Here is a 57671-nt window from a genome sequence, read left to right on the forward strand (position 1 = left end):
GGGAGAGTAGGCCGCCGCCAGTTTTTATTTTATTTTTAAAAATCCTTTATCTTATTGATAAAGGATTTTTTTTTGCTTTATACCCAAGCAGGGAATACCTAAACTCATACATAATGAGCAATGAGTAATAATTGATAAACAATACATCGATTATTCATGAACCATCAATCATCAACGATCACTTATCACTTATCACTTATCCATTATCAACTATCATTAATCACTCATCCTTATGATGGACAGTATACACTCCAGTTGTCACTCCACAGAAGTCTCAACATAGTATTATCAAATAACTCAGTATTACTTTTGTTTTTTTAACCTTTGATCTCTTAAGACTCTAATAAAGTTGGCTGGATTCCTGCGGAATGAAACAGTAGAAAGAAACGGCGCAAGTGAAAAAGAAAGACGCCATTGGAAAAGAAATAATTGGAAAAGAATGTTTATCTATTGGGAGAATAATATTCTTTCCTTTTTTAAATCTCATAAATCGATTATCACAAATAAGAAGTACAATTTCCTGATAAATATGTCCGCGTAGCTCAAATCTACTTTATTTTAAGCCAAAAGAAATAAAAAACCACCTCTGTAAAGAAGTGGTTCCATTTATGGCATTTTGATTTTGAATTTACAAAAGACACTTAGTTTGCTGCGATTGTAAAAACTATTTGTGCGCTATATGTTGCCGCAGGAATTGTTACAGATACACCACCTATTTGTAATTGTACATTTATAGCTGAGTAGTCTACACTGTTGTTAACGCCTAATACTCCACCAAATGTAATTGTAGAAAGTGTTACTGCACTGGACTGAGGTATTTCTATATAATTCGCCGTTCCTCCAGAAAATGTAACGGAACAAAGCAAACAAAGCCCGTTGATAGTTGCTGATCCACCACTTCTTTTTGCATAAAGTTTCAGAGAGCTGTTCCAGTTGGTAGGAAGATATTGCATACTGATTTTGGCACCAGAGCTACCAAGAAGATTCAGGAAAGATCCTGGTAAATGACCCGACAATGTGAGTAAGCCAGGATTATCGTAAGTTCCGGTATAGTTGGTTCCCGCTTCAGTGATGGTAGGTGCACTTGCATTCCAGTTAGATCCTGTAATATTTATGGTTTGCCCCTCAAGGTAACTTCCCATTATTAAAGCAATAATGTATAGATATCTTTTTAAGAACTGTTCTTTGAGAAAAGGACTTTTAATTTTCATTTTTTAATTTTATTCTGTAATGGTGTAGGTGATGACAATAGCTGTATTGGTCTGTGCCTGTAAATTGCCATAAGTACTAGTGGCAAGTGAAATGGTGAGGGCATGGCCGTTATTCGCTCCATTTCCTGTATATGCTCCTCCAATACCACTAATAATCGTAGTTGGAGTGGTTGTAAGGATAACCTGCCCTGCAGATGTTCCCAATGTTCCACCTCCGGCTCCGGAAGCTGCAGCTGCCTGAATTCTTATATTAACACCTGGAATAACTGTATTTACTGATGCTGTAATTCTTCTGGTAAGTCCTCCGGAAGCGATAGCAGATGTATAGTTGATCCACTTTGACGTATTGGGTGCTGGAGCTACCAGAGCATTTCCGGCCTCGGTAGGGCGTGTAAAATTTAAAGTTATGCTTCCTGTAGGTTCAATATCCATTAAAGTTACTTTGGGTAAAGTCAAAGTAACGGTAGTACTTGCAGTCTGGGAATAGGTTGAACTGTATACAGTACAAAATACAATTAATAATATGGAACGGATCAGAATCATTTCTTCTTTTTTATTTCATTATATCCTACTTTCAAGGATTCCTTTTGATATTTGATCTCTATCTGTTGTTTAACAATATTGATGCTTAATTTTTTTGTTTCTGATGGTTGTAAAGTAAACAGAAATTGGTCTGTTGAGATTTTATAGCGTTTATCCAACCCATTACGATAAACTTTTACAATCCAGTCTCCCGGACGTAGATAAGTGAAATCAAAATCTTCTCCGATGTAGCATACCTTACGAAAAGTCTGATCATGGCTGCTAGCTTCTACAATGATACTTTCCCTTTTCTTCTTTCCTTTTAAAGATAATTGTTGCCCGGAATCTGGCTGGTCTTTTTCTCCGGTTTCCAGGAAATTAACCTGGCCCTGAACATTTGCTGCGGTTGTTAATCCGAAATTAAAAGTATGCTCTTTATTCATCAATGAAAGGGAGGCTGGAAAAGTTTGGGTTGGAATATCATTGATTTCTGTGGTGGAACGGTCTATTTCAAGAAAATAATTACCCGGGATAACATTTTTAAACATATAATTTCCATCCTTATCGGTAACGGATAGGTAACTTCCAAGTATTAATCTTATTCCCTCAGTTTTTTTTATACCTAAGTTGCTTACATTTCCAGAGAGTGAAATATAATCGGCAATTTTCTGTACAGGTATGTTAGGCCGCCATGTATAGTGCATAGAGAATATGAAATCTTTATCTCCAATTTCTCCTCTTTGCAATGAATATCTTCCGGAAAGGTCAAGTTCGTTTCCAGGAAATAATTGCTGATGAAAAAGAAGTTCAAACAGATTTCTGTCTTTGAAATATTCCTCAGGCATATAATTGTTCTGATAAAAAATGCTTAAGCTGGTTTTATCGGAAAGCTGACTATAAATTCTTGCTCCGTAGTAAAGGCTTTTCTGATTCTGAAGCTGATATCTTGAGCTTATAGCATAACTTCCGAAGATGTTAAAAGATGTTTTGAATTTTTGAAATGAAAGGTTGGCAGAATAGAAACTCGAATTTCCACTAAATCCAGTCAGATAATTATCTGTTTTCCCGAATTGTCCATCTACATTTATCTGAAATACTCCTATCTGTTGATTAATACTCACTTTGAAATAACGTTCATAATAATCAAACTGTTTAGGTTCTAAACGATCTTTATAGGTTTGATACCCGTTATTAAGAATAATGAAGCCACTAGGCAGGTATTTGTACTGTACTCCATATTGAAAATACTTTCTGTAGGGGGCTGCCAGTAACAGGGTATCTCTTTGGAAGTTTTTGGCATCCTGCATGTAATTGGCAAATATGCTGATCTTTTTGGTGATATTGTAATAAATATTACCGTTAAAGGTATTTGTATTGGTAAAATATCCTGCAAAATCAGGACTGGCTCTCATGTACATCAGACTTCCGTTCAATTTTTTTAAAATGGCTTCTGCCTGTAATAAATAAGCTGTTCCATTTGTTTTTTGTGTTGTACTGTATGCCAGTTCCCCGGAAAGATTAATATTTTTTGAAACTTTAAATTTCCCTTTAGCATAAGGCAGATGAGCATCTGAGTCAAGTTTTACATCTCCAGATCGGATTTCTTCTTTCCTCGGAGTTTTGTAAAGATATCCTACAGATACTTCAGATTCTTTTCGGATTTTAAACGCTGAAAAAATATTAAATTCATCTTTAATATCTCGGAAGAATCTGGGATGATTATAGAAGCCGCCGAAGCTTACTTTATTAAAATCATATCGGATTTCTGCCCCGCGGCCGTATCTTGCAAATTCTGTAAGATAAGAAGAAGAGTAGGTTTTATCGCCAAGATGAAGAAAAAACTTATCCCGTTTATAATTCACAAAATATTCCTCATATTGGGTGAATGTATTAAGCTCTACCGGATTGTGAGTGACAGCCCTAAATTCAATCTGATTCTTATTGTCTTTATCAAGTGTTCCTTTTCCGTAAATTTCACCTTGAAAACCATCATTATAAACGCCCATATTCTGCATTCCAATGAAAGATAAAGAGAAAGCAACAGGCAGTCTGTGATAAATATCGTTTTCAGAGGGTTTTACTGATATCACCTGAGTGGTTGCATAGACATCCTGAGTTTCTTTGGGATTATTCCTCGGATGTACCGAAAGATTTAGGTTCTGAAATTCATTCTGAGCAAGTTCAGAACTTGTTACTTTGTGAATCGTAATGATTTTGGATTCATTGGGTGCAAGAACAAGAGATGATTCATTGTCAATAACAGCATTTTTACTTTCAATAACGATACTTTCCGTTATATTACCATTGTTTTTTAAAAGAAAAGCTGCACGGACCGTTTCTCCAGCTCTTACAAATTCAGGTATATTTAAAACCGTAACCATAAGCTTTCTGCTTCCGGAAACTACAATTTTTGAACTTTGTGTAAAAGCTGTTCCATTATTACGGTCTGTAATGTTCAGGGTGACAGAATAAATACCCTGTCCTGTTTCAGTACCGATCCGTAAAGGAACTAAATATACCGATGTTTCATAAGGCGGAATCTGAAATTCTCCCTTTGCTAAAATAGGATTTATTGAAGAACTTGAAGTGACAACTGAAATATCATATATTTTGGTTTCCGTCGAATTATTTTCTAAGGTGAAGGGAATAGAAGTAGACATTCCCGGCATTAAACTATCTTTTTTACTGACCAATCTGTCGGATTGCTCTTGGGAAAAAATAAATACCGGGAATATTGATATGATAATAAATAAAGTCCAAGTTTTAATCATTTTTTACTTCTAATTCCACATTGAGTGCAAAAGCATTCTCTTCTTCATCCGTTGCTATGATAGTTGCTTTGTATTTGTCAGGGGGTAATCTACTGATATCAATGTAAAATGTCTTGGAGGTATCTGGCAAAAGTCCCATCGTTAAACTTGAATAAGTTCCCATCTTTTCACCCGTTTTCCGGTTATAGATTTCAATAGAAGCTGTCGGTTTACAGTAAAGATTACCATGATTGGCTATTGCTATCTTTGCTGTCTGCTTTCCCTCCTGTTTTTCCACTTTTACATTTTCAAACTTAAGGTCCGGTTGGCCCTTTTCTGCTTCAACATCTGTAATGACCTGAATGGCATATCGTATAACAGAAGTGATGCTCACTCCCGGTTTATTGTCGCTGGGTTTTATCTCTTCTACCGGTTCTACAATGATCACACTCCAATAGCTTCCCGGATCAATTGCCTTATTGGGAACTGTTATTTCATAAAATATCTCAGTCTTTTCCTTACCTTTAAGAGTAACAAGATTGGTATTGAGCTTTAGCCATTCTCCATTACTGCGTTTATTGGTACGTAATGCTGTATAATTGATGGTTCCGTCTGCATGGTAGGTATAATCCTGTAAAAATATTTTTACACTTTGAGGGATGCTGCCTGTGTTTTCAATAGCAACTTTTCCTTTATACACCTTTCCGTTTTCTATTTTGTAAGAATGCGTAAGCCCGTTGAGAATCACAATACCGGCATGTAAAAGGCTGAACTGCAAAATCAGGGTGATCAAAATAAGGATACGCTTTATCATGATGTAAAGTTTGAAGTTAAATCATTAATAATACAAAGCCAGGAAGAAACTGAATAACAGCTTCTTCTTGTTTTTGAAAGGCAAAATTGAATTTTAGTTAAATTCTAATTGTCTGATATCGTATAGGTAACGGTGGCAGCAACCGTAGCTGTAGCTTGTAAATCGGCATAAGCTGCTACTCCTCCAGGACCACTTCCTGCAGCAAGAGCGTAGGTAAGATTGTGTCCGTTATTGGCTCCGTTACCGGTATAAGCACTTCCGATTCCGGAAATAATAGTCTGGTCGGCTGCACTTAATGTCAGAAGGCCTGCAGATGTTCCCAGTGTTCCTGCTCCGGATCCGGTAGCAGCAGCAGCAGTTACGTTAAGATCTACTCCAGGAATAATGGCATTCATTTTTACACTTACATTACGTGTAGGGTCTGCAACAGATTTAATAGAAGAATAGTTAAGCCATAAAGTAGTGTTGGCTGCATCCGGAATAATAGGACTTCCTGCTTCAGTAGGAGCTGTAAATCCAAGGGTAATGTTTTTTGTTGCTGCCGGTTCAATATCTACCAATGCAACTTCGGGAATAGAAATGGTAACCGTATGGTTGTCTGTATTGATGTCCTGTGCGCTCAGATTCCCGGATAGAGCAAACGCAAATAAAGACGCTGCAATAGTCAAATTTAATTTTTTCATGATGGTGATAATTAGTAGAGTGAATATAACGAAATTCGGAATACATTGAATAAAATATATAATAATTTTTATATTAATAAGTATTTACATTGCGTAATGTGTTTTAGTTGAAATATTCTTTAACAGAATAAGTCAAAAAAAAACCTATACAAATTTGTACAAGTTTTTATCAATATTAAAAGAATTTTTTACGCCCAATGTGGATCAGAAACAGAAGCTTTTCCGGTCTCAATACGTCCGGCAAAGTGCCACAGATGCTCGTTTGACGAGATTTTCAAATCATACCACCCTTTAAATTTATCAAGATCGATAATTATTTTTTCTTCTGATTTTTCTACAGGAATTGTTTTTTTATTTTTTGTGTACAAATCTTCCAGGCTGATGGAGAAATTTTTCTTTTTGTTACTTCTTACAGTCAGCTCAACCTGGTTTTTTGCTGTTATATTTTCTAAAATTATCTCTATTTCCGGAGAAATACTTCCCTGAAATTTCCTGAAAAAGCCATTGGGACCGAAAATTTCATAGTCATAGGCTCCGGAATGCACAGCATGGGATAAATTTTGTCTGGAATATAAGGCATATGAAAAATGATAATTATTACTGTTAAACTGAGTCCTGTCATAAACAAGCAAAGGGACTCCATTTTCTTTCAGATTAGTCATTTTTATATGATCACCTTCCAAATTGACATGGAAATGATAAGGCAGCGGGTTGGATGGCTTCAGTCCTCTTTCCTGAATGTCAAGCAAACTATCATTAAGTTGATCTTCAGAATACCATTTCAGATCAGGAACTGGTTTATTTTTAGCTGCATTGATGGTTTTAGCGTAATCCTTCTGATCCAGATAATCCATCTGCGGAACTTTTATACTGGAAGAGTTGAAAGCAGAGGTAAGATCACCGCATACAGCTCTTCTCCAGTCACTGATATTATCAACATGTACATTCTTTTTGAATTTCTTCATAATGAATTTCTCCAAAAACTGCAGGACAGAAGTATGATCCGATACTTCGGAATTGACAAAGCCTCCTTTGGTCCATGGCGAAGCGATGATCATAGGAACTCTATAGCCTAATCCTACAGTACCTTCAATTTTTTCATAATTTTTTAAAGAAGGATTACTCATGTATTCCTGAGATTGATCTACATATTCCACTCCTTCTTTTCCATTCATGTCAACAGGCTGGCTTGGATTCACCGGTGGTGCGAAAGGCAGCACATGATCAAAATATCCATCGTTTTCATCGTAATTGATGATGAATATGGTTTTTTTCCATATTTCAGGATCTTTGGTAAGAATATTTAAAACCTCAGAAATATACCAGGCTCCGTACCAAGGCGATCCTGGATGATCTGAGAAATGTTCAGGAGCCACAAGCCAGGAAACCAATGGAAGCTTTTTCTCTTCCACATCTTTTCGGAACTGAAAAAGTACATCTCCTTCAGGAACAACCAGTCTTTCACCGTTTTCATCCTTTCCGATTTCCAGTTTCCAGTAATCCGGATCGTTGGAATTGGTTGTAAATGCTTTTTCGTGAAGGTTTTTTTCTTCCTTTGAAAGCCTGGAATAATTATCAGGATGGTATTTCACCTGATCTTCCTGTACTTCCGCCAGCATAGCCTCCAGCCTTTGTTTCTGACCAGGATTTTTTTCAATTTCCCCTTTCAGATAGGTGATGATATTAGGAATATTCTGATGGTATCCTTTTGAAAACTTAACGTTGAATTTTGAAAACCACTCAATCGGGTTATCTGTAAAATTACTCAGCCAGGCTTCCTGCTCTCCGGACATTCCCTTTGGAAGACTGATTTCATTCTGATAAATTCTCCACGAAACATTTTGCTGCTCTAATATTTCCGGGAAACTTTTCCATTTTGCCTGCCTCGCTTTATCATAATCAATATTTTCATTGATAACATTGGCTTTTACCTTTCCATTCTGCTGTTCTCTCAATGTTCCGGACCAAAGAAACAGCCTGTTGGGAGTAGTTCCGGTAAGTGAAGAGCAGAAATACTGATCGAATATGGTAAATGCATCTGCCAGCTGATAATAAAACGGAAGGTCTTCACGGTTGTAATATCCTAAGGTAAGCGGAATATTCTTGTAATCTTTATTTCCTGAGGCTTTCGCCTGAAGCCATTGGTCAAATTTTCCTTTGTTCAATGCTTTTTGCTGATCAGCCCATGAATGTGGAAGTGAGCTCATCCAGGTAGATTTTGTATTTCTTAAATCCAGTCGGGCAGGAGAAGCATATTTTCCTTCGTCATTTTTTTGAAAGAAAACAGAATGTCCATCCTGTTTTACAAAAGCTCTTTTATCCAAAAAGCCTCTTACTCCTTTAAGGGCCCCGAAAGCGTGATCAAATGAACGGTTCTCCTGCATCAGGATGACAACATGTTCTGCATCATAAAACGTAGACTGCGCAGCAGGATCAATGGCTAAAGCTTTTAAAATAGAAGGATGCAGAACATTTGAAGTTCCTAATCCAGCTAATAAAAGACTTGATTTCTCTAAAAATTCTCTTCTGTTCATGTTCAATCGTAATAAGAAAGAAACCGCAAATTAATAGGATTTTCCTGCGATTTCTTTGTTTTATATAAAAATAATCATGTTTTTATTGCAGCCACCAGGGTTTGGAATTGATATTATCATTTCCTCCATACTGAGCGGCTAATGCGGCCTTTAAATTGTTGCTGTTGTAATTATACTCAGACTGCGGATATCTGAATCTGAAAGGTGCTGCAACACCTGCTTTTAAAGGATAGTTAGGATAACCTGTTCTTAAATAGTCATAATATGAAGTCCACTGTGCCTGATGGAACATGGTCATGTATTTTTGGGTCATGATCTTCTCCAGCTGTGTTTGTAGTGGATCAGCATTATTATAAACCACTAAAGGAGTTGCCAGATATTGATTCACATCAAAGCCTGAGAAATACTGTCCCGGATTTTTTACATAGGTCTGATAAAAACTGAAACTCGCTTTGATTGCGTTGTCATAATGTGTTTTTGCAGATCCGGAAATCCAGCCTCTTGCCGCAGCTTCGGCCAGAATAAACTCAAGTTCTGAATAACTCAATACAGAAGCAGGCTCATTGGTAGGATCTTTATAAAAACGGTCGTTTACTTTAGAGATATTTTTTGCTGTGATCAAAGCAGCATTATCAGAATAAGGTGACGTAGGATTTCCTCCGTTATAAGCTGTATAATCTGTGATCGCTTTTCCGGCTTCTTTTGCTCCGGTAGTTTGTGCCGCAAATGTAAACAAACGCGGATCATGTCTGTCTTTAAACATATTAATGAAATAATCTGCCATGTACAAACCCGAACCATATCCGCTATTATTAAACATGGTGTATCTGCTGTCAGCAGCATCAGCAAACTTAAGTTCACCATTATCTGCAATGGAGGTCATTATAGACTGGCTTCCTGCAATTGAAGCAAATTCTGCAGCAATATTATAACTTCCTACTGTAGTTTTCTTAGATAAAGTGATCAGTATTTTCAGGCGGAATGAATTGATCAGTTTTTTCCACTTTAAAGCATCTCCTTTGTAGACAATATCTCCTTCAATTTTATCGCTGGTATTAATAAGATCATTGGCTTCTTTGAGTTCTGATAAAATCCCGGCCATGATCGCTTCCTGAGTATCATATTTCGGTTGTGTAATCCCGGATTCACCCTTTGCCGCTTCAGAATACGGAGCGCTTCCAACTTTCAAACTGATGTTGAAGAAATGATAGGCTCTCAGAAATTTTCCGATAGCCAGATAATTTTTGTTTCCTCTTTTCTCTGCTTCCTGCATCATTTTCCCTGTATTCAGAAGTCCTTTTGTGTAAACTTCAAAGGATAAATCATTCCATTTCATATACTGATAAGAATTTTCGCCATCAGTACCAATCATCATTCTTGAAGCGTACATATTATCTCCATCCACTTTGAAGGTGTATTGTGAAACATAGGTCAGAAGATTTTTGGGATCAATACTGGCCTGGTCATTCGGGTTTTCATTAATTGTATCAAGGTTGGATTCACATGATGCTAACGTCAGAAGCCCGGCTGCAAATATAGATTTCATCATCCATAATGCTGTTTTACCTTTTTGCCTTTTCACTTTGTTTATAGTATTTTTCATTGTCTAGACGTACTTTTTAGTTAAAACTTAAGATTAAAACCTATTCCAAACCATCTGCTGGAAGGATCCTGAATATCATTGCTTACATCACCTTCTCTTCCTGTCTTGATCTGGAAATCAGGATCGGAGTAAAGATTCTTTGATTTTTTCCACAGGGCTAAATTATAGGCAGAAATATTGGCAGTAAAGCCTTTTACCATTCCTTTCGGATTCAGTAATGACGAGAAATCATATTCCAGAACAACAGATCTCAACTTAACGAAGGTTCTGTCGAAAACGTTGGCAAATTCTTCACTCTCATCCTGCGTTACTCTTGCACGGTAGGGATAATTTTGTGCCCAGTCCTGATAGCTGATTGCTTTTGTGTGTGGTGTATAAAGCCCGGTTGCGGGATTGTAGTTAACTCCATCCGGTACAAAATAATAGGTTCCCGGATTAGCATACTCAAGATCCCTGTACGCTACAGAATTAGGATGTTTTCCTCCCCACCACATTTTTTCCACTACCTGAGACCTCATCACCCCACCGATGCTTCCGTCAATTCCGATGTTTAAAGTAAACTTTTTATATTTAAAGGTGTTGTTGAAACCGAAAGTCCAGTCAGGGTTGAAGTGTCCCAGGTTACTTGGGGTATTAGCTCTTGTCGGCATTCCTGTATTAGCATCAAGAATAACTTTTCCATCCGGAGACTTTTGCCATGTATAGTCATAATAGCTGTCCATTCTTTCTCCCAACTTAATGTTGTTGTAGTTCGGCATATTATCATAAATGGAAGTCAGCTTTTGCTCATAAGTACTCCAGTTGATCAATGTTTTCCAACTGAAATCAGCAGTTTTTACCGGAACTAAACCAAGGGAAACTTCAAATCCTTTCGTAGTATATTCATTTCCGTTTACATATTGTGAGGTGAAACCTGATGATTCAGCAGCCGGGAACTGAAGGATATTATTATAATCTAATGTTCTGAAATACGTGGCATCGAAAGTAATTCTGTTATTAAGGAAACCGGCACTTAATCCTAATTCATAAGATTTTGTCTGCTCAGGTTTCAGCATATTTTCAACATTCAGCGTTGTTGGAAAATAATAAGTAGGATTTCCATTGAATGTGATTCCCCCATTGTTCAGGTAATAATTTCTGATGGAATAGGGCTGGAAGTCATACGCTACTTTGGCCCATGATGCGGAAAGTTTCAGCATATTGACAGACTCCGGTAATTTTACCAGGTTTGAAATAACGGCACTGATGGAAGCAGAAGGGTAGAAGTAAGATCTGTTGGCCTTAGGCAGTGTAGAAGACCAGTCGTTACGTCCGGAAATATTGATGAAGAAAGCATTGTATAATCCGATATCAATGGTTGAATAAGCACTGTAAATTAACTTTTCCTTCAAATACATATAATTTTTAAGCGCTCCGATAGAGTTTTCAAAAGTGTACACTTCAGGAATTTTCAATCCGTCCGTAGATCTTTCATTTTTGTTGTTTTTATAGTAAAAAGCTGAACCTCCGGCGTTGATGGTGAAATCAAAGTTTTCAGATATTTTTTTCTTGTAAGTCGCCAGGACATCGTAGTTAAGGTTCCATGTTTTATTATCTTTCAAAATATAACCTCCGCTTCTCGGTGCACTATAATTGAAGTAAGAATAAGGACTCAATATTTCTGTTTTGCTGTGGTTTTCCACTAAAGATATTTTCCCTTTTACCGATAGATCCTGTGTTGCTTTATACTCTAAGCCTGTCTGTGCATTGATAATATCGGTCCGGTTCTGATTCTTGTAATACTCAGCTCCGAACCATGGGTTGTTGTACCATGCATAGTTCCAGTTGGCCTGTGCTCTTCCTTCCTTTCCGGGAATCCACATATGATTTTTCAATGCTTTTCCGTCTACATCTCCTCCCATCCAGATCAGAATAGTGTACATGTGTCCGCTTGGATTATAATCGTAGTTCGGGATATTAGGAGTAAAGGCCTGGTTGAAGTTGAATTTTGTGTCAAAGATTAATTTCTCACCAAGATGATTTTCAGAAGAAAAGTTGATTCCGTATTTCTGAAGATAAGAGTTCGGAACTCTGTCATCATAATTCATGAAATTTCCGGAGAATCTGTATACGTCTTTGTTATTTCTATAGCTGATCGCAAAATTATTATTGTTGATGACAGCGGGCTTTAAGAATGTATTTAAGTTATCATGGTATTTCCAGTCGATCGGAACTCTTTCATACCTTGATTTGTCATCATACTGAGTTCCTGTCACAGCTCCATACCACGGAACAACCTGTCCTGTTACTTTATCTCTAATTGGACTGTTCCATTGGGCAATCTGTAAGCCGGGAACGAATTTTGGTCCCCAGATCATATCTCCGTCATTCACCCCGCCATCAGCTCCGTCCCAGAATTCATATTTTCCGTGTGATCCGTTACCGTATTCAGTCTGGGTTTTCGGAAGATTGGTAAAACCACCAGTGATCATGGTATTCTGAGAAAATTCTACAGAAAAACCTTTCTTCTTAGCATTTTTTGTTGTGATTAAAACAGCTCCGTAACGACCTCTTGAACCATAGAGAGCAGAAGCGGTAGCTCCTTTCAGCACGTTGATGTTTTCAATATTGTTAGGGTCCAAATTCTGGAAAACCTCTTTTTCAACAATCACACCGTCAATCACAAAAACGAGATTGGAATTTCCTCTCAAAGTAAACTGCGGAGCCTGCTGCATTCCTGTAGGATTGGAAACATTCAGACCAGCAACCTGTCCTGAGAATAAATTCCCGATACTTGGCGTAGTAATGGTTTCAAACTGTTTCGTTCCCACTTCCTGAGTGGCATAACCAATCTTTTCTTTCTTCTTGGCAATACCTAATGCGGTAATAACAACGCCTTCAATCTGCTTTTCGTTTTGCTTTTTTAAGACAACAGAATACTGTTTTTTGGAAGAAACCTCAACGGTATAAACAGAAAAATCAGGAGCAAAAAATTCAAGAATATCTTTTGGGTTTGCAGAAATGGTGAAATTACCATTTTCATCTGTAGTAGCAGTCTTTCCTGTGTTTTTGTCGGTGATGTTCACACCGGAAACACTAGAACCGTTTTCAGATTTTACATTTCCGGAGATAGTAATTTCCTGAGCGGAAAAATAAAGGGGAAGTAAAAAAACGGCAAAAGTGGCTAGAGTTTTCTTCATTTTTTTGAAGGCAAATTTAGCAGAGTACTGTTACCTGTTCTTTAATGATGTATTAAAATAAGAATACGATTTAATATTTTTTAACATTAAAAATTAATAAATAAGTAAAATGGGAAATATTCTTTGTATAGAGACTTTTGCTTTATTTTATAGATATTAATATAAGGAGGGATGCTGGGAGAGGGAAGATGGAAGTTATTTTGGTGTTGCCAACTTCTTGAAGCCCTCAGTAATAGATTTTTGAAGAGAAACTTTTCTATAAAAACAACAGGATAGTAAAACTGTGACTTCGATAACTTCCAGCCTTCAGCTTCCCTCTTCCTTTCTATTTTTAAAACCTACTCAGAATTCCCCAGTGGATTTTAATATCATTAAACTTAAAAGGATTTCCAAACTCATTTCCGTTAGACAGCTGAAAGCTCATCAATCCGATAGGAATGAAGAAATTAAAACCAAGCCCCACACTATAGAGTTTGGGTTTTACATTCAAAGATTTATTATTGAGCTGGCCATATTGTCCAAAGACGTCAAAGAAGGCCTGATTCCCGATAAGGTATCGGTATTCCAGACTTCCATAATAGAAGAAATCGGCAGCAAGAGAGTTTTCATTAAATCCCCGCATGGAATTCCAGCCTCCGAAACGGTATAATTCATTGGCCGAGAATGCTATTTTAGAATCCATCATGGCACCTTCCGCTTTGATGTTCAGAAAGTGGTTTCCCGAAATATGATAATTGTGTTCTCCGAAAAAATAGAACTGATTTTGGTTGGCTTTGATATTATCTTTTGAGTAAGTGGTTGTCAAAAAGTCATATCCGGCATTGATCCTTGTTTTATAAAGGAAAAGGTCAATGTCAGTAGGTTCTACCATTTCAAACCATACCCCTATTCCTTTTTTGTTATAGTCTTTTCCCTGGGTGTAGAGTTCATCTATAATTGTTGAAGTTTCCAAAGTTCCTCTAAGACCTATTTTATTTCGGTTATTGATATGGTAATAAAAAGCAGGCAGGAATTTTACGTTGGCAAACGTTGAGTCCTGTCTGTAGATATTTACTTTTGTATCCATTCCGACGTTTGATTTGAACAGGTAAGGAATATCTACCCGAAGATCAAAAGTCTGCCCTTTATCCGGGTTTCTCTGCCAGTATAAATTGACGGTTTCAAAACCATTGAACATATTCCTGAAATTGACATTCATCGTTCCGTTTAAGGTAAACTTGGAGGTTTTATCATTTCCAAAACCAATCACCCCATCAAATGTATTGGTCTTTTTCTTTTCCAGAAAGAGGTAAATACTGGTGGAGTCTTTTGTGAATAAAGTTTGTGGCTGCCGTTCGAGGATCAGAAAAGGATGGCTCTGAAAGGTTTTGTTGATGGCTAAAAGGTTTTTGTCATCATAGTTTTTACCTTTGAACTCCTTTTCCATATTTTTGATGAACCTTTTGGGAACTTTTTCGTATCCCTTTACTACAAACCCGTTGATTGTTCTTTTATCATTTTTGTTGATGTCGAGTTCTACAATGGGATAGCCGTTTTTCTGCCCTTTGTATTTAGATTTGATTCTGCTGAAAGAATAGCCTTCATCAATATAAGTTTTGTTGATACTCTTCTTGGTGGAGTCTAGATTTTTAGTGAAAAAATCCTTCTGGATCTTTAATTTCTGAACAAGAGAATCCGTAAGGTTGACATATGTTTCATTGAAATTCCTGCCTTTATCGTAGAAAATTTCAGTGCTGTCGCCTTTTACTTTAACATCTTTCAGTTGGGTGAAGAAATAATTATTTTGGGCTAATGAATCCAGAAACTTTACTGCGGAAGTGGAATCTTTTACCTTTTTTCTGACTTTGGTTTCCGTATCAATCAGCCAATACTGCTTCTTCTGCGCTTGTGTAAAAACGCAGAACAGTACAAAAAATATTTTTAAAAGTAATTTCAATTTATTCTTCTGAATATGAAGGGGAATCTCTATAAAAATACAAAAGATTCTTCACTGCATTTCTGAACTACGTTCGTAGACTTTCCGTCAGTGTTCAGAATGACAATGCGCCTTATCAATCAACTAATTTTTATCCAGTTTATTATACTTCTTCATCAAATTTTCATAAGTTCCCTGTGGAAGAATCCATTTCAAAGGAACTCCGATTTTCTGCCCGAATTTACCAAAATAATAATGCGCTTTCCATTTATTTTTTGCTAAAAGTTTTTCAATGTATTCTGCGACTTCCAAAGGCTCTGTTCCGTCATTTACGTGAGAATTCATCAGCGCATATACTTTGTCAAAAACATTTTTGTAGGGCTGGGAAACCTGTGCAATCACTCTGTTGTCTGCAATATTGGTTTTAATATCTCCCAGGTGTAGAGAACATACATCAATATTCCATGGGTATACTTCATATCTCATTGCCTCTGTTACTTTATCCAGAGCAGATTTTGAAGCCGAATAAAATCCGCGGAAAGGCAAACCCATTTCACTTCCGATACTGGAAATATTAATGATTTTTCCGAATTGATGTTCGCGCATGTTCGGAAGAACGGCACTCATCATCTGTACAGGCCCGGCAAGATTCAGGCTGAAAAGCTTCAGAATATCTTCTTTCGTAGAATCTTCCACTGCACCTACCATTCCCATTCCGGCATTGTTGATCAGAACATCAATTTTGGGTTCTGTTTTTAAAACCTCAGCTACAGCATTTTGAACTGCAGTATTGTCTGTCACATCAGTTGGGATAGATTTGAAATACTGACTTTCCGTATGCTTTCGGCTTAGTCCATATACTTTATGTCCTTTTTTACCAAAATATTCGGCCAATGCAAACCCGATTCCTGATGAGGTTCCTGTTATAATGATGGTCATTGAATTTGTATGATTTTTAATGTTTTAATTTCTCTTCTGATACCAATGAGACATTTTTAAAGGTCTGTGTTCAAAAGTAAAATCTATTTTCAGCAAATGTAAAAAAAAGAAAAATGAACTCAGTTATTTATTATTCCTGAAATAATTTTAATGATTTCTTGATCTATTGTCCCGATTTGATAATAAAATTAAGACAAACTTAATCTCAATCCTGCATGTAATATTTGAGGAATGATTACTTTTAATTACATATGTTTCTGAAAAACAGGCGTTTAATTTTATTTTGTGGTAGATGGTACCTGAAAAAATATAAAATTTCTTAATAAAAACATAAGAAAACCTTAATGAGGCATGGAAGCAGACTGATCTAATTTTGCACCTAATCAAAAAGGAGATCATGAATGTATTTAAAATCCCTTTATCCGTAACGTATTTAACGGGAAGGGTATTACTTATTGGTGCAATATCGGCTTCACCGGTGTTCCTCGCTCAGAAAAAAGACAGCTTAAAAGAAAAATCCATCGACGAGATTGTTGTTATCGGCTATGGAACACAGAAAAAAAGTAAAGTTTCCGGAGCCGTTTCGGAGGCTTCGCTGGATAAGCTAACCTCCAGATCTTTATCCGGAGTAGGAGAAGTTCTTCAGGGGAAAGCTCCCGGAGTAACTGTAGTGAACGAAGGTGGAGATCCCAACGGAGCACCTAAGGTCAATATTCGTGGTCTGGGAGGAATCAATGGAGAAACACCTTTGTATGTGGTGGATGGAGTGGTTTTCAACGGAACACCATCTATCAATCCAAATGATATTCAGGATATTTCTGTACTGAAAGATGCTTCTGCAGCCATTTATGGAGCAAGATCTTCCGGTGGGGTTATTCTTATTACCACTAAGAAAGGCAAAAAAGGAAACCTTACCGTAGATTTTGATGTTAAATATGGAGTAAACCAGGCTTGGAGATTGAAAGAATCCCTGAATGCGGCAGAATTTCAGGACGTGATGTACAAAGCCTACGAAAATGCAGGGAAATTGGGAAGCTTACCGATGGCTTTTAATCCTAATCAATATCCGGACGGAAGAATTACCAGAACAGACTGGATGAAAGAAATTTTCAGAACGGGAACCATTCAGGAATACAATGTAAATCTGAGCGGAGGAAGTGAAAAATCCAGATATTTTGTGGGTATGAACCACAGAAGTCTTGAGGGGATCTTACTCAATACTCAGGCAAAACGATACAATTTCAGAGTCAATTCTGAACATAAAGTAAAAGACTGGCTGACGATCGGAGAAAATATGTATTATAATTACTCAGACGGCAATACAGCTGATACCAAAAGTGGATATACAGGTGCTTTGGTGGCGGCTATGTACTATCCGCCCAATGTTCCGGTATATACACCCAGCGGTGCTTTTTCAGGACTGCCAATTGATGTGGCAGGTGGATATGGAGATATGATTAACCCGGTAGCTTATCTTAAAAGGATCAGCATCAGAAATCCTACCCACGAGATTTTAATTAATCCTTATGCTGAAATTACAGTGGCAAAAAATTTAAAATTCCGTTCCAATTTTTCACAGACTTTTAAATTGGGTACTGTAAAAAACTTTACCTACAGAGTTTTGGAAGTAGGGAAAATTTTTGATACCAATAATTTAGAATACCAGTCCAATAATTCATCTACAGCACTTGCAGAGCAGTTGTTGACTTATAAAATTTCAGCGGGACAGCATAATTTTGATTTCCTTGGAGGTTTTACATTCCAGAAAACAATTGATGATGGGTTTGTGGCAAAATCGTATGACTTCAGAAGTGAAGCTGAGGTTTTCCAACACCTTCAGAATGCTGCAGATACCAATAAAGATGTTTCCAGTTACAGATTCAAACAGTCTTTGGTTTCTTATCTGGCGAGAGTAAACTACGATTATGCGGGGAAGTATATTGTAAGTTTATTGGGAAGACGTGATGGTTCTTCACTCGTAGCAAAACAAAACAGATTTGCGAATTACTATGCGGTTTCCGGTGCATGGGTAGTTTCGAAAGAAAATTTCATGCAGGATATTTCTTGGCTTTCCAGTCTGAAATTAAGAGGAAGTTATGGTATTTTGGGTAACCTTGGAGGGATTTCACCACAGGCTGTAAATCCTTTGATGACCAGAGACAATAATATTATTTTCGGTCAGGATCCTTCTCAGAATATTGCGTATTATGCTACCACACGTCCGAACCCGGATCTGAAATGGGGAAAATCTGAGCAGACCAACTTTGGAGTGGATGCTTCATTCCTTCACAACAGTCTTTCTTTACAGTTCGATTATTTTGTGAAGAATTCTAAAGATCAGATCTTCAATGTAAGCTTACCCAGTACGGCAACGTATAATAATCAGTATGTGAATGCAGGATTATTTCAGGATAAGGGATACGAATTAGGGATCAATTACAACAAAATAGTTTCCGATGACTTTACTTTCTCAGTGGGAGCTACGATGAGTCAACTTAAAAATACGGTGAAGCAGCTTGCCAATGTAGATGAGATCTTTATCAATGACAATGGAGTAAGAGGCGTATTGAAACCAACCCGCGTAAAAGTAGGTGATCCTCTGTATTCTTTCTATGGTTATAAGACAGGAGGAATTTTCCAGAGTCAGGAAGAAATCAACAATTATAAAGATGCCAACGGAAATCTTATCCAGCCCAATGCCAAGCCGGGAGATATTAAATTCCTCAAAAAAGAAGGAAATACCGGAGTGCTTAATAATAATGACTTTGTCAATCTTGGAAGTCCATACCCTAAATTCTCCTATGGCTTTTCATACAACATGACCTGGAAAAACTTTGATCTGAATCTATTCTTCCAGGGTGTTTACGGAAATAAAATATTCAACGGGATGAAATTTATTTCTTTGAATCCGGGCGGAACGGGACAAAACTATAATATGGACAGAGATATCCTGAATGCATGGACACCTCAGAATACCAATACTGATATTCCAAGACTGGTACACGGCGACCCAAGCGGAAACTATTCCAAAGTATCAGATTTCTATGTGGAAGACGGATCTTATTTAAGACTGAAGAACCTTACCATCGGGTATTCATTACCAAAAGAATTGTACAGAAAGCTGGATGTAAACAAAGTGAGAATTTATATGACCTCCAACAACCTGTTTACCATAACGAAATATACAGGATTCGATCCTGAAGTAGGAATGAACTCTTACGGAGTTGATACCGGAAGATATCCTCAGGCACGCTCATTCATCTTTGGAATAGAGGTCGGATTATAATTTTTAACCAACAAAAAGTAAAAGAAATGAAATTTTTCAATAAAATATTGTTAGTATCAGGAATATCAGTAATGCTTCTTTCATGTACAGGAGAACTTGATGTTCAGCCGGAAGGAACCCCTACAGAAGCCAGTTTCTGGAAAACAGAAAATGATCTTATTACCGGAGCAAATGCCATGTACAAGCCTTTATTCGATGGTGAATTTTATGGAAGAGGCCTTTTCTGGTTTATCAATGCCAGTGATGATATGGTAACCGGAAGAGCAAAAAGTGAGGCGGATAACGCCAAAAACTTCAGCAGCAATTACATCGCAGCAGGTGATCTTGAAACCCAGTGGAACAAAAGATACAACGTGATCGGAGTGGCCAACCGTGTGATCCGTAACGTTGATAATATTCAGACTTCGCAGGCTATTAAGAATAAATATCTTGGAGAAGCCCTTTTCATGAGCAGCAGAATGTATTTTGAGCTTGCTTATTCTTACGGAAACGAAAAAGCAGGAATCCCTATTATTGACCGCTCAAAAGATCCGGATCCCAACCCGATTCCAAGAGCTGCCAACGTAATGGAAAACTACACTTACATTGTGAATGACCTTAAAAGAGCAGCAGAATTATTACCTACTCAGGCAGAACTTCCTGCAAAAGACTATGGAAGACCTCATAAGGCCGCAGCATGGGCATTGTTGGCCAAAGTATATTTGTTTATGAAAGACTGGAAGAATGCAGAATTCTGGGCCAACGAAGTAATGACTAAAGGAAACAGAGCTTTGTTGAGTAATTTTTCAGATGTTTTCAAGGCTGAAAATAACTACAGCTCAGAATATATCTGGTCAATCCCCGGAACTCCGAAGTTTACAGCGTGGGGAAGTATTCTTCCGGGGGTAATGCTTGAAAACAAAGGATGGGGAGAATATAATGGATGGGGATATTTCCAGCCAACGAAAGAGTTATTTGATGAATATGAAGCAGGAGACCTTAGAAGAAGTACTACCATTCTTAAAATAGGAGACAAATTTACCTTTAACGGAAAAGAAAGAACATACGCTTCTTCCAATTCCCTTACCGGATACCAGTTTAATAAATATATGGATGCCTTCAAATATCAGCTGAACAGCGGTCATGTAAGTTCCAACGGAGATTATCCGTGTACAGATCTTGCTGTTCCCATTATGCGTTACGCTGAGGTGATCCTGATCAAAGCAGAAGCTTTATTGATGCAGGGAAAATCTGCAGATCAGGAAATCAATATGATCAGAATGCGTGCAGGTTTATCAGCTAAAAACGGATGTACATTGGCAGATCTGAAACATGAAAGACGTTGCGAACTGGCAGGTGAATGGGCAGACAGACACAGAGACCTTGTACGTTGGGGAGATGCACAGGCAGCTTATGCGAAGCCTCTTCACGGTATCAATGGACAGGTAGTCTGGGCAGCAAGAAACTTTAATCCGGCTGTGCATAATGTTTGGGCAGTTCCACAGGTTGAAATTGTAAACAGTCACGGAATCATTAAACAAAATGAAGGCTGGTAAAATTTAATCTTTATCTACAAGTCGCTATATCATTGCAGAACATTCTGTGATGATATAGTTTTTTCAAAGGAGTAGGGATAGACCGTTTTATGCCACCTATAAAATAATAACGATAAACAAATGAAACTATCAAAAATATTAGCTGTACTGGCACTGGCTGTTTTTTCAGAAAACCAGGCGCAGAATTATTTAAAATATAATGTTGGGAATGCCCATTCGCATAATGATTATATGCAGGAGATTCCCTTTTGGCAGGCTTATTATGCTAACTTCGGTTCCATCGAGGCAGATGTTTTTCTGGTAAAAGGCCAGCTTTGGGTTGCACATACCGAAAAAGAACTTTCGGCAGACAGAACACTGGAAAATCTTTATCTCGATAATATTTCAAAACAGATTAAACTTAACAAAGGAAATATTTATCCTGATACTGGTAAAAAGCTTCAGCTGCTGATTGATATTAAGCAGGATTATAAAACATCATTGGCTGTTTTGGTCAGTACATTAAAGAAATATCCGGAGATCACGGGAAATCCCGGAATTAAAATTGTCATTACTGGCGGAAAGCCTCAACCGTCAGAGTTTAATAATTATCCGAACTATCTTTATTTTGATGGAGATCTTGACAAAAACTATTCTGCAGATCAGTTGAAAAGAATAGGAATGTTCAGTGCAGACCTTCCGGGGTTGGTAAAATGGAATGGAAAAGGAATTCCAAGGGATGAAGAAACGCAAAAAATCAAAACTGCAGTAGACAAAGCTCATGTTCAGCAGAAGCCGGTTCGTTTTTATGGAGCGCCGGATTTTCCTAATGCATGGGTAAATCTGATGGATTTAGGGGTGGATTATATCAATACCGATCATATTCCGGATCTTAAAAAATTCATGAATAGTATTCCGAAAAACTTTTATAAGAATACAAAAGAATACGCCACTTATACGCCAACTTATCAATCAGATGGTGTGGAGAAAAAAGTAAAGAATGTGATTCTTCTTATTCCGGACGGAACTTCTTTACCACAATATTATGCTGCTTTCACAGCCAATAAAGGAAAGCTGAATGTTTTCAACATGAAATCCACCGGACTTTCCAAAACCAATTCATCCAATGCTTATATTACGGATTCGGCACCGGGTTCTACAGCATTTGCAACCGGTGTGAAAACCAAAAATACGTTTGTAGGCGTTGACAATATGGGAAAAGCACTCGCACAAATTCCTGATATCATCGCTGAAAAAGGAATGGTTTCCGGATTGATTTCCACAGGAGATGTTACAGATGCTACGCCTGCAGATTTCTATGCCCATTCGGACAACAGAAACAGTTCAGAACCTATTCTGAAAGATTTCGTTGCTTCAAAAACTAAAATACTGATCGGCGGTCCTACAAGCGGATTGTCTCAGGAAAATCTACAGAAATTCAAAGAAGCAAAAATAGATTTGTATCAGGATTTGAAATCAGTAAAGGAAATTAATAACCGTACCCTGGTTATTGATCCTCTGGCTTCACAAAGAGTAATCAGTGGAAGAGGAAACTGGCTGGCTGATGCTTTTGATCTTACCTTAAATGATTTAAAGAATAATAAAAAGGGATTCTTTATGATGATTGAAGCTTCCCAGACGGATGGCGGAGGCCACAGCAATAATATTGAACAGCTTATTACAGAATTACTGGACTTCGATCATGTTGTAGGGAAGGCGATGAAATTTGCTGATGAGAATAAAGAAACTTTAGTAATTGTGGTGGGAGATCATGAAACAGGAGGATTAACACTTTTGGACGGAAGTCTCAAAGAGGGTTGGATATTCGGGAACTTCAGTACGAATGATCACACCTCTATTCCGTCAAGTGTATTTGCGTACGGACCGAATTCAAAAGAGTTCACAGGACTGTTCGAAAATACTGAGATCTTTAGCAAAATACTGGGAGCTTACGGAATCCAGAAATAGCTTTTAATTTATAGTTTTACTTTTACAAAGAGAGGCTGCTTCATTTTTGGAGCGGCCTTTTTTTTTCAAAAAAGGCCGCCTCTCTTTCTAAGGCGGCCTTTGAATAAATCTAACAAATAACAATTTAGAAATTGGTGTTAACGATCAATTGGGAAAGTTCAGCATTCACAAAATCAATCGGCATTATTCCGAAAGATCCGTGAGTATTGGATTGGAAGAATGTTTTAAGCCTTGGATTGATATTGTTGGATACGGTAGGAATACTTGGGATTCCAAAAATTCCAGGTTTATAACCGCTCGTGAAATTTACAAAAAGTTTACCATTCGTATCATTTTTTGCTTCATTAAGCAGGCTTGAAATTCCGTTCCACTTATCATCATTATTGGTCACCTTGTAGTAATCCTGAACCTTCAGCTGTACGCCCGAATTGTTGATGTCAAAAGTGGTATTATCCGCCCATGGTGAAGCGTTGATTCCCTTAGTTGTTCCCGAAGAGAATCTTCTTAGTAATTTGATCTTTCCTCTTACAGCGCCCAGCGTAGGAATGTTTGCTCCAAGATCCCATTTAGAAGGATTTTTCTGTACATAAGAATCAAAAGTCTGTTCAAAACTTCTGGTGGTATTGGAAGCATCATATTCTTCTTTTACAGACATGATGATTGTTTCTGATGGATGGCTGTTAAGGAACGCATAGCACGCATTAAGCACATCATCAAAATTCAGATTTTGGTAAATCGCTCCGTGATGAATGGTGAAAGCATTGTCAATATGTCTGCAGCGTATATCCAGAAAACGGACTCCGGCATTCAGTTGTTCAGCAATGCTGAGGTCTTGAGTTTTAGCCGTACCTGATATAACAGGAGCATCTACACGTGCTCCTGAATCATGAGTTCCGGGAATTGAGATTTTTGAAATAGAAATATTATCCTGAAGACCAGACATCCAGTTGTTCATGGAAACAGGCAATAATGAAGCTTTACCCATTGTTTTTGCTAAAGAAGTTAAACTGTTTTCATTAGAGTCTCTTTCCATAAGACTGTCATTGGAACAGGAAAAAAAGATAGATGCAGTAACCACCCCAAGTGTGATAGCTGTCATACGTTTCATGCTTTGTTTGAACATAGTTTTTTTATTTTTTAAGGTAGCTTAAAAATAAGAATATATCAAAGCATAAGGAGTTAATTTAACTTTAAGAGATAATTAAGTTGGTATAAAGTCCGGGAGCTTGAAGCTGGAAGAAGTAAATTTGAAAACTGATTTTTCTTAACTCAAAGTTTATTTTTAGTTTCGGAAATATCGAGTAAGCAAAGATGAAATCAATGAATTTGATTTTTTCTAAGCTGATGTATAAAAGAAAGCTTCATAACCGACATATGTCGGCCTCTTTGCCCACTTTACTATAACATTAGAATTAATTTTACTTTGCATTAAAGAAATGTAGCTATAAAAAATCATAATAAATGAGTGTTGAAGCTCACTGTCAAACAGTAACATCCAGTATCCAGCTTCAATCTTCCATCCTAAAAAACAAAATCCTCTTTCAGTCCGGGAATTTTGAAGTTGTGATCTCCGATAAAGAAATCATTCATTTTAATAAGAGCCGGGAATTTATAAGTAAACTCTTTGTGTAAGTTTTCGGGTACTTTAGTTTCAGCATCACAGGAAGAATATTCTCTGTCAATAATCACCTTGCCTGTAGAAAAATTGATTTCGTTTGTAAAGCTGAAATCACAGGTATCTTCAAAATGATCGTGTAAACCTATCAGATAAAAATCTCCGTTCTGAAATCTGAAGGTATGTTTATATTGCTGGGTATGCCTTGAGTTGGTAAAAAATAGCTGTTCAATAATAAGACCGTTATTTTTTATATTGATTGTAAGAGTATTATCTGAAGGATAAAACCCGAATCCGCTTGAAAAAATAATGGCAGAATTTTCTTTCCATACTTTTAGACCGCTGTTTTCCTTTTTCAGAATATAAAAAATCCTTTTATAGTCACTTGTACCTTCCGGGTTTTGTGTGTCTGATGCTTTTATATTGGTGTCAAAAACCAATACTACTTCATCTTTTCCATCTTTGTCAAGATCCCCTTTGGTTTCTGCTATTTGGATGTATCCTTTCGGAACCGAAAAGGCTTTCAGATTCTGGGCAGATAAGCCTGAAACAGATAAAACAAACAAAAAGGAAAAGAAATGTTTCATGGTTATGATATAAAATTAAAATGTGGTCATCCGAAAACAGCAATTATTTTCAAATGACCACATTTTATAATATTAATTAATGAGCCAATATGCTTTCAAGATCTTTCCAGAACATTGGATAAGACTTTTCTACTACATCTTCATCTTCAATATTGAGTTCTTTAATAAGGCAGAACGGAGCAAAACTCATCGCCATTCTATGATCCTGATACGTTTTGATTGAAATATCATCTTGTGGCTCTCCGAAACGGATGGACTGAATGGTTAAATCTGTAATTTCTGTTTCAGTACCCAGCTTTTTAAGCTCATTATATAAAGCCAGAAGCCTGTCGGTTTCCTTTACTCTTAAGGTCCCCAGTCCGGAAATCTCAAAAGGAATTTCTAAAGTGGCTGCTGTTACACAAAGGGTTTGTGCGATATCCGGGCAGTTGTTCATATCCAGAATAATTTTATCCGGGAAAGAAAAATCAGGCAGAGGTTCAAGTGTTAGTTGATGCTCATCTTCAGAAAATGTTGTTTTAATCCCGAAAAACTTTTCATAGATATCAGCAATGGCGGAATCTCCCTGCGTAGACTCTTTATAAAAACTCTTCAGGTGAATCGTCTTTCTTCCTAACGCACAGATGGAGTAGAAGTAAGAAGCCGAACTCCAGTCGCTTTCCACTTCATAATGTACCACCTCAGAATTGTCAGGATTAAAAGGTTTTACTTTGATGGTATTTCCTTCAAAACTGCTTTGAATGCCAAATCTGGTCAGAATATCAAGGGTCATTTCAATATATGATCTTGAAGTAACATCGCCCACAAGATTAATGACCAAACCATTTTCTAGCTTTCCTGCAATAAGAAGGAGTGATGTGATAAACTGGCTTGATATATTCGCCGGAACATTCACAGAAGTCTCAGTAATCTTTCTTCCTGTAATTTTTAAAGGGGGAAAACCTTCATTTTCCATATATTCAATTTCCACTCCAAGATCCCTTAAAGCACTTACCAGATTTTTGATAGGTCTTTCCTTCATTCTTCCCGAACCTGTAAGAATAGTTGTTTTTCCTTCCTGAATAGAATAATAAGAAGTAAGAAAACGCATTGCTGTTCCTGCATGATGGATGTCTACCACATCAGTATTTTCAGATAAAGCTTTTTTCAGCAACTGAGTATCCTGGGAATTGGATAGATTCCCGATTTTTATATTGCTAAACAGACTTTCCAGAATCAATAAACGATTCGAAATACTTTTCGAACCGCTGATCTGTACTGTTGTATCACCTAATAATTTTGATTTTTCTAGCTTCATTATGATCTACATTATCTTTAAAATGATGAGTTATAAATGCATGTATTATTTATAACTCATCATTTATCATTATTTCAATTTTTCGTTGTTCTGATGCCGGTCTTTATCACGGTCAGTTTTAATTTTCATTTTTTTGTCGAAAGCGTCCTGTAGGTTGACTCCGGTTTGATTGGCTAAACATAATGTTACGAAAAGCACATCTGCCAGTTCTTCACCAAGATCTTTAGTCTTGTCACTTTCCTTTTCGCTTTGTTCACCATATCTTCGGGCAATGATTCTTGCTACTTCGCCTACTTCCTCTGTCAGCATCGCCATATTGGTAAGTTCATTAAAGTACCTTACCCCAATGGTCTTGATCCATTCATCCACCTGCTGTTGTAACTGCGTAATTTCCATTATTGATAAGCTCCTAAAGTTGGGTTGGTAGTTCTGGAAACATTCACAATATCAAAAGGTACCGTTGCTGCAACAGCCGCATTTCCTTTTCCAAGGGCTGGAGAACCTGGTTTTACCCTTAAATTCATTTTAGCCATAAAATAATTGACAAACTGAGGCTCTGCATTTTTTACCGTTTGTATCACATTCGGATTGTTCTCAAAAGTGAAACCTGCTCCGGTGGCACTGGTATATTTGATTAATGAGTTTTGAAGTAAAAATTCAAACTGCTGTCCCGGAGTTTGTTCAAAATGAACAGCATCATCCCTGTCAGAATATATAATACTATTTTTGATGTCAAGCTGCTGCAAAGCACCTTGTTGCGTCTGCCCGGCATCATTTTTCCATTCATTGGCGGCAAAAATTCCTGCTCTGTCGAAAGAACTCATGGTCTTGGAGTAATTCGCAATCGTAGCATGAGTATAGCTATGTTTTCCACCCAGGAAAATCCCTACACAGGATAAACCGCAGTTGTTCATTACAAGATTGTTGGCATTTACTGTAGAACCTACAGCATAAATTCCATATTCAAAGAAAGTATGGATGAAGGAATTGGTGATGGTAGCATTGGTCTGCTTCATATCCAGTCCTCTTGTGCCTCCGAAAAGTCTTGCATGGTTCATCTTAAGGGTGGAATTGGCTTCCATTTTAATAGAATTCCAGTTTTTAGGAATCGTATCATAATAAGGGTCATTTCTGTCACCACGAAGAATAACCTGATCTGCCTGAGTACCGTTGATATTTAAAAACGCTCCCGAAGAAACTTTCATTCCACTGTTTTTATGGAAGTACACTTTAGTTCCGGCATTGATATCAAGAGTTACATTGGGATTGATAGTCAGATTTCCATAGATGATCTTCGCTTTATTGTTATTCCATGTGGTGGAATTGGTAATCACATTCGGATTGCCTGGTGTCTGGATGAAAAATTCAGCATCCTGAACCACAGAAAATAAAGTCACATGCTGTTGTCCGCCAGGGCTGGTGAAAAGAACTTTGTCTTCTGCAATCGCTTCCGGTCCTGTAGCTTCCGGAGCAATTTCAACAAAAATATAAAGGCTGTCTTTCTTTCTTAAAGGAACATTTTTAAAATCATATCCCGGTTTTCCATCTACATTGATTCTATATAATGAAGCAGCTCCTTTTTCAAGGTTCACTCTTGGGATCATAATGTCCTTATCTTCATTGTTATATACTTTCACAACATAAGTTTCTGAACGTACCTGATGATATACCGTATCACAGAATACTGTATCTCTTGAGAAACGAAGTTCCTGTGTAGGACTGTCAAACGTTATGTCATCTTTATTACATGATACTGCTACAAGTAACATCCAGAAGGAAAAAGCCAGTAATAATTTGAATTTCATTGAAATTAAAGTTTAAGTAAGTTCCAAATTTAACGAAAATACTTTGAATTTCTTATCAATAAAAAAATATTGAATTCAGTATTTGGAAATTTAAAAAAATGTTGTATTTTTGCAACCTAAAATTTAGCAGAGAAATATCCATTACTATTTCGAAAGCAAACTTAATTTTTTTAAAAATAGTATTATGAAAAACGGAATCCACCCAGAAAATTATAGACTTGTTGTTTTCAAAGATATGAGTAACGACGAGGTGTTTCTTTGCAAGTCTACTGCAGAAACAAAAGACACTATCGAGTACGAAGGACAAGAGTATCCTCTAATCAAAATGGAAATCTCTTCAACTTCTCACCCTTTCTACACTGGTAAAGTAAAACTAGTTGACACTGCAGGTAGAGTTGATAAGTTCATGAACAAATACAAAAAATTCGCTAAATAATTTTTTGTACTTAAAAATATTAAAGTCTTCCAATTTTTGGGAGACTTTTTTTATTGTAAATTTGTTAACCTTGAATTTTAAACCTTAAACTTTAAAACTGAATGATGCAGTTAGTATTTTCAGACGCACAATATTGGGAAGATTTTCTTCCACTTACTTTTACACGTCCGGTCGCGGCTATGCGATGTGGAATTCTTACATTTTCTGAAAGATGGCAGAAAATCCTAGAAAACACAGAAGTAACTTACTTCACAGAAATGTATCTTCAGGATAAATTTAAGAGTCCGGAAGAGGAAGAAAGCCTTTTTCTGGTTCCGAATTTCCTGCCGACAGAAACCGTAATTCAACAGATTAAAGACCTTAAGCAAGGAGAAGCACTGGTGTATGAAGACGAATTGATTGCTGCAAAAATCAATATGAAAGGTTTTTCCCTGAATCAGATTGAAAAAATGACAGATATTAAGGAGGAACTTATTTTCTTCAAAAGACCGAAAGATCTGTTTACCTATAATCATCACGCAATTGATTTTGACTTTGATCTGCTTACCAAAGGAAGAACTTCACAGGAATTATCTTCAACAAATGGATTCTTAGGAGATAAAAAAGATCTGTTTATTGAAGAAGGCGCTTATGTTGAATTCTCTACTATCAATACAAAAACGGGTAAGATTTATATCGGTAAAAATACTGAGGTTATGGAAGGTTGCCATCTTCGCGGGCCAATTGCGCTTTGTGATGATTCTAAATTTAATCTTGGTGCTAAAATTTATGGAGCTACCACAATCGGTCCTCACTGTAAAGTAGGTGGAGAAGTGAATAATATCATTATCTTCGGATATTCCAGTAAAGGGCACGAAGGTTTTGTAGGAAACTCTGTGATTGGGGAGTGGTGTAATTTTGGAGCAGATACCAATTCTTCAAACATGAAAAATAATTATGGAAACGTTAAATTCTGGAATTACAGAACCAAAACTTTTGAAGATACAGGATTACAGTTTGCGGGATTGATTGTTGGTGATCATTCCAAAACGGCTATCAATACCCAATTGAATACAGGAACGGTAATTGGTGTTGCTTCCAATATCTTCAAACCAGGTTTTCCACCTAACCTTGTGGAAAACTTTTCATGGGGTGGACTGAAAGATGATGAAAGATTCAAACTTGATAAAGTATACGAAGTAGCAGAAAGAGCCATGGCGAGAAGAAAAGTAGCGTTAACAGAAGAAGATAAAGCGATTCTGAAACATATTTTTGATACGTATTAATTCGATTATAATAAAAACTTCAAATTTTTTTGAAGTTTTTTTATTTTTGATGTAATAGATAAGTAATGGCAATTGTCTTACCTATAAGAAACAAAACTCATGACCCAAGAAACTTTCAAGAATACGGTGTTTATTCTCAAAGACGAGATGTATCGTTTTGCGAAGCGGTTTGTCATGAGCAGTGATGAAGCGGAAGATGTAGTACAGGATCTCATGATGAAGTTTTGGCAGAAGAGGGATGAGCTTGAGCAATTCGGGAATTTTAAATCCTATGCGCTGAAGTCGGTCCGGAACGAATGCCTGAACCGTCTGAAGCATCACGATGTAAAAATCGGCTTTGCGGATATGCAGCTTCATCGCTCGGAGCTTTACAGTATGGAAGTTGATAACCTTAAGGAACATATTGTAGGATTTATCAATCAGCTCCCTGAAAAACAGAAGATGGTCATCCACTTGAAAGATGTAGAAGAATATGATGTTTCCGAAATTTCTGAAATGCTGGAAATGGAGGAAAATGCAGTAAGGGTAAACCTGATGCGTGCGAGACAAAAAGTAAAAGAACAAATCTCACAACTGATGAGCTATGAAAAAAGATCAATTACAAGATAAATACAACGAAGTCTTCCGGGAAATTAAGGAAGAAAAAATGGACTGGAGTTTTGAAGACTTTCTTCAGACTGCAGAAGGTGCGGAGCCTGAACAGAATACAGCACCTGTTATTCCATTGGAAGAACAGAAAAAGCCCTCCTTTCCCAAATGGTTCTGGATGGCCGCCGGTGTAATATTGATTTTCGGGATCGGTTTATTTCTCAACTCTAATAATTCCGGTACAGCAGATGTACAGGACAGGGAAAAACTGGTAAAAGACGAGATCTTAAAACAGAAGTCCGGGTTCATTGAAGAAAACAGCGATCATCAGGAACAGGTTGCCGTGAATCACACAGACTCTATTTCCGGAGTGAAAAAAGATTCTGTTTTTCAGGATAACCAGGTGGCAGAAAAAGATGTTATGGACGAAATTCTACCCAAAAGAGGAAGACTTAAAAAGGAAAGAAAACCCAGATATGTAGATAATTCTTCCTTCCCGAATAAAAATACAAATGATTCTGCTTCTGCATACAATGACTCATATGTCATTGTAAACGGTAAGAGAATCAGCAGTGAAAAAGAAGCCCTGGATGTTACCAGATATTCCTTTATGAAATTAGGAAACGAGTTTAAAAAAACAGTAGCATCTTCCCAAAAAAATGAAAATCTTGACAGCGAATACTAAAAATCAGAACAATCCCATGAAAAAAATATTTTTTATAATAGCCATAATGCTAAGCAGCTTTGCAACTTATTCTGCACAGACTGAGAAATTGGACAAGCTTTTTCAGGATTTTGAAAAAAATGGAAGAGTAACCTCTATCAATATCAAAAAACCGATGTTCAAGCTATTGAATACCATTGATGTTGATGATGCCTATATCGGAAAGATAAAACCTATACTGAACGATGTAGAGGGACTTAAAATTCTGATTATTCCTAAAATTACTTTCCCGGATCGTTTAAAAGATGAAAATCTTGCCAATATAAAAATGAATGAAGATAAGACAGAAAGAGTGAACAAAGCTTTAAAGTCTCTTAACTTCAATGAACTGATGTCCATGAGCAGTGACGGTACTTCCATGAAATTTCTGGCTGAAGAAGAAAAAGATAACTATCTGGAGAATCTGGTGTTCAATGTAGATTCCAAAGAAGAAAATATCATTTTTATTCTCAATGGAAAAATGAAACTGTCGGATGTTAATAAAATCATTAATTCAGCTGAAACAACCACTTCTTCAGTGACAAGTTCGGTAAGAAATGACCTTACCTCAGGGAATACATCTTCTTATTTGAATGGTGATAACAGAAATGTAGGTGAATTCTCAAAAATAGATGCCAGCGTTGGGGTAAATGTTACCTTCAAACAGGAAAATACAAGAAGTGTAAAAGTAATCGCTGATGCGGATAAGCTTCAATACGTTATCACTAAAGTAGAAAACGGAGTGTTGAGAATATATGTAGACAATAAAGGCGTTCGAAATCTGAGATTTAAAAACCTGAACGTTAACGTTTCTGCTCCTAGAATTGACGCTATAAAAACATCATCAGGCAGTGTATTTACAGCAGTAAATCCAGTTACAGAAAAAAATATGGCAATTGAAGCAGAATCTGGTTCTGTTATTAAAGGAACTTTCAATGTGGATCAGACAGCTGCAGTGGCCGTGAGTTCAGGTTCTGTACTGGATGTGGATATTAAAACACCCAACCTGGCATTGGATATTTCCAGTGGTGCAAGCATTAGCTTATCAGGAGAAGCTGCTTCTGCGGTGATTGATATAAGCAGTGGAGCATCCTGTAAAGCGGATGATCTTAAGATCGGTACAGCAGTAGTAGAATCTACTTCAGGAGCAAGTCTTTCCTTACTTGTTACAGACAAGTTGAAAGTAAGTGTTTCTTCAGGAGCTGATGTAAAACTGAGAGGAAACCCTGAGTTGGATGCCAAAGTGGACAAAATTTCGGGAGGCAGCTTAAGACAAATCAAATAAAAAACTAACCTATGAAGACTCTTAAACACATTTTTCTCACTATTCTGGCAATAGGATTGTTTCAGTCATGTATTGTTTCAGAAAAACCGAATATAGATTTTTTCCAGAATTCAAAATATGATTTCAAGGGAGCGCAGTTTGCAAGTATTAATGTACCCATGGTTTTGGCTAAATCTTATATTAAGAAAGCTCTGAGAGAAGAAGGGGAAAGCGATGAGACCATAGAACTGGTTAAAAAAGCTTCTAAAATAAAGGTTCTTACTGTAACCAATGGGAATGAGAAAATGCTAAATGATTACGCTCAGTTTTTGAATCATAATCATTATGAAGAGTGGGCCAGCATAAAACATGATGGAGATGATATCAACATTAAGGTAAAACAGGATGGAGAGATTATAAAAAATATGCTGATCACCGTAGGTTCTAAGAAAAATGAAATAGTATTCTTAGATGTGAAAGGAAACTTTACCGCCAATGATATCTCAAAAATGATTAATTCTTTTTCCGGTAAATAATCATACCCCCTCAAATATTCGCAGCATGGAAAAATTAATAAGAGAAGTCCGAATCCTTAAAATCTATGCAGTTGTACTTACCGTACTATGTGCCATGTTTTTCTTTCTCGCCTTTAAAAATCAGTCTTCCAACGAACGTTTTAAAGAAATAGATGTGGAACGTATCAATATTGTTGAAAAAGACGGAACGTTAAAGATGGTCATCAGCAATAAAGAACGTCAGCACCCCGGTTTGGTGAACCATAAAGAGATGAATCCACGGGAGAGAGAAGCGGGACTTATTTTTTTCAACTCCATGGGAGACGAATGCGGAGGTCTTGTGTATGATGGCAATGAAAAGGAATCCGGGATGGCATATTCCGTGGATCAGAGAAATACAGATCAGATTATGCAGCTGCAATATTCTGAATCAGCGGGTAAGGATAAAAAGAGAGTATATGGATTGAAACTTTGGGACCGGCCTGATGATTTTCCTATGGAGTATCTTATTAAAGCAGCTGATTCCATCAAGAAACTGAACAATCCGGAAACCTCCAGAAAAGCATTTGTACAATTGAAGGAGAAAGGTAGGTTAGGAAGTGAGCGTTTCTTCGCAGGCAAGACAGCCAATGGTGATGTAGGAATCTTTATCCGTGATACCAATGGGAAAGTAAGATTAAAATTATACATTGATAAAAATAATCAGACCCACATTGAAAATATCGATGAAAATGGAAACCTGGTGAAATAGACCTTTGATTTTCCTATTTAACATATAATAAAGTAGTTTCATACTCATTCAATTATTTTGTACCGTAACCGTTCCGACAAAAGAACGGTTTTTTGATTTAAGTTATTGATTATTAATTTTTATTTAAACTATTAAAAAGGATTTTCATATCTCACTAAAATAACCTAATTTTGCAAAGAAAGTAAAGATGTCTATTCATAACAAAATTGTAGAGACAGCCATCACTTTCGATGACGTTCTTCTAGTCCCTTCTTATTCAGAAGTTTTACCTAACCAGGTTTCATTAAAATCAAGACTTACCGACAAAATCACGCTGAATGTTCCGATAGTTTCCGCTGCGATGGACACTGTTACTGAAGCTGATCTGGCCATTGCTTTAGCAAGAGTTGGAGGTTTAGGATTTATCCATAAAAACATGACAATCGCTGAGCAGGCAGCTCAGGTAAACCGTGTAAAACGTTCCGAAAACGGAATGATCTCTGATCCGGTAACTCTATCTAAAGATCATACCTTAGGTGAAGCTAGAGATCTTATGTCAAGATATAAGATTTCAGGTCTTCCTGTGGTAGATCCTGATAATATCCTTATTGGAATTATTACCAACAGAGATGTAAAATATCAGGAAAATCTTGATATGAAAGTGGAAGAGATCATGACCAAAGAAAATCTGATCACTTCAGACAAAGATACCAATCTTGAAAAAGCAAAAGAAATCCTTCTTAAGAACAGAGTTGAAAAACTTCCTATCGTAGATAAAGACAATAAACTTGTAGGTTTAATTACCATCAAGGATATCGATAATCAGTTGGAGTATCCTAATGCTAATAAAGATGAAAATGGCCGTCTTATCGTAGGAGCAGGAGTAGGCGTAGGAGAAGATACGTTAACGAGAATTGAGGCTTTAGTACAGGCAGGAGTTGATATCGTAGCGATTGATTCTGCACATGGTCATTCTAAAGGAGTTTTAGATAAAATTTCAGAGATCAGAAAAGCATATCCTAACCTTGATATTGTAGGAGGAAACATTGTAACCGCAGATGCCGCAAAAGATCTTATTGCAGCAGGAGCAAATGTATTGAAAGTAGGAGTGGGGCCAGGATCTATCTGTACCACCAGAGTAGTGGCCGGAGTAGGAGTTCCTCAGCTATCTGCCATCTATAATGTTTACGAATATGCTAAGTCTAAAAATGTAGCAGTAATTGGCGACGGTGGTATCAAGCTTTCCGGAGATATTGTAAAAGCTATCGCTAGCGGTGCAGGTGCTGTAATGTTAGGTTCACTTTTAGCAGGTACAGATGAGGCTCCGGGAGAAGAAATTATCTTCCAGGGAAGAAAATTCAAATCTTATCAGGGAATGGGAAGTCTTTCAGCAATGAAGAGAGGTGGTAAAGAAAGATATTTCCAAAGTGAAGCTAAAAAATTCGTTCCGGAAGGAATTGAAGGAAGAGTTCCGCATAAAGGAAAGCTGGAGGATGTTATTTTCCAGCTGACAGGAGGTTTAAGAGCCGGAATGGGATATTGTGGTGCAAAAGATATTGAAACCCTTCAAAGAGACTCAAAATTAGTTATGATTACCGGAAGCGGATTGAAAGAATCTCACCCGCATGACGTAATTATTACACAGGAAGCCCCGAATTATTCTTTATAAAATTATAATTGAATTTAAATATAAAAAACTGCACAATTTGTGCGGTTTTTTTATTTTATGATTTTATTTTAATAATTTGGTTGACACAGTGTTAATTTAAAATAAATGATTTTTTAAATTATTTATTTGTTTGTGTTTTTATTTATTTTTTGGTTATAATGTAAATAAAATTAAGTCTATTAGGTTTGGTGTTAATTTTATTTTTTAATTTAAATGTAACAATAGTTGAGTTTTTTCTACTAACTGTAATAAAATTTTAAGTTTATTGCTTGTTTTTAGTTGTGAATATCACGAGTAAGTATATAAATGCGGTAAATTTACAAATTGTTTAATTTTTTAAATTATTAAAATGAAGAGAACTATCCTTTGTGGGGCTTTGTTGCTATCCCTTTCATTATCTGCACAGCAAAAAAAAGAGTGGTGTGACTTTGATAATGAACAGAGAGTACACCAAAAACAGAATGCGGAAATTGATGAAATGATTCGTAATATCCGTAACAAAATTATTAGCGGTAATCAAAATACGACTGCTAAAAATGGAAGTGCATACAAAATTGTAAATGGAGTTTACGAAATTCCTGTGGTAGTACACGTAATAACACCTACAGGTGCTGCTATTGGTACCGCTTATAATAAGAGTGATGCACAAATTCAGGCTTGGCTGGATCATTGTAATCAAATGTATGCAGGGACTTATCAGTGGGCTCAGGGAGTTCCGGCAGATTTTGGTAATGCTGCTACAATGCCGATTAAATTGGTATTGGCTAAAAGAGATCCTAACTGTAATGCTACTACCGGGATTATTCGATATAACGGAGGAGCTCTTACCGGATACGATACTTATGGAGTAAAGCGTAACGGAGCTAATGGAGTTACAACAGCACAGGTAAAAACTATTGCTCCTCACTGGCCGGAAGCATCATACTTCAATATTTATATTATGAATAAAGTAGATGGTGGTGGTACTTATGGTATCATGGGATGGGCAGGATTACCTCAAAATGCCGATGCTAACTACGAATCCTTTATGAAGTCTTTTGTAGTTACACTACAGGATGATATTACTCTGGCGCACGAATTTGGGCATAGTATGGGATTACTTCATACTTTTGGAAGTGCTAATCCTGACGCGCCACAAGGTGATTCTACTACAAATTTTTGTCCTGCAACAACCAATAACTGTGCTACAGACGATGATCAGGTATGTGATACAGAAAGATCAAGAAGCTTGCTGAACGATCCGGCACCTACTAATAATGATATGAATTATTGTTCAGGGGTGAACTATCAGGGAGTGCAGTACAATATGATGAACTATACGAATCCGATAGCATTTAAATTTACCAATGGACAACATGATAGAGCAGCTCTTTACTTCTTTTTAATGAGAGGATCATTGAGTACTTCATTAGGAGGAACTGCCCCTTCTTCTACTACTGCGATTGGAACACCTATTGCTGCAACATGTAATCCCGCAGGTATCTCAACACCAGATAATTATTTTGTAGGACCAACTCTTGTAAAATTGGGAAGTATTAATAATGCAACTACAGGATATTGGCAGAATAATGCCAGTTTTTATGAAGATTATACAGGAGCAGGCTGCCTGAAAGCTACCTCTACAGAACTTTCAGCAACGGGTACTCACAATCTTCAGGTGAATGTATCAGGTTCGAATAATGATGTGAGAGTGTGGATTGATTATAATAATAATGGAACGTTTGAGACATCTGAACTTGTAGGTTCTGTTGATAATATTGCTGCAGATCCGGTTACAGAAATTGGAACTTACAGTACTACCATTACAGCTCCAGCTTCAGTAGTATTGAATACTCCACTAAGAATGAGAGTACTTGTAGATGATGAGAATTCTAACATGACTCCTTGTGGGCAATTAAAGTACGGGCAGGTTGAAGATTATACTGTAAAATTTGTTACCAACCTGGGAACAAGTGAAGTGAAAGCCGATAATGGTGATTTAACAGTTTATCCTAATCCTGTAGCAACCGGAGATAAAATCTTCATTAAAGCTAAAAATGGTAAAAATCTGAAAGTTTCTATTTCTGATATGTCAGGAAGATTGGTATCAAGTCCATCTGTAACTGAAGAAGGAAATGGTGTTTTCAAAGTAGATCAGCAATTAGAAAAAGGAGTTTATATGATTCAGGTTTCTAATGGAAAAGACAGTAAGTCTTCAAAGTTGATTATCAAATAAATTGAATATCATTTAAATAAATATAAATGCCTCATTCTCATGAGGCATTTTTTATTATATATCAAAATTAGATTAAAAAAAGCCTCCGGAAATTTCGAAAGCTTTAATAATTTATTTTTTTACAAATTTAAATTGATGAGTCTGAAAATTTCGGGTATTTATTTTCATTACATATCCACCGGGGACAAGTTGAGAAACATCAATCTTTGAATCAAACGATTCCGATTTTACCAAACGTCCGTCCATATTATAGATCTGGATAGATAGCCCGTCATCAATACCGGAAATAGTTATAAAATCCACCACTGGATTAGGGAAGATCTGTATTTTATTTTTTGAAAGATCTGAAGTTCCTAATGTGGTGCTCTGTACATCACCTGTCATAGTAGAATTTACAGCAGTAAGGTTTCCTCCACACTGTCCGTTTGTAATTGCTGTATTCTCTACCCAGGTTCCAACAATATTACCAGGAGGGATAGGAAGAGAATTATTTCCTGTTGAATTATAATAAAGCAAAGACGGAGTGGTAAATGTTCCGTTTCCTTCATCTCCAAGAAACTCCCATCTTGTAAGCGTATTGTTCCATTGGATTTTAAATTCGCAGGTACCTAATCCGCTACAATCTTGTCCGCCATCAATAGGAGTAGTCATATAGATGTTCTTACTAAAGGCATCTACTCCAGTTTTGTTAAATACAAAAGTATTAGGTGGACTGTCAAACAGATTAGGACATCCACTGAAAGTTATTGTCTGCGTGAAAGCTGAGCTTCCTATAGCAAGACATAGTAAGTAAAGAATTTTCATAATTATTAGTTTTGCGATGGAAATACTCCAGCTAATGCAATGATGCATTTCAGGGTAATAAAGGGAGGTCTGTTTTCATGGGGCTGGCTTCCTCCGGCGTTGTTTACCATTGTACTCTTCATAGTAGTGTTTGCTGATGCATCAGAATATTCTTTATCAAGAATTTTGGTATCTGCCGGAAGGTTGTTGGTTGGAGAATTTTGATTCCCTTCCGCCGTTACTGCATTTACAGTATGATTGTGAGCCGGCATTTGTGTTATCAGTAATGTTACACTTTCAGCTCCGCCGGTTTGTCCCATTGTGTATGTTGTAGGTCCTCCCGGAGCCTGTCCGTTATGAACAACTACTCTTCCCCTCATATCAGGTAAAGCAAATGTGGTAATTCCGTTTCCTCCATAGGTAGTTCCTAACAATGAAAACAATGCTTGATTTTGTGCGATGGGCAAAAGCTGCCCATTACATTCTGCCCAGTATTTTGGAGCAAAATTATAAGGTACAAAGGCTATTTGGCCTAAAAATGGTTCTGATGCCTGTGCTTTCAGAGCAGGAGAAAATGCGCTGCCTATCAGCAGTGTACATGCAAAAATTAAGTTTTTCATGATAATAAGGATTTTATGTAGTATAAAATTAGAAAATATTTTACATAAAACGCTTAATTAAAAGAAAAACCTTTCGTTATATAACAAAAGGTTAGGTTTTATTTATTAGAAAATGATTTATTATAGATTTTTTCTCTAATGTTTAAGATTGGATAGTATATGAAAAGATTACTTTAATTTTTCAGATTATCTTTAAAATCATCGATTCTGAAATCAGTCAGTGCATTTCCTTTTTCAATTTTTTCTTTGGAATATAACCTGAAATCGTTTTCTGTTTTTTCTAAAAGATAATCATAGGGTCCTATATGAGAGATCAGTTTTACCAGTACCGGAGAAATCTCAAGACAGATAAACAATCCCATGATAAAAGTGGCTGCAAGTCCAATGATCGCAGAATTTTTACCAAGTTCGTCCAGGGCCTGTAGCCTTGCCGCAAAACCATTGAATTTATCTTCAAATGTTTCTGTAGATTTTCTTTCCGTTTCCAGATTCGTGTATACCTTGGATATTTCTTTGTCTAAATATTCCAGTCTTGGCGCTGCCTGCTTCTGATAATTTTCCAGATCCAGTCTGCGTTGCTCCTTTAATTGCTGCTTACGTTTTGCATTGGGACCATAACCTTCTTTTCCACTGGTTAATCCCGATTGTTTACCCAGGATTTCTTTTTCAAGCTCTACAGAAGCTGAGTCGTACGACCGCTGATATTGAGCGATCTTTCCTGAAATCTGCTGCTTTTCGGTTTCAAAAGGACCGCTCTGTTGAAGAATCCTGCCGTTCATTTCTCCCTGAAGCTGTTTTTTATTTCTTTGAATGATAGTGTTCAGCTGTTTATTCACCTCCTTTTCAAAGATTTTAAGCTCTAAAGGTTTGGAAATAATAATTCCCAGGAACGTAGCAAGGATGAGACGGGGAATAGCCATCAGAATCTGATTCCACCATGTTCCTGTTTTTTTGATGGAAGAAACAATATAACGGTCAAGATTGAAAATCATCAGACCCCATAAGATTCCAAATCCTACAGCCGCCCAAATATTGTCGAATACTGTATACATAGCATAGCCTGCAGACAAAGTGGCGAATACTGCAGTGAAAAGGACAATCCCTCCAATGCCGGAAAATTTATTCCATTCACTCGGAGTCTTTCTTAAAATATGGATGTTCCCGCCTGAACATACCATCAGAAACTTTTGGAACCAGTTTATTTTATGAGTCCCTTGATTTATAGTTTGTTGGTTTGTTTTCATAACTGAAAATTTATACAAAGGTAGTACTAAAAATCATACCAATGTAAAAGATAGTATTATGTTTTACCAAGTAATTATGTGTATTTGTATAAGGTGCTGTTTTTAAGGGTGTTAATTTTTAATTTTGAAAATTTGTAAAAAGCTATTTCAGTCTGTCCGGATTCTGTTTCAGAAAACTCTCCCATCCCGAATACGATTTCGTATCTGCAATCGTCCCGGAATTAAAGTGATGACATACTGCTACGGCAAGACCATCCGATGCATCTAGATATTTTGTAGGAAATTCCTTTAATTTAAGAAGGTTTTGAAGCATACCTGCTACCTGTTCCTTACTGGCATTTCCATTTCCGGTGATTGCCATCTTGATTTTTTTTGGAGAATATTCGGTAATAGGGATATTTCTGTAGAGACTGGCAGCCATGGCAACGCCCTGAGCACGTCCAAGTTTAAGCATACTCTGCACGTTTTTTCCATAGAAAGGAGCTTCAAGAGCGACTTCATCAGGGTGAAATTCGTCAATGAGAGATAGTGTTCTTTCAAAGATATACTTCAGTTTAGTTTCGTGATTGGGATATTTTTTTAAGATCAGTTCATGAATAGAGACCATCTCCATTTTTCCTTTTTTTACGGAGATAATACCAAATCCCATTACCGTTGTCCCCGGGTCAATTCCTAAAATTATTTTCTCTGAAATCATTGCTTCAAAGATATGACTTTCTATCTTTTAAGTGTAAAAAAGTATCCGCAAAGATTTTAATTCATATGAAAGTACACAATCATAATATTCTTCATGTTACTGGAATCCTTATTAAAGAAAAACAGGATTTTTAAAAAATACATGTGTGCATGATATTTCTGAAAAACTGATCCAGAAGATTATAAATGAGAAATAAAGCTCAACCGGCTCCATCAGCGGTTTTATTTTTTCAGTTTTTTCTCTGCTATAGGTATCCACTGGCCATCATGACGAAGAAGGATTATTTTATCTACTAAAAATTTAGTTTTGTATTCCTTGTTTTCATATTTTTCCCAGGCCTTAAGATAATTTTCCCAGGTCAGATCTCTGAATCCTACAGTCATATGAGGATGAAAAGAATACTGGGCAAAATTAAAGTACTCTTTTACCCTATGATAAAGCTCTGTTAAATGAATATTTTCTTTTGGCTGAATATAGAGTACAGGATTTTTAGGATTGGGAAAGCTTCCAAAGCCATCCAGTTCTACTTCAAAAGGGATGATATCCGTATTAATCTTCTGAAAAGCAATATGAATATCATCCTCCAGTTCAGTTTCTCTTGAAAAGGGAGGGAATAGTGTAATATGAGCCTCGTTTTTCAACGCTTTGGAATTGGCATAATTCATTACCAGATCTTTTTTAAAGGCTTTTACTTCTTCAATAATCTCCTGTGGAGGATAAATCGCTATGAAGTACATCTTTTTCATACAGCAATTTAAAAAGTTTTTATATTAATTTAATATACATAAGAAAATTATGCATAAGTTTGCAATGTATACAAATCATTCTATGAAAAAGAGTAGTCTCTATAAAGGTACCCTGCAGAATATTATTTTGAAGCTCCTCTCAAAAGAAATTAAAATGTATGGGTATCAAATTACCCAAAGAGCGAAAGAACTTACTCTGGGAGAGCTTGAAATGACAGAAGGAGCACTCTATCCGCTGCTGCACAAACTGGAAAGTGACGGAATGATAACTTCCGAAATTCAAAAGATCAACGGGAGAGACCGTAAATATTATCTGCTGACTGAAAAAGGTAAAAAACAGCAGACAGAGCAGGAAAACGAGATGAAAAGTTATTTAATCAATCTACAGACAATATTTAATATATGATTACCAAAGTACAGGAAAATACAATTACAGATTATCTGTTAGGTCAGCAGCTTTCTCTGGATATTCTGGTAGAAATCAGAGATCATATGATCAGTCAGATTTCGGATATGCAGTTCAGTGAAAATATCAGTTTTGAGAAAGCTTTCTTAAAGGTAAAAGAATCATGGAATGGAGAGTTTAAAATGGTTAATTACTTATTGTTTTATCCAACTCAAATTCCATTGATTGCCAGGAAAATCATTCACGAAAAATACAAAGCGCTTTTTAAAAAATCTTTAATGGTATGTATTTTGGCTTTTGCTGTTAACCTATTGCTGATTTTCACATCAGGAAATCAAAAGCAATATGATCTGTTCTTTAAACTACTGAATGGCTCGTTTGTATTGGTAACGATATTAATCTGGATTTTAAATTATAAAATCTGGAAATATATTAAAACTGACTTTAAATACAAGGGGAAATCTCTTTACACGATGTACCAGCAGAATCTGGGATTAACGATTGTTTGTGCTAGTTCCATGATGCAAGTGGCAATAAGGAGCGGAGATTATGCTTACCAGTTTTTCAGAGAACACAATTATACTGATGTTGCAGGGTTTCTCATGACTTTGATCCTTCCTTTTCTATTACAGGTAGCTCTTGTTTTTGCATTATTCAATTTTATTGAGCATAAAAAAAATTTAGTAAAAATGCAGGAATTCCTTAAGCCGGTATAAATAAAGTACTATTAAAACTAATGTTTTGATCTAAGCTCTGTAAGCGTATTCTCAAGATGATCAGTGATCTTTTTTACTTCAATATGCGGTCTGAAGATCAAACCTTTTCCTCTTTCCTCATCAGCAATATTAGACAGAATGATTACGGATGTTTTTGTGTCCGGATAATAAATATTTAAAGAGGGAGAACCTTTTACATAACCACTGTGGAAATAAGAATTGGGGTGGCCGATATTAAGCATGACTCCGTAAGCGTAACCCATTTTCCCAAAAATAGCATGGTGTCTTTCCGCACTCTTAGCCATAAAGAGTTTCAGGGTTTCAGGTTTTAGAATTTTTCCTCCGTACAGAGCATTATTCCATGAATGAAGATCCTGAATGGTAGATAATATTCCACCGGCAGGTGTTCCTATTTCTGGTCCGCCTAATCTTTTCGGCATATTGGGGACCTCAGAGAATTTGACAGGAGTTCCAACATAAGCACTGGCAAAATGAGTTCCTTGAAAACTATCTCCCGTTGAGGAATGAGTCATTCCTGATCTTTTAAAAAGTTCCAATGCATTTTCATGATATGATTTTCCGGATACTTTTTCCACAATCTTTCCAAGTGCATTGAATCCATCGTTGGAATAAAAGAAATCTGATCCGCTTTTAAACATCAGTTTTCCGCCCATCAGATTCAACCCGGAAGTATGATTTAACAGCTGATGAATGGTAATGTTTTCATATTCTTTGATCTGAAATTCTTTCAGGTATTTTGATGCCTTATCTGTCACATTAAGTTGTCCTTCTTCCATTTGAAGCAAGATCAAAACAGCCGTGAACTGCTTGCTAACCGAACCTATTGCAAAAATGGTATTACTGTCAATTTTAGTTTTCTTCTTAAAGTCAGAATATCCGTTTTCTCGTCTGTAAAGTGGAGTAGAATCTTTAAAAACGGCAATACTTCCATTGAAATGGTACTTCTTGAAAGTAGAATCAATCTGTTGTTCTAAAAGGGTTTTCTGAAAAGCGGTAATGGTAGAATCAATGATGGTTTTTTTATCAACAGGGGCAATTTGTTGAACCTCGGTTGTTGTACAGGAAAATAAAAAACAAAAAAAGGACAGGAATACTAAATTTTTGATCACAGGTGTTGTATTTTTTAATGATGATTGATATTCTTAAAGATAGCAAAATATCCAAAAGAGCAGTATGGGAAGCAAATTGCGTGCTAAGATAGCCTGCATGATCAGGTTAATGCAGAGGTAATCCGCTTTTGTGGAAAATTTAAGTGCTATGAATGGAAGTATTTCTGAAAAATAATACATTAAAAAACCTGTGAAAGAATATTCACAGGCTTATTTTAATAGCAGATCACGGAACCAGAAAACATATTCCCCATCTTCTTCTTCAGGAGTTGTTTTAGGTTTAGGATAAGTCTTTTTAACTGTTTCTCCTATTTCGAACTGAACCGGATTTTTGAAAATAGGGCCATCAAAAGTAAAAGTATGAAACTCTCCGTTTTCTCCGCATGGATCTACATTTTCAGGAAGGTCATCAATGAATTGCTGATCAATAATTCGTCCAGCGAAGCTTTGATCAAGATAAGATCCGTTCACACATGTTACAATCGTTTTAAAGCCAAGATCTAAAAATTCATGAATGAGGTTAGTTGTATCTTGTTTCCACAGAGGAAATACGGCTTTCATACCGATGGCCGTTAACTGGTCTTCCCTGTATTTTCTCAGATCTTCCAGAAAAATATCTCCAAAAATGGAATGGGTAATACCCTGAGCTTTAATTCCAGTCATTGTTGTACTCATGATCTGTTGGTATTCTTCCATAGAGGGTTCTTTGGGAAGTTCCATTTTAATTAACGGAATTCCAAGACTTTCGGCCTGCTTTTCTAAAAGAGAAATAGGCACACCGTGCATAGAAATCCTTTGGAATTCCTGATTGATGCTGGTAAGCAGAGTAGAAATCTCATATTGATCTTCCTGTAGTATTTTGTAAAGAGCAAGGGCGGAATCTTTTCCGCTGCTCCAGTTGAATAAAGCTTTTGGTTTCATTGTAAAATTAAAATCTCCCAAAAATAAGGAGATTTTATTTACAAAGGAGACTTCCTTATTTTGAAGCTGGCTTTCCGTAATTGTTTAGGGAGCTTGTAACATCAACTCTATTTTTCTCCGCCTGTTCTCTTTTTTGTAGTTCTTCAGCGTTTCTAGCCATATCGCTTTTATGAGAGGTATCTACATTAGATGTTTTACAGGAACCTAACGCTACAAAAAGACCAAACACCGAAATAATTTTAATATATGTTCTCATTCAATTTTTTTTGATGGTAAATATAGAGGATCAGATCATTTTATTTTTAATTTTTAACAAACATTATAAATAAACGCATCAAAATTTAGTGTTTTTTCACATTAAAAATAACAAAACCTCAAAGAATTTCTTTGAGGTTTGATTTATAAAAAATGTATGTCCAATTATGGTTTACATGTTTCTTCTGTACTTACCGCCTACTTCAAATAAAGCATTGGTAATTTGTCCCAGAGAACAATATTTCACGGCATCCATCATTACTTCAAATAAGTTTTGCTGGTTAATAGCTGCATGCTGAAGTTGTTTCAAGGCTTCTTCAGATTTGCTGTCATTCGCCTGCTGGAAGTTGTGAAGAGATTCAATCTGTGCCTGTTTCTCCTCTTCAGTAGAACGGATAACTTCTCCTGGTAAAACGGTTGGAGAACCATCTTTTCCTAAGAAAGTATTTACTCCGATGATCGGATATTCACCAGTATGCTTCAGCCACTCGTAATGCATGGATTCTTCCTGGATTTTTGAACGTTGGTACATCGTTTCCATTGCTCCAAGAACACCGCCTCTTTCTGTGATTCTGTCGAATTCTGCATATACAGCTTCTTCTACAAGATCCGTTAATTCTTCAATGATGAATGATCCCTGAAGCGGATTTTCGTTTTTAGCCAATCCTAATTCTTTGTTGATGATCAGCTGAATTGCCATCGCTCTTCTTACAGACTGCTCAGTAGGAGTTGTGATCGCTTCGTCATACGCATTGGTGTGAAGTGAATTACAGTTATCATAGATTGCATAAAGCGCCTGAAGAGTAGTTCTGATATCGTTGAAATCAATTTCCTGAGCGTGAAGAGAGCGTCCTGAAGTCTGGATGTGGTATTTCAGCATCTGGCTTCTTTCGTCAGCTCCGTATTTTAATTTCATGGCTTTTGCCCAGATTCTTCTTGCCACGCGTCCGATTACTGAATATTCAGGATCAATACCGTTAGAGAAGAAGAAAGATAAGTTCGGTGCAAAATCATTGATATCCATTCCACGGCTTAAGTAATATTCCACATAAGTGAAACCATTAGCCAGTGTGAATGCTAATTGGGAAACCGGATTCGCTCCCGCTTCGGCAATATGGTATCCTGAAATAGAAACAGAGTAGAAGTTTCTTACTTTTTCTCTGATGAAATATTCCTGAACGTCACCCATTAATCTTAAGGCAAACTCCGTAGAGAAGATACATGTATTCTGAGCCTGGTCTTCTTTTAAGATATCAGCCTGAACGGTGCCACGAACCGTAGCAATCGTTTTAGCTTTGATTTCTGCATAGACATCAGCAGGGATTACTTCATCACCTGTTAATCCCAAAAGCTGTAATCCTAAACCATTGTTGGATGGAGGAAGCTCACCGTTGTATTTCGGTCTTTCTAACCCTTTATCGTCAAATTTTTCTTTAAGCTTAGCTTCAACTTTAGATGCTAAACCGTTTTCTTTAATATATTTTTCAACATTCTGATCAATGGCGGCATTCATAAAGAAAGCCAGCAGCATTGGTGCAGGACCGTTGATCGTCATTGAAACCGAAGTCAATGCATTCACAAGATCAAATCCGGAATATAATTTCTTGGCATCATCCAGTGTTGCAATAGAAACTCCCGCATTTCCGATTTTACCATAAATATCCGGTGGTAAAGCCGGATCCTGACCGTATAGTGTAACAGAGTCAAAAGCTGTAGATAAACGTTTTGCAGGCATTTCTGCAGAAACATAATGGAATCTTCTGTTGGTTCTTTCAGGACCTCCTTCTCCTGCAAACATTCTTGTAGGATCTTCTCCGGTTCTCTTGAACGGATAAATACCTGCAGTGTAAGGGAAGCTTCCCGGAAGGTTTTCCTGTCCTTTCCATTTGATCAGATCTCCCCAGTCATTGTATTTTGGTAATGCAATTTTTGGAATTCTTAAGTGAGATAAAGACTCAGTAGAAGTTTCAACCTTGATCTCTTTTCCTCTCACAAAATAAGAATAAAACTCTGCATGGAAAGCTTTTTTCGTGTCGTCCCAAGTCTTTAGGAAGTCGATATTATCCTGTTGAAGTTCTTTTTCTGCTTTTTGATATTCAGCATCCAGAACGTCATTGGAAATGATATTTTTAACGCCTTCAATATGATACATTTTTCTGGCTAATTCTGCCTGTTTTTCAATATTGATGTCGTATTGTTTATTGTTTTCAACGATTTCAGAAAGGTAACGGACTCTTTTCGGAGGAATGATGGTTACTTCTTCTGTAATTTCCTGTTCTACAAAGGTTTTTAGATTTAATTCAGAGAATTTATCATTTACTTTTGAAACCAATCTGTTGTATAATTCTGTAGTTCCATGATCATTAAACTGAGATGCTTTGGTTGCATATACCGGCATATCGTCTAACGGGCTTTCCCATAGTAAATGATTTCTCTGGAACTGTTTTCTTACCGCCTGAAGTGCATCCAATGCACCACGCTTGTCAGATTTATTCAATGCGACAAGATCTGCATAGTCTAACATGTCGATTTTTTCCAACTGAGTGGATGCTCCATATTCTGGAGTCATTACATACATGGAAACGTCCGCAAAATCAGAAACTTCTGAACCAGACTGCCCGATCCCCGAAGTTTCAAGAATGATGATATCAGGACGGGCCAGTTTCAATACATTCAGTGCAGAGCGAATGAAAGGAGAAACAGAAACGTTATTTTCTCTGGTTGCCATAGAACGCATATAAACTCTTGGATCATTGATCGCGTTCATACGGATTCTGTCGCCTAATAAAGCCCCTCCGGTTTTCTTTTTCGAAGGGTCAATGGAAATAATAGCGATTTTTTTATCCGTATTTGAACGTAAGAAACGTCTTACCAATTCATCTGTTAGTGATGATTTACCAGCTCCTCCGGTACCTGTAATACCAATGATTGGAATAGTCAGATCTTTAGATTTTTCATCGATTGCTTTTACAAGCTCAGGTTTTTCTTCTGAGAAGTTTTCAACAGCTGAAATAATTTGAGCAATGCTTGACGGATTTTCAAAGCTGATATCATCAAGATCTTTTGCTGTAACATCTTTTCCTGTAGCAAAATCTGATCTTTGTACCAGATCATCAATCATTCCCTGAAGTCCCAGCTCACGGCCATCATCCGGAGAATAAATTCTGTCGATTCCGTAAGACATCAGATCTTTGATTTCTTCCGGAAGGATTACACCGCCACCGCCGCCAAAAATTTTGATCTGCGGTGAATTTTTCTCCCTCAAAAGATCATAAATATATTTAAAATATTCGTTATGACCTCCCTGATAAGAAGTTAATGCAATAGCATTAGCATCTTCCTGGATTGCTGTATTTACAACTTCTTCTGCTGATTTATCGTGTCCTAAGTGGATCACTTCGCATCCTGTTCCCTGGATAACACGACGCATAATATTGATTGCAGCATCATGCCCGTCAAATAATGAGGCAGCAGTTACGATTCTTACCTTGTTGGTTGGAGTATATTTTTGGGTTTCCATAAAAATTCTAGACAGTTTCTAAGTTCTCAAATATAGTAATAAAATGAAAACCAAGACTTGTAATTTAATGTTTTGATTTTTAAACATTTATAATAATTGTTTTTTTGGTTTTGTAGACTTTGTCAGAGGCTGAATCGGTATTTTACAGATTATTACGCTGCTCTGTAATAATAAAAATGTCGGCAGATCAAAATCTACCGACATTTTTAACCATAAGTTTGGTTTCAGAAAGCTTCCTTTATTGTTTCTCTGAAAAAAGTGTTTTTCTTTTGCTGTCCAATCCCCAGTTCAACCCTAAAAATGAAATCAGATTATCCTTATCACCATAATTCTTTCCAAAAGCTGCATTAATATAAACGCTGTCGGATACTTTATAGTTAATGATTCCGTTAGAACGATAGGTATTGTCTAAATCACTGCTTCTGTAAATGAATTCATACCCAATGGAAAATTTATTATAAACAAGCTCTATTTTTCCACCAAAATCATAATTGTTGGTTTTGCTGAACCCGTTGGCAACATCATAAACTGTTTTGTCCTGCATGTATCTTGCAACGGCATAAAAATTTAATTGTTTTTCAATCTTTGAAGGGTCTTCAGGGGTTTCTTTGATCATTACTTTGGGCTTTTCGTTCTTTTGATTTGCAGTTATCTTTTGTTCTTCAGCTGATTTGGGCTTTGGCTCTTGATTTCTCCTTTCCAGATTGATTCCAGAACTCATTGTCAGCCAAACCCCAAATTTCCCGAATTGATTATTTTTAAACTGGTTATCTAAAAAGAAAGTACTGTAGGCCGAAGCGACATCTAATTGAAAAGCAGGTTTTTCGTCAAGGTATTTTTTATAATTTTCAGTTTCTGTCTTGTAATAATCCGGGACGAACTTTTCTAGCGCTTTTGCCCTCATCTCATTTTTTTCATCTGGGCTGGCATTGGATGCTTCTATATCATTATATTCCTTTGATTTTCTAAACTCTTCCTGGATATCGGTTAATTCCTTTGATATATTCGTGTTTGAGGTTGTGATAGCCTCTATATTTTTTTTATTTCTTATTTTAACTACTGTAGTTCGCAAAGAAAAAGATACCGAAGGATTTTCCGTTTCAAGATTTTCAATTTTATAATTTTTCAGAAAGGCAAATGAGACTGAAACGTTTTTTGCTTCACTGAAAATGTTATTTTTATACTCCTCTTTTCTATTATCAGCATTTTTGATGGTTTTAATGCCAGCGTATTTCAACGCATCCATTTCCGTCAGAGGAAATAAATGGGTCGGGGTAAGTTCTACTGCGTACGCATTGGGAAGACCTTCATTTTCGCTGAAAGAATTCACAATACTGGTCATGAATGCTTTTTTCGATTTTGGGGTTTCCAGATCAGAACTTGCCAAGCCGAGAAGCATTACACTTGGAGCATTGGAAAGCTCCAGCTTGTTTAACTCTGTACTAATTTCTTTGTTTTGAGAAAATAGTAATGTTGATCCAACTGTCAGAGTTACTAGTAATATCTTTTTCATAGCTCAATATTTATGTACTTATAGACTCCATAGATGAATCTGCCAGCTAAATCTTCGGTTGTTTTACCTTTAAAGGGGTTGAAATTAAAATTCTTGCTAGGAATTTGAGGAAACTCGAATTTTATTCTGCATGTATTGATTAAGATCTGCAGATGGTTTACCTGCATATTAATATTAAAAGAAGTTGCAAAAAGTAAATTACCGGACTTTACATCTGCTTTTGGAATAGTAAAAGAAAATCCGTCATCTTTTAAATTGTTGTCATCTATCCGGGTTCCATTGATGATAAAATGGGGATCACCAAATTGTGTATTGGCACTGATTATTACATTCACTTCAACATTGTCTTCGTTAAAGTCCGTAATTTCTACTGTTTTTTGGGGAATCTTTTTCATGTCTATTGTTTTTTTGGTTTGTAATTGTTTTTTTAATTTTTGAAAAATCAGATCTTTCCTCTTCGATACCCTGCAAAATGATTAGGAGGATATCTCAGCTCCTGATTCTATTTCAAATTTATAATTTGTAATGTTTGTGGTCAATTACCTTTTTGGGTGATATTGTTGGTTTCAATAATTAAATGTTTGCGACAATTCTACACCCCGATTAAATTCTCTATTTTTGCAGCATATTTTTACAGACATGCAAAAAGCGTTGATATATTTCGCATTGGGAACTGTAGTAAGCTTCCTGATTAATTATTTCTTTTTAAGTTCAGAAAACATTGGTTTGGAGTTCTATTATGCTATTGCTTTTGGTGCGGCCTGGGGTATTGCTTATTATTTGGATACTCCAGATTTTACACTGGCTAAAAAACTGGGACTGTCTTTTGTAGTGATGGCGATTCTGGTTGGTGCAGGTACTTTAATTTTTAAACTTGAACTGGCTATTCCATCCATTCTAAAGTTTTCTATGGTGTTTGTAGCCTATTATGTAATAGCAAGCTTTAGGGCAACTAAGTCATTAAGAAAATAAATAAAAGAGGCTTTCACAATTGAAAGCCTCTTTTATTTATTATTAATGAATCATCAGGAAACTTATTAGGGCAAGGCCTAAAAGCAAAAACATAAATGCAATAAAGTTAATGGTGAATAATATCATTCCGAGAATAATGCTTACCAAACCATGGGCGCGATAAACCCGCCTGTGAGCAATAAAAAAATAGGCCATAGTGTATAATGACAGGAGTGATATTGCTAAATATAAAATGGTATTAATCAGCCAGAAGTCTGTGAGACCTGCCAATTTGGTAAGTAAGAATATCAATAATATGGTAAGCAGTAAAAACGAGAAGTAATGCAGCGTGAAAATTCCGTGATCAAAGTACCACCATTTTTTCTTACTATGAAAGATCCATAAAAATAATGCGAAAAGAGGGAGATAGATAAAAAGTGCTTTTGGGAGATTATGAAATGACTTTTCTACCATACCGGCAATAATTTCCTTTTTCTTCACGCCTTTTTCTTTAAGCTCAAAGAATTTGTGAATGATAGGGGCTTCAATAAAACTAAGAGATGACGGATTTTTGGCTTTAGCAGAATCATAAGCCTTCCTGGTTTTGTAGTCACCAAAAGTAAAATCCGGATCTATTGTTTTGTCCATGTCAATCATATCTTCTATTTCAGAAGAGTCAGGAACTGCTTTTATTCCTTCAATCGCAAGAGAGTCTTTTTCAGTCAGATGTTTTTTTGCTTTTATACTGTCTATAAGCTTTTGTTTTCCGACAGGTTTCATGACTTTTAAAAAGTTTGTTTTATTATTTTCACCACTATTTCCCTCTTTTGTAGAGCCTATATTAACCATAGGAAACAGAGCAAAAACGAAAAATGTAATGAAACTGACAAAAATATAAAGCTTTACAGGAGGAACGAATTTCTGTCTCTTTCCTTCCAGATAAGTGTTTGTCAGTTTGCCGGGTCTAAATAACAAATTTTTTACTGTTCCCCAGAACTGCCCGTCATAATGAGTGAAGTCTTCAATGAAATGGGTGAAAAGAAAGTAGAAGGGCTGTCGTCTTTCAGTATTTTCCTGTCCGCAGTGGGGACAAAACCTTTCTTCAACCTGATGCCCGCAGTTGAGGCAGGTTTTATCATCTCTTATTTTTCCGTGGCTCATGATTATGGAATATGATTAACGCAAATATAAATATTTCAATGAAATTATAATTATATCCAAGTGTTTTACGGAAATCTTTAAAGTAAATTTAATAAAAAGAAAGAGTTGAGGGAATAAACTCTTTGCTGTTTCATTGGTGTTTTTAGAATCTTCGAAGTGTATTTTTCATCGGCTCATGAGTTTTCAAGATCTGTGCCAAAATTGTAAATAGTGTTAAAATCTATTAATAGAAGGGGACAGGGAGAAGATTATATAGATTAAATAAAATATGTTTTTGGGTTACAAAAATAATTTGTACCTTTGCACACCCTTTTAGGGGTAAATTATGTTTAATCTTTAACTAAAACGTGTGAATACATTAAGTTACAAAACTGTTTCAGCGAACAAAGCTACTGCTAATAAAGAATGGGTTGTGGTAGACGCTGAAGGACAGCCGTTAGGTAGATTAGCTTCTACGGTTGCAAAGATTTTGAGAGGTAAGCACAAAACGAACTACACACCTCACGTAGATTGTGGTGATAACGTAATCGTTTTGAATGCTGGGAAAATTACACTTTCCGGAAACAAGTGGGCTGATAAGACTTATATCTGGCATACAGGATACCCTGGTGGGCAGAAGTCTATGACTGCGGCTGAACTTCAAAAGAAAGATTCTTTAAAGGTATTAGAAAAGTCTGTAAAAGGTATGTTGCCTAAAAACAGATTAGGAGCTGCTATCCTTAAGAACCTTTATTTATATGAAGGAACTGAGCACAAACATGAAGCTCAACAGCCAAAAACAATTAATGTTAACGAATTTAAATAATTAATTATGTCTATAGTTCACAAAATCGGAAGAAGAAAAACTTCTGTAGCTAGAGTTTATGTAAAACCAGGTTCTGGTGTTATTACAGTAAACGGTAAAGATGCTAAAGAATATTTCTCTACAGACGTGATGGTTTACAAATTAAACCAACCGTTTATCCTTTCTGAGACTGTTGGTCAGTATGACGTTACCGTAAACGTATTCGGTGGTGGAAATACAGGTCAGGCAGAGGCTATCAGATTAGGTATTTCTAGAGCTTTATGCGAAATCAACGCTGAGTTCAGATTAGCATTGAAGCCAGCTGGTTTACTTACAAGAGACGCAAGAATGGTGGAAAGAAAGAAGCCAGGTCAGAAAAAAGCAAGAAAGAGATTCCAATTCTCAAAACGTTAAGATTTCTCGTTGGCAGATGGCTTATGGCTACTGGCTACAGAAATGTATTAAATTTTTTTTAAACTTAATCTCGGCGAAAAGCCCATTGCCAAAAGCAAAAAGCAGACCGCCAATTGCCCGTTACGTTTAGCATCCAAACGCTTCTCCCATCTAAAGAAGTTGTTGATTGTTTAAAAGACGGAAAGTAAACTAACAAAAACAGAAAACATGGCAAAAGCAAATGTAAAAGACCTTTTAGAGGCTGGCGTACACTTCGGTCACATGACTAGAAAGTGGAATCCAAATATGGCTCCATACATTTTTATGGAGAAAAACGGTATTCACATTGTAGACTTACATAAAACAGCAGTTAAATTAGATGAAGCATGCAGCGCTTTAGAAAAATTAACTTCTGCAGGTAAAAAAGTTCTTTTCGTAGCGACTAAAAAGCAAGCGAAAGAAGTAGTTGCAAAACACGCTTCTGAACTTAATATGCCTTATATTACAGAAAGATGGCCAGGTGGTATGTTAACGAACTTCGTTACTATCAGAAAGGCTGTAAAGAAGATGAATGCTATCGACAAAATGAAAAAAGACGGTACATTCGAAACTTTATCTAAAAAAGAAAGATTACAAGTTGACAGACAAAGAGCTAACCTGGAGAAGAACTTAGGTTCTATCGCTGACATGGTGAGACTTCCATCTGCTGTATTTGTAGTTGATATCTTAAGAGAACACATCGCGGTAACTGAAGCTAAGAAACTTGGTATTCCAGTTTTCGGTATCGTTGATACAAACTCTGACCCTAGAAAAGTTGACTTCGTTATCCCAGGAAACGATGATGCTTCTAAGTCTATTGATATGATCCTTAGCGTAGTTTCTGAATCTATCAAAGAAGGTCAGTCTCAAAGAAAAGCTGATAAAGAAAAATCTAAAGAAGAAGGAGAAAAAGTATCTGCTGATACAGATGCTGATTTCGATGCAGAATAATTGAAGATTTTCTTTAATATAGGAAAAACGCTGGATTTCGGTCCAGCGTTTTTTTATTTATATACAAGAGCTATTTCTTAGAAAAGTATGTATAAAACTCATTTTTATACTTAGTGATCAATTTTACCTTGAAAGGTTTAAAATAATCTTGTTTAGTATCTTTTGACTATTCATTGCAAGAAAATATCAGAATTTTTTATTTAAAATAAAAACCCGCAGAAACTCTGCGGGCTGTATGTTAGTTTGAAAGTTTTACAGAATAAGAAGTTGTGACAAACTTTGTAGACTGGTAAATAGAGTTGCACACAACCCCGGATAATCTGTAGTTCTGATTTTTAGGAACCATAGTGTATCCTATCTTACCGGCACCAATAGGAATTTTCTTGAAAAAATTACCTCCGCTTACTGTAAGCACCATATTGCATGGGGATTTATTTTCTACAGAAATAGAGGTCCTGGGATTTTTAGGATCATCACTATTAAGAAGGTCATTAAGTACGTCGGCTGTTTCCGGTTTATAAGTCTTTATAAGATCATTGTACTCTCTTTCTGTATTGGCTCTGTTACCGGAATTGTTGGCAGGATAAGGATAGGAAGTTCCTCCCGGGTAGGCTCCATAATTGACATTACAGCTGGCAAGAATCAATGAAGTTCCGGTAAGAACTAATAGTTTTTTCATCCTATTTTATTTTTTGACTTTTGTTTTTTCTGTGATTGCTCCGTTATCTGCTCCTTTTGAATTGATTTCAGTTCAACATTGGAGGGTTTCGGGTTCTCTATTGTTACAAATATACTTTTTTTAATGTCTTTCTGAGAGGAATATTTCATATCACAGATGTTGCTGCTAAGCGTATATGAATCTTTCTTAAGTACAATGAAGTTTTCTGCACGAGCAGGAACTGCAAGATTATAAAACTCTTTTCCTTCTATCCGTAATACAATATTGCAGTCAGAATTATTTTTGAATAAGAGAATAGCTTCATTGCGGCTGATATCCTCATTAAACATAGCGTTCAGCACCTTTACTGTCTTCTCCTTATGTTCAGCAGATGTTTCAGCAATAAGCTTTCTAAACTCTTCGGCATCATCAGAATCAGGATTCCTCATCGCGTTCTTCGGAATATCCGCAATAACAGGCCTTGCTTCCATAGGTTTGGCAGTAAGTGCACCCTTTGTCCATTCGGAGTTTTTTAAAGCAATAAGCTTGGGCTTCAGCACGGTTTTTTTAGGATCGTCAGGGTGTGCGTTCTTCAGGTATTCTTCAATTTCTTTAATATTTGTGCTTTTTAAAATGTCTTTACTGCTCTTTTGGGCCTGTGTAAAGTTGGAGATAAGAAATGTGAAGAATAAAATTGTTAAAAAATTTTTTTTCATCATATCGTTTAATTCATCAGTTTATCCGGAATTTGATATAAGTAATGGTTTTTCCTTTCGCTGAGAATAGCTCTTCATAATACGTTTTGATATCTCTCAAATGCTCTGTATTAGGATCGTATTCTGGTGCACCATATATATCATGGTGGGCAGAAATGATCTCATAACCTGCTCCTTGCAGATATCCAAGCGTATACCCATGCAGGAATTCTGAATCGGTTTTCAGGTGAATGATACCTCCTGGCTTCAGGAACTTTTTATATCGGTTTAAAAAATCCGGATGTGTTAATCTGTGTTTTGTTCTTTTGTATTTAATCTGTGGATCCGGGAATGTAATCCAAATTTCGTCAACTTCATTTTCTGCAAAGAAATAATCAACAAGCTCAATCTGAGTTCTCAAAAACGCTACATTATTCATCTTGTTTTCTACAGCTTCTTTTGCGCCAAACCAAAATCTTGCTCCTTTAATATCTACTCCGATAAAGTTTTTTTCAGGAAATGTTTTTGCGAGCCCTACAGAATATTCCCCTTTTCCACAACCTAATTCCAGTATAACCGGATTATCATTTTTAAAGAAATTGTCTCTCCATTTTCCTTTAAGATCGAAACCATTTAAAGCATCTTCTCTTGTTGGCTGGATTACATTCGGTAATATTTTGTTTTCTGCAAATCTTGCTAATTTATTCTTGCCCATTGAGTTATAAAATGAGTGCAAAAATAGTGAAAATTTATGGAGTCTCTATGTCTTTTGGTGGTAAAAGACATAGAGATAATTTGCCTTTGTGGTGTATTACTGACTTCCCAAAGCAACCATAATGGGTCTTTCAATTGTTTTTTGTGAAGCATACTGAGCTCCGCAAACCAGGCTGGTAAAAAGATATTGCCCTTTTTCTATAACAATGGAGCCTTCGCCCTGAGCAGGAACTGCCAGTCTATATTTGGTAGTTCCTACACCTTCCATTCTTACAATGATATTGCAGTCTGACTTATTTTGAATCAAAACAATGCATTCCTTAGCATTAGGATCATTATCAAATAAGGAATTTAAAATTTTTACAGTCCTGTTTTTATGTTCCACAGGAGAGACTGCCATTAACATGTTGAACTCTTCTGCTTCAGTGTTGGGAATTGCGCTATTGGCAGTAGTGTTGACAACATATGTATTTTGGGCAGTACTGGGCGTATACACAGTGGTAGATTGTTTTGCAGCCAGCTCAGCTTTATATTTTGCAATCTGTTTTTGTTTGATGATGGCATTCATTTCATCAAAGGTAATTTTGGTAGAAGGTCTTCTCCGCAGCATAGCAAGCATTTCCTGCATGTCTTTTACCTTTTGGTCTGCAGGATGTGCATTCTTGATATACTCTTTCATCATTTCCATCACCCTGGGTTTCAGAACGGATCTTTTGGGATCATCAGGATGGGCGTCCCGTAAAAAGGCATTAATCTCGTAGATATTCTTACTTTTCAAAATATCACTGTAGTCTTTCCCTTTTTTTTGAGAAGACATGGTAACGAAAAACATACAACAAAGAAGTAAAAGTACTTTTTTCATTAATTAATATTAAATTAAAAATTCGGTGCTTCACTCTTAATTTGCGTTTTGGTTGCTTAGTTTTTTATTTGATAACGAAATACAAGGCTTTTTATTTTTAAACACTTGTTTGTGAGATAAAATTAAGCATATTTTTGAACATTAAAGAATAATGTGTTGTGAAATTTGAATAATTCATATTTTTCGAATAGCAGTAAAGGATAGATGGTCTTTCCAGCTATTCAACAAAAAAATAACCCATGTAATATACATGAGTTATAAAATATTTTGAGTTGTTTTTTACCTGATTTTCTAGTTACTGCCTA

50 protein-coding genes (1 of these 50 running past the window's edge) are annotated in these 57671 nt (G+C 36.4%); 18 read left to right on the forward strand and 32 right to left on the reverse strand.

Annotation, left to right across the window (positions count from 1 at the left end; translation table 11 throughout):
• Nucleotides 1–641: 641 nt before the first annotated feature.
• The 10 genes from BW946_RS03400 to BW946_RS03445 all read right to left on the reverse strand — a co-directional run bounded on the left by BW946_RS03400 (nt 642) and on the right by BW946_RS03445 (nt 16150).
• Nucleotides 642–1211, reverse strand: a complete 570-nt coding sequence (locus BW946_RS03400) for a hypothetical protein (protein ID WP_076594842.1) — start codon at nt 1209–1211, stop codon at nt 642–644.
• A 9-nt stretch (nt 1212–1220) separates the two neighbouring features.
• Nucleotides 1221–1754 (reverse strand): hypothetical protein, encoded by a 534-nt coding sequence (locus tag BW946_RS03405; RefSeq protein WP_076594843.1) that lies wholly within the window; start codon nt 1752–1754, stop codon nt 1221–1223.
• The gene (locus BW946_RS03410; protein WP_076594844.1) at nt 1751–4504 is read right to left on the reverse strand and encodes a COG1470 family protein; all 2754 of its coding nucleotides are present in this window, start codon (nt 4502–4504) and stop codon (nt 1751–1753) included. The genes BW946_RS03405 and BW946_RS03410 overlap by 4 nt, the downstream gene beginning before the upstream one ends.
• A complete protein-coding gene (locus BW946_RS03415) occupies nt 4497–5297 on the reverse strand; it encodes a WxL protein host-binding domain-containing protein (protein WP_076594845.1) in 801 nt (266 codons plus the stop codon). Before BW946_RS03415 ends, BW946_RS03410 begins: the two co-directional genes overlap by 8 nt.
• Before the next feature lie 104 nt (nt 5298–5401).
• Complete coding sequence (locus tag BW946_RS03420; RefSeq protein ID WP_076594846.1) at nt 5402–5980, reverse strand: hypothetical protein; 579 nt, start codon at nt 5978–5980, stop codon at nt 5402–5404.
• Between the two features lie 188 nt (nt 5981–6168).
• Entirely contained in the window at nt 6169–8514 is a 2346-nt protein-coding gene (locus BW946_RS03425; RefSeq protein ID WP_076594847.1) for a phosphocholine-specific phospholipase C, read from the reverse strand.
• 82 nt (nt 8515–8596) lie between these two features.
• Complete coding sequence (locus BW946_RS03430; RefSeq protein WP_228402448.1) at nt 8597–10117, reverse strand: SusD/RagB family nutrient-binding outer membrane lipoprotein; 1521 nt, start codon at nt 10115–10117, stop codon at nt 8597–8599.
• Nucleotides 10118–10137: 20 nt separating this feature from the next.
• Entirely contained in the window at nt 10138–13296 is a 3159-nt protein-coding gene (locus BW946_RS03435; RefSeq protein WP_076594848.1) for a SusC/RagA family TonB-linked outer membrane protein, read from the reverse strand.
• Between the two features lie 331 nt (nt 13297–13627).
• Nucleotides 13628–15232, reverse strand: coding sequence for an autotransporter assembly complex protein TamA (locus BW946_RS03440; RefSeq protein WP_076594849.1), 1605 nt, complete (start codon nt 15230–15232; stop codon nt 13628–13630).
• Between the two features lie 123 nt (nt 15233–15355).
• Nucleotides 15356–16150 carry an SDR family oxidoreductase gene (locus tag BW946_RS03445; protein ID WP_076594850.1) on the reverse strand — a complete coding sequence of 265 codons (795 nt, stop codon included), beginning with the start codon at nt 16148–16150 and terminating at the stop codon, nt 15356–15358.
• Nucleotides 16151–16547: 397 nt separating this feature from the next.
• Here BW946_RS03445 and BW946_RS03450 point away from each other — a divergent pair, with 397 nt between their 5' ends.
• From BW946_RS03450 to BW946_RS03460, 3 genes are all read left to right on the forward strand, one after another.
• A complete protein-coding gene (locus BW946_RS03450) occupies nt 16548–19436 on the forward strand; it encodes a SusC/RagA family TonB-linked outer membrane protein (protein WP_076594851.1) in 2889 nt (962 codons plus the stop codon).
• Between the two features lie 26 nt (nt 19437–19462).
• On the forward strand, nt 19463–20971 hold the full coding sequence (locus BW946_RS03455; protein ID WP_076594852.1) for a RagB/SusD family nutrient uptake outer membrane protein: 1509 nt from the start codon (nt 19463–19465) through the stop codon (nt 20969–20971).
• Nucleotides 20972–21091: 120 nt separating this feature from the next.
• The gene (locus BW946_RS03460; RefSeq protein ID WP_076594853.1) at nt 21092–22918 is read left to right on the forward strand and encodes an alkaline phosphatase; all 1827 of its coding nucleotides are present in this window, start codon (nt 21092–21094) and stop codon (nt 22916–22918) included.
• Nucleotides 22919–23042: 124 nt separating this feature from the next.
• Here BW946_RS03460 and BW946_RS03465 read toward each other — a convergent pair whose 3' ends face one another.
• The 5 genes from BW946_RS03465 to BW946_RS03485 all read right to left on the reverse strand — a co-directional run bounded on the left by BW946_RS03465 (nt 23043) and on the right by BW946_RS03485 (nt 28222).
• Nucleotides 23043–24017 (reverse strand): phosphatidylinositol-specific phospholipase C, encoded by a 975-nt coding sequence (locus BW946_RS03465; RefSeq protein ID WP_228402450.1) that lies wholly within the window; start codon nt 24015–24017, stop codon nt 23043–23045.
• A 422-nt stretch (nt 24018–24439) separates the two neighbouring features.
• The gene (locus BW946_RS03470; protein ID WP_076594854.1) at nt 24440–25120 is read right to left on the reverse strand and encodes a hypothetical protein; all 681 of its coding nucleotides are present in this window, start codon (nt 25118–25120) and stop codon (nt 24440–24442) included.
• Between the two features lie 76 nt (nt 25121–25196).
• On the reverse strand, nt 25197–26417 hold the full coding sequence (locus tag BW946_RS03475) for a 3-phosphoshikimate 1-carboxyvinyltransferase (RefSeq protein ID WP_076594855.1): 1221 nt from the start codon (nt 26415–26417) through the stop codon (nt 25197–25199).
• A gap of 69 nt (nt 26418–26486) precedes the next feature.
• A complete protein-coding gene (locus tag BW946_RS03480) occupies nt 26487–26813 on the reverse strand; it encodes a nucleotide pyrophosphohydrolase (protein WP_076594856.1) in 327 nt (108 codons plus the stop codon).
• On the reverse strand, nt 26813–28222 hold the full coding sequence (locus tag BW946_RS03485) for a hypothetical protein (protein WP_076594857.1): 1410 nt from the start codon (nt 28220–28222) through the stop codon (nt 26813–26815). The genes BW946_RS03480 and BW946_RS03485 overlap by 1 nt, the downstream gene beginning before the upstream one ends.
• Nucleotides 28223–28406: 184 nt before the next feature.
• On the opposite strand from BW946_RS03485, the gene BW946_RS03490 reads away from it, so the two are divergent.
• From BW946_RS03490 to BW946_RS03530, 9 genes are all read left to right on the forward strand, one after another.
• Nucleotides 28407–28658, forward strand: coding sequence for a type B 50S ribosomal protein L31 (locus BW946_RS03490; protein WP_002976190.1), 252 nt, complete (start codon nt 28407–28409; stop codon nt 28656–28658).
• Between the two features lie 104 nt (nt 28659–28762).
• Nucleotides 28763–29923 carry a putative sugar nucleotidyl transferase gene (locus BW946_RS03495; protein WP_170872053.1) on the forward strand — a complete coding sequence of 387 codons (1161 nt, stop codon included), beginning with the start codon at nt 28763–28765 and terminating at the stop codon, nt 29921–29923.
• Between the two features lie 99 nt (nt 29924–30022).
• Nucleotides 30023–30532, forward strand: a complete 510-nt coding sequence (locus tag BW946_RS03500) for an RNA polymerase sigma factor (RefSeq protein WP_002976192.1) — start codon at nt 30023–30025, stop codon at nt 30530–30532.
• Nucleotides 30507–31196 carry a hypothetical protein gene (locus tag BW946_RS03505; protein WP_076594859.1) on the forward strand — a complete coding sequence of 230 codons (690 nt, stop codon included), beginning with the start codon at nt 30507–30509 and terminating at the stop codon, nt 31194–31196. Before BW946_RS03500 ends, BW946_RS03505 begins: the two co-directional genes overlap by 26 nt.
• A gap of 16 nt (nt 31197–31212) precedes the next feature.
• Nucleotides 31213–32499: a DUF4252 domain-containing protein gene (locus BW946_RS03510; RefSeq protein WP_076595068.1), complete on the forward strand. Its 1287-nt coding sequence runs from the start codon at nt 31213–31215 to the stop codon at nt 32497–32499.
• 11 nt (nt 32500–32510) lie between these two features.
• Entirely contained in the window at nt 32511–33014 is a 504-nt protein-coding gene (locus tag BW946_RS03515; RefSeq protein WP_076594860.1) for a DUF4252 domain-containing protein, read from the forward strand.
• 25 nt (nt 33015–33039) lie between these two features.
• Complete coding sequence (locus BW946_RS03520) at nt 33040–33744, forward strand: hypothetical protein (RefSeq protein ID WP_076594861.1); 705 nt, start codon at nt 33040–33042, stop codon at nt 33742–33744.
• A 187-nt stretch (nt 33745–33931) separates the two neighbouring features.
• Nucleotides 33932–35392 (forward strand): IMP dehydrogenase, encoded by a 1461-nt coding sequence (gene guaB, locus BW946_RS03525; protein WP_076594862.1) that lies wholly within the window; start codon nt 33932–33934, stop codon nt 35390–35392.
• A gap of 349 nt (nt 35393–35741) precedes the next feature.
• A complete protein-coding gene (locus tag BW946_RS03530; protein ID WP_076594863.1) occupies nt 35742–37607 on the forward strand; it encodes a GEVED domain-containing protein in 1866 nt (621 codons plus the stop codon).
• A gap of 111 nt (nt 37608–37718) precedes the next feature.
• Here BW946_RS03530 and BW946_RS03535 read toward each other — a convergent pair whose 3' ends face one another.
• The 5 genes from BW946_RS03535 to BW946_RS03555 all read right to left on the reverse strand — a co-directional run bounded on the left by BW946_RS03535 (nt 37719) and on the right by BW946_RS03555 (nt 41697).
• A complete protein-coding gene (locus tag BW946_RS03535) occupies nt 37719–38411 on the reverse strand; it encodes a T9SS type A sorting domain-containing protein (protein ID WP_076594864.1) in 693 nt (230 codons plus the stop codon).
• Between the two features lie 5 nt (nt 38412–38416).
• Nucleotides 38417–39010: a phage tail protein gene (locus tag BW946_RS03540; protein WP_076594865.1), complete on the reverse strand. Its 594-nt coding sequence runs from the start codon at nt 39008–39010 to the stop codon at nt 38417–38419.
• A 173-nt stretch (nt 39011–39183) separates the two neighbouring features.
• On the reverse strand, nt 39184–40254 hold the full coding sequence (locus BW946_RS03545) for a DUF4407 domain-containing protein (protein ID WP_076594866.1): 1071 nt from the start codon (nt 40252–40254) through the stop codon (nt 39184–39186).
• A 142-nt stretch (nt 40255–40396) separates the two neighbouring features.
• On the reverse strand, nt 40397–40951 hold the full coding sequence (gene ruvC, locus BW946_RS03550) for a crossover junction endodeoxyribonuclease RuvC (RefSeq protein WP_034692903.1): 555 nt from the start codon (nt 40949–40951) through the stop codon (nt 40397–40399).
• A 221-nt stretch (nt 40952–41172) separates the two neighbouring features.
• Nucleotides 41173–41697: a 2'-5' RNA ligase family protein gene (locus tag BW946_RS03555; protein ID WP_076594867.1), complete on the reverse strand. Its 525-nt coding sequence runs from the start codon at nt 41695–41697 to the stop codon at nt 41173–41175.
• 82 nt (nt 41698–41779) lie between these two features.
• Here BW946_RS03555 and BW946_RS03560 point away from each other — a divergent pair, with 82 nt between their 5' ends.
• Both BW946_RS03560 and BW946_RS03565 read left to right on the forward strand, forming a co-directional pair.
• Complete coding sequence (locus BW946_RS03560; protein WP_076594868.1) at nt 41780–42103, forward strand: PadR family transcriptional regulator; 324 nt, start codon at nt 41780–41782, stop codon at nt 42101–42103.
• Entirely contained in the window at nt 42100–42819 is a 720-nt protein-coding gene (locus BW946_RS03565; RefSeq protein ID WP_076594869.1) for a hypothetical protein, read from the forward strand. The genes BW946_RS03560 and BW946_RS03565 overlap by 4 nt, the downstream gene beginning before the upstream one ends.
• A 17-nt stretch (nt 42820–42836) precedes the next feature.
• On the opposite strand, the gene BW946_RS03570 is transcribed toward BW946_RS03565, so the two are convergent.
• The 6 genes from BW946_RS03570 to BW946_RS03595 form a co-directional block, all read right to left on the reverse strand.
• A complete protein-coding gene (locus tag BW946_RS03570) occupies nt 42837–43949 on the reverse strand; it encodes a serine hydrolase domain-containing protein (protein ID WP_076594870.1) in 1113 nt (370 codons plus the stop codon).
• A 210-nt stretch (nt 43950–44159) separates the two neighbouring features.
• Complete coding sequence (locus BW946_RS03575) at nt 44160–44870, reverse strand: Dph6-related ATP pyrophosphatase (protein WP_076595069.1); 711 nt, start codon at nt 44868–44870, stop codon at nt 44160–44162.
• A gap of 55 nt (nt 44871–44925) precedes the next feature.
• Nucleotides 44926–45126, reverse strand: a complete 201-nt coding sequence (locus BW946_RS03580; RefSeq protein WP_076594871.1) for a hypothetical protein — start codon at nt 45124–45126, stop codon at nt 44926–44928.
• A 171-nt stretch (nt 45127–45297) separates the two neighbouring features.
• Entirely contained in the window at nt 45298–48645 is a 3348-nt protein-coding gene (locus BW946_RS03585) for a methylmalonyl-CoA mutase family protein (protein ID WP_076594872.1), read from the reverse strand.
• 238 nt (nt 48646–48883) lie between these two features.
• Complete coding sequence (locus BW946_RS03590; protein WP_076594873.1) at nt 48884–50158, reverse strand: hypothetical protein; 1275 nt, start codon at nt 50156–50158, stop codon at nt 48884–48886.
• On the reverse strand, nt 50155–50553 hold the full coding sequence (locus BW946_RS03595; RefSeq protein ID WP_076594874.1) for a hypothetical protein: 399 nt from the start codon (nt 50551–50553) through the stop codon (nt 50155–50157). The genes BW946_RS03590 and BW946_RS03595 overlap by 4 nt, the downstream gene beginning before the upstream one ends.
• Before the next feature lie 244 nt (nt 50554–50797).
• Here BW946_RS03595 and BW946_RS03600 point away from each other — a divergent pair, with 244 nt between their 5' ends.
• Nucleotides 50798–51130, forward strand: coding sequence for a hypothetical protein (locus BW946_RS03600; protein ID WP_076594875.1), 333 nt, complete (start codon nt 50798–50800; stop codon nt 51128–51130).
• Nucleotides 51131–51172: 42 nt separating this feature from the next.
• Here the strand turns inward: BW946_RS03600 and BW946_RS03605 are convergent, their stop codons facing one another.
• Complete coding sequence (locus BW946_RS03605) at nt 51173–52270, reverse strand: DUF3667 domain-containing protein (RefSeq protein WP_076594876.1); 1098 nt, start codon at nt 52268–52270, stop codon at nt 51173–51175.
• Between the two features lie 349 nt (nt 52271–52619).
• Between BW946_RS03605 and rplM the strand changes: the two genes are divergently transcribed.
• The 3 genes from rplM to rpsB all read left to right on the forward strand — a co-directional run bounded on the left by rplM (nt 52620) and on the right by rpsB (nt 54437).
• Complete coding sequence (rplM, locus tag BW946_RS03610; protein WP_002976217.1) at nt 52620–53075, forward strand: 50S ribosomal protein L13; 456 nt, start codon at nt 52620–52622, stop codon at nt 53073–53075.
• A 6-nt stretch (nt 53076–53081) separates the two neighbouring features.
• Nucleotides 53082–53468, forward strand: a complete 387-nt coding sequence (rpsI, locus tag BW946_RS03615) for a 30S ribosomal protein S9 (protein ID WP_002976218.1) — start codon at nt 53082–53084, stop codon at nt 53466–53468.
• A gap of 207 nt (nt 53469–53675) precedes the next feature.
• The gene (rpsB, locus tag BW946_RS03620) at nt 53676–54437 is read left to right on the forward strand and encodes a 30S ribosomal protein S2 (protein ID WP_062675707.1); all 762 of its coding nucleotides are present in this window, start codon (nt 53676–53678) and stop codon (nt 54435–54437) included.
• A gap of 238 nt (nt 54438–54675) precedes the next feature.
• Here the strand turns inward: rpsB and BW946_RS03625 are convergent, their stop codons facing one another.
• The 5 genes from BW946_RS03625 to BW946_RS03645 all read right to left on the reverse strand — a co-directional run.
• Nucleotides 54676–55116, reverse strand: coding sequence for a DUF6759 domain-containing protein (locus tag BW946_RS03625; protein ID WP_076594877.1), 441 nt, complete (start codon nt 55114–55116; stop codon nt 54676–54678).
• Complete coding sequence (locus tag BW946_RS03630) at nt 55113–55814, reverse strand: DUF6759 domain-containing protein (RefSeq protein WP_228402452.1); 702 nt, start codon at nt 55812–55814, stop codon at nt 55113–55115. The genes BW946_RS03625 and BW946_RS03630 overlap by 4 nt, the downstream gene beginning before the upstream one ends.
• Nucleotides 55815–55827: 13 nt before the next feature.
• Nucleotides 55828–56505, reverse strand: a complete 678-nt coding sequence (gene trmB / locus BW946_RS03635; RefSeq protein ID WP_076594878.1) for a tRNA (guanosine(46)-N7)-methyltransferase TrmB — start codon at nt 56503–56505, stop codon at nt 55828–55830.
• A gap of 96 nt (nt 56506–56601) precedes the next feature.
• On the reverse strand, nt 56602–57366 hold the full coding sequence (locus tag BW946_RS03640; protein ID WP_076594879.1) for a DUF6759 domain-containing protein: 765 nt from the start codon (nt 57364–57366) through the stop codon (nt 56602–56604).
• Nucleotides 57367–57657: 291 nt separating this feature from the next.
• A protein-coding gene (locus tag BW946_RS03645; protein WP_076594880.1) for a hypothetical protein crosses the window boundary here: on the reverse strand, nt 57658–57671 show its final stretch. Its footprint extends 781 nt past the window's final position; 14 of the gene's 795 nt are visible here — the last part of the coding sequence; its start codon lies beyond the right edge, outside the window; it ends in the stop codon at nt 57658–57660.

Origin of the sequence: Chryseobacterium sp. RU33C (assembly GCF_900156015.1) — a bacterium.
GTDB classification, from domain to species: domain Bacteria; phylum Bacteroidota; class Bacteroidia; order Flavobacteriales; family Weeksellaceae; genus Chryseobacterium; species Chryseobacterium candidae.

Excerpts from the sequence above, each read along its gene's own strand:
- BW946_RS03400 (WP_076594842.1), bottom strand. The coding sequence starts at position 1,211 with ATGAAAATTAAAAGTCCTTTTCTCAAAGAACAGTTCTTAAAAAGATAT.
- BW946_RS03405 (WP_076594843.1), bottom strand. The coding sequence starts at position 1,754 with ATGATTCTGATCCGTTCCATATTATTAATTGTATTTTGTACTGTATAC.
- BW946_RS03410 (WP_076594844.1), bottom strand. The coding sequence starts at position 4,504 with ATGATTAAAACTTGGACTTTATTTATTATCATATCAATATTCCCGGTA.
- BW946_RS03415 (WP_076594845.1), bottom strand. The coding sequence starts at position 5,297 with ATGATAAAGCGTATCCTTATTTTGATCACCCTGATTTTGCAGTTCAGC.
- BW946_RS03420 (WP_076594846.1), bottom strand. The coding sequence starts at position 5,980 with ATGAAAAAATTAAATTTGACTATTGCAGCGTCTTTATTTGCGTTTGCT.
- BW946_RS03425 (WP_076594847.1), bottom strand. The coding sequence starts at position 8,514 with ATGAACAGAAGAGAATTTTTAGAGAAATCAAGTCTTTTATTAGCTGGA.
- BW946_RS03430 (WP_228402448.1), bottom strand. The coding sequence starts at position 10,117 with ATGAAAAATACTATAAACAAAGTGAAAAGGCAAAAAGGTAAAACAGCA.
- BW946_RS03435 (WP_076594848.1), bottom strand. The coding sequence starts at position 13,296 with ATGAAGAAAACTCTAGCCACTTTTGCCGTTTTTTTACTTCCCCTTTAT.
- BW946_RS03445 (WP_076594850.1), bottom strand. The coding sequence starts at position 16,150 with ATGACCATCATTATAACAGGAACCTCATCAGGAATCGGGTTTGCATTG.
- BW946_RS03450 (WP_076594851.1), top strand. The coding sequence starts at position 16,548 with ATGAATGTATTTAAAATCCCTTTATCCGTAACGTATTTAACGGGAAGG.
- BW946_RS03455 (WP_076594852.1), top strand. The coding sequence starts at position 19,463 with ATGAAATTTTTCAATAAAATATTGTTAGTATCAGGAATATCAGTAATG.
- BW946_RS03460 (WP_076594853.1), top strand. The coding sequence starts at position 21,092 with ATGAAACTATCAAAAATATTAGCTGTACTGGCACTGGCTGTTTTTTCA.
- BW946_RS03465 (WP_228402450.1), bottom strand. The coding sequence starts at position 24,017 with ATGACAGCTATCACACTTGGGGTGGTTACTGCATCTATCTTTTTTTCC.
- BW946_RS03470 (WP_076594854.1), bottom strand. The coding sequence starts at position 25,120 with ATGAAACATTTCTTTTCCTTTTTGTTTGTTTTATCTGTTTCAGGCTTA.
- BW946_RS03475 (WP_076594855.1), bottom strand. The coding sequence starts at position 26,417 with ATGAAGCTAGAAAAATCAAAATTATTAGGTGATACAACAGTACAGATC.
- BW946_RS03480 (WP_076594856.1), bottom strand. The coding sequence starts at position 26,813 with ATGGAAATTACGCAGTTACAACAGCAGGTGGATGAATGGATCAAGACC.
- BW946_RS03485 (WP_076594857.1), bottom strand. The coding sequence starts at position 28,222 with ATGAAATTCAAATTATTACTGGCTTTTTCCTTCTGGATGTTACTTGTA.
- BW946_RS03490 (WP_002976190.1), top strand. The coding sequence starts at position 28,407 with ATGAAAAACGGAATCCACCCAGAAAATTATAGACTTGTTGTTTTCAAA.
- BW946_RS03495 (WP_170872053.1), top strand. The coding sequence starts at position 28,763 with ATGCAGTTAGTATTTTCAGACGCACAATATTGGGAAGATTTTCTTCCA.
- BW946_RS03500 (WP_002976192.1), top strand. The coding sequence starts at position 30,023 with ATGACCCAAGAAACTTTCAAGAATACGGTGTTTATTCTCAAAGACGAG.
- BW946_RS03505 (WP_076594859.1), top strand. The coding sequence starts at position 30,507 with ATGAAAAAAGATCAATTACAAGATAAATACAACGAAGTCTTCCGGGAA.
- BW946_RS03510 (WP_076595068.1), top strand. The coding sequence starts at position 31,213 with ATGAAAAAAATATTTTTTATAATAGCCATAATGCTAAGCAGCTTTGCA.
- BW946_RS03515 (WP_076594860.1), top strand. The coding sequence starts at position 32,511 with ATGAAGACTCTTAAACACATTTTTCTCACTATTCTGGCAATAGGATTG.
- BW946_RS03520 (WP_076594861.1), top strand. The coding sequence starts at position 33,040 with ATGGAAAAATTAATAAGAGAAGTCCGAATCCTTAAAATCTATGCAGTT.
- guaB (WP_076594862.1), top strand. The coding sequence starts at position 33,932 with ATGTCTATTCATAACAAAATTGTAGAGACAGCCATCACTTTCGATGAC.
- BW946_RS03530 (WP_076594863.1), top strand. The coding sequence starts at position 35,742 with ATGAAGAGAACTATCCTTTGTGGGGCTTTGTTGCTATCCCTTTCATTA.
- BW946_RS03535 (WP_076594864.1), bottom strand. The coding sequence starts at position 38,411 with ATGAAAATTCTTTACTTACTATGTCTTGCTATAGGAAGCTCAGCTTTC.
- BW946_RS03540 (WP_076594865.1), bottom strand. The coding sequence starts at position 39,010 with ATGAAAAACTTAATTTTTGCATGTACACTGCTGATAGGCAGCGCATTT.
- BW946_RS03545 (WP_076594866.1), bottom strand. The coding sequence starts at position 40,254 with ATGAAAACAAACCAACAAACTATAAATCAAGGGACTCATAAAATAAAC.
- ruvC (WP_034692903.1), bottom strand. The coding sequence starts at position 40,951 with ATGATTTCAGAGAAAATAATTTTAGGAATTGACCCGGGGACAACGGTA.
- BW946_RS03555 (WP_076594867.1), bottom strand. The coding sequence starts at position 41,697 with ATGAAAAAGATGTACTTCATAGCGATTTATCCTCCACAGGAGATTATT.
- BW946_RS03560 (WP_076594868.1), top strand. The coding sequence starts at position 41,780 with ATGAAAAAGAGTAGTCTCTATAAAGGTACCCTGCAGAATATTATTTTG.
- BW946_RS03565 (WP_076594869.1), top strand. The coding sequence starts at position 42,100 with ATGATTACCAAAGTACAGGAAAATACAATTACAGATTATCTGTTAGGT.
- BW946_RS03575 (WP_076595069.1), bottom strand. The coding sequence starts at position 44,870 with ATGAAACCAAAAGCTTTATTCAACTGGAGCAGCGGAAAAGATTCCGCC.
- BW946_RS03580 (WP_076594871.1), bottom strand. The coding sequence starts at position 45,126 with ATGAGAACATATATTAAAATTATTTCGGTGTTTGGTCTTTTTGTAGCG.
- BW946_RS03585 (WP_076594872.1), bottom strand. The coding sequence starts at position 48,645 with ATGGAAACCCAAAAATATACTCCAACCAACAAGGTAAGAATCGTAACT.
- BW946_RS03590 (WP_076594873.1), bottom strand. The coding sequence starts at position 50,158 with ATGAAAAAGATATTACTAGTAACTCTGACAGTTGGATCAACATTACTA.
- BW946_RS03595 (WP_076594874.1), bottom strand. The coding sequence starts at position 50,553 with ATGAAAAAGATTCCCCAAAAAACAGTAGAAATTACGGACTTTAACGAA.
- BW946_RS03600 (WP_076594875.1), top strand. The coding sequence starts at position 50,798 with ATGCAAAAAGCGTTGATATATTTCGCATTGGGAACTGTAGTAAGCTTC.
- BW946_RS03605 (WP_076594876.1), bottom strand. The coding sequence starts at position 52,270 with ATGAGCCACGGAAAAATAAGAGATGATAAAACCTGCCTCAACTGCGGG.
- rpsI (WP_002976218.1), top strand. The coding sequence starts at position 53,082 with ATGTCTATAGTTCACAAAATCGGAAGAAGAAAAACTTCTGTAGCTAGA.
- rpsB (WP_062675707.1), top strand. The coding sequence starts at position 53,676 with ATGGCAAAAGCAAATGTAAAAGACCTTTTAGAGGCTGGCGTACACTTC.
- BW946_RS03625 (WP_076594877.1), bottom strand. The coding sequence starts at position 55,116 with ATGAAAAAACTATTAGTTCTTACCGGAACTTCATTGATTCTTGCCAGC.
- BW946_RS03630 (WP_228402452.1), bottom strand. The coding sequence starts at position 55,814 with ATGATGAAAAAAAATTTTTTAACAATTTTATTCTTCACATTTCTTATC.
- trmB (WP_076594878.1), bottom strand. The coding sequence starts at position 56,505 with ATGGGCAAGAATAAATTAGCAAGATTTGCAGAAAACAAAATATTACCG.
- BW946_RS03640 (WP_076594879.1), bottom strand. The coding sequence starts at position 57,366 with ATGAAAAAAGTACTTTTACTTCTTTGTTGTATGTTTTTCGTTACCATG.